A 57671-nucleotide genomic window follows, 5' to 3' on the forward strand; every position below is an offset into this window, starting at 1 on the left:
ACCAGCGCTTCACCGCCTCGGCCGGCGCCAGCTACCGCATCGACAGGACGCTGCTGACCACCGACTTGATCTACGGTTCCGGTTTGCGGGCCGACGGCGCCACGCCCAATGGCGCCGCCCTGCCGGGGTACGTCCAGGTCAACCTGGGCGTGGTGCAGACCCTGGATCTGCCCACCGTGGGCCTGATGGACCTGCGCTTCGACGTCATCAACCTGTTCGATGAGAAGTATGAGATCCGCGACGGAACGGGGGTCGGTGTGGGCGCCCCGCAATATGGCCCGCGCCGCGGCTTCTACTTCGGTGTGACCAAGACGTTCTGACCCTGTGACCGACCTGGGCGTCCCCGCCCGGGGTCGGCCTCACGGGACGGAAGCCCGAGGCCCCTCGACACCTCGGGACGCCTTGGTTGGGCGGAACACGACAGCCTTGCCCCCTGACAGCGGGCCCGGGAAGGACAGCCTTCCCGGGCCCGCTTCATTTTAAAATATATCAAATTATATGATGTGGCGATGCCTGTGGCGGGCATCCCGTGAACCCTGTATCAAGGCGCCTGGCGGTTGAACGCCCGCGGGGGCCCGTGAATGGCGGGCCGGCGGGGTGGCCCGCACGGAAATAAGGCTACGGGCATGAGCATCAGCGTCTTCGAACTGTTCAAGGTGGGCGTCGGCCCCTCCAGCTCCCACACCATGGGGCCCATGACGGCTGCCTGCCGCTTTGTCCGGCGCGTGGCCCAGGGTGGGCGCCTGGCCGCCGTGGCACGGGTGGAGGTGCAGCTCTACGGTTCCTTGGCGCTGACCGGCCGGGGCCATGCCACCGACACCGCCGCCATCATCGGCCTGACCGGCCAGATGCCGGCCGACGCCGACCCCGACGCCTGCGCCGCCTTGGTCGCCCGTGTGCTGACCAGCCGGCGCCTGCCGCTGAATGGCGCGGACGGCCATGAGATCGACTTCGATGCCGAGCGCGACATCCGCTGGGAAGGCGGCAGCCAGCTGCCCTTCCATCCCAACGCCATCACCTTCGTGGCCTTCGACGCGGCGGGCGCGGAGCTGACGCGCGGCACCTACTACTCCGTCGGCGGCGGCTTCGTGCTGGATGAGGATGAGGCGCGGGCCAATGCCCCCGCCAACCCGGGCCCGACCGTGCCCTATGATTTCGCCAACGCCGACCAACTGCTGGACATGGCGGCCAAGGGCGGCCTGACCATTGCCGAGCTGATGCGCGAGAATGAGCGCGCCGGCCGCACGGACGCGGAGATCGACCAGGGCCTGGACCGCATCCTGGGCACCATGGACGCCTGCATCGATCGTGGCATGCGCGAAACCGGCATCCTGCCCGGCGGGCTGGACGTGCCGCGCCGCGCCGCCAAGATCCATGCCCAGCTGCTGCAGCGGCAGGAACGCATGCTGCGCGACCCGCTGTCGGTCATGGACTGGGTGAACCTGTGGGCCCTGGCGGTGAATGAGGAGAATGCGGCCGGCGGCAAGGTCGTGACCTCCCCCACCAACGGGGCGGCCGGCATCATCCCGGCGGTCCTGCGCTATTACGAGCGCTTCCACGACCCCGACCGCCGCCGCCTGCACATCTTCCTGCTGACGGCCGCCGCCATCGGCGGCCTGTACAAGCGCAACGCCAGCATCTCCGCCGCCGAGGTGGGCTGCCAGGGTGAGGTGGGGGTGGCCTGCTCCATGGCCGCCGCCGGCCTGACCGCCGCCATGGGCGGCACCAACGCCCAGATCGAGAACGCGGCCGAGATCGGCATGGAGCACAATCTCGGCCTGACCTGCGACCCCATCAAGGGCCTGGTGCAGATCCCCTGCATCGAGCGCAACGCGATGGGCGCCATCAAGGCCATCGACGCCGCCCGCCTGGCCCTGATGGGCGACGGCACCCACAAGGTCAGCCTGGACCGGGTGATCGAGACCATGCGGCGCACCGGCGCCGACATGAAGGACCTATACAAGGAAACGTCCCTGGGTGGCCTGGCGGTGAACCTGCCGGAGTGCTGAGAGGACGAGAGGCGCCACCGGTTCGTTGGGCGGACGGGTGGCGGGGCCGCAGTCGTCGCCATTTGCGCCGCCTAGGGATGGTCTGTATAAGAAATTAGCCGAAACCACCCGGAATAAGCAGGCTTCTTGCAGGCGAACATGCATGCGTGACGTCTTATTGGCTATTTGCTTGTCATGATCATCATATATTCTGGGAAAAAATCTGAGGATAGAGTGGGGTCATGGGGGAAATAAGGCGAGTAGATATCAATAATATTCTTGCCATCGCATTTTGGCCTGTCGGTGTAGTTGTTTCTCTCGTTGGCGTCCTTTACGCATTGGCACATCCGCACATTAATAGTGGCTATTACTCGTCAGATGGTCTTTATGTTTTGTCGTTCTGGCAGGCGGTGCGCGATCACACGCTAAAGACCTTTCATTTTTCGCACCTGCCCGACATTTTTCCTGAGCATCTCATCATCATTCCACTGTTGGAGATGGGTGTTCCGTGGAAGGTGGCTTTTTTCCTGTTCTGTGTCTTGTCTGTCCTGGGATTTCTTGCGGCCTGCCGCGTCGTTCTGCGGGGCCTGCAGGTCGGCGTTGCCGGCCAGTGGCTGATGGTCGCCCTGTTCGCGGGGCTGGCGGCTCGCCGTGATCTGGCACACCTGCAGTTCATCGCCATCGGTGTTCATCTCGGCTCATTCGCGCTTTCCTTCATGATGGCGGCCTATGCCCAGTCGCGACTGCACCGACCCTGGACGATTCCGGCTTTGCTGGCCTGGAATGTCGCGATCTGCCTGGCGGCTTTTTCAGACGCGCTGTTCGTGTGGGAGTTCGTGCTGCCCTTCCTGGCCGGCCTGGCGGCGATGGCGATAGCTGGGCGAGCGCCCTGGCGCTCCGCCGCGATCCTGGGCATCTCGGCGGTGGCTGCCACCGGGTTGGGGGTGGGGTTGCTGCATACGCTGCCCATCAGTCCGTTCCCGCCGGCGACCCTCAGCGTGGTGCTCGAGCGCGCGCGCCTGTTTGTGGCGTCGGCCCCCCCTGAGATGATGGTGGAACTGTTTGTGCCGCTGGTGTTCGCCCTGGTCGCCTACCTGGCCCGTTTCTGGTTCGGTGGCATCGAGGGCGCCGCTTCGGGCCAGGTCCGGCGGAGGACGGACGCTGAGTTGTTCTCCTGGCACTTCGGATTGATCGCCGCGCTGGCCACCCTGGCCGTCACCATGGCTGCCTATGAGGAGCAGGGAACGTTCCGCTACACCGCCGCTGCGTGGTGGTGGCCGCCGCTGCTGTGCATCGCTGCGGTGCGCGACCAGGTCAACCGGAAGGCCCCATGGGTCACGTCCGTAGCGGCGGTGACCATTACGACGTCCGTGGCGCTGGCAGCGATACTTCCATTCCCCAAAGTCTTCTTCAACGAGGATTTGGCACAGTGCCTTGAACGCGAGGGCGCGAATTTCCCTCTAAAGTCCGGGTTGGGGCACTATTGGGTTGCCCATCCGGTGACAGTGTTCACCGAATCCCGGGTGTTCGTCTCCACTGTTGATGGCAGCGGCGACCCATGGATGTGGCTTAACAACCGCACCGACTATTTCAACGACAGTAAGATGACCGCGCCGCGGGAATACAATTTCGTCATCATGCGTTATCTCGACCGGGGGGCGGTTCAGTCGCGTTACGGGGAACCGGATGACGAAATTCACTGCGGAAGCGATACAATCCTATATTATCGGGATTCAAAGCGCCTGACCGACTATGTGGCGCAATGGATGGCGCAACACCCGAAAGCGTAAGGGGGGGCACAATCTCGGGTGCCGGCCCCGATTGCCCCCGTCACTCCGCCGCCACATACCCCGGCGGATGGTTGCTGGCATAGCGGCGGGCCAGCACGGCGCAGACCATCAACTGGATCTGATGGAACAGCATCAGGGGCAGGACGATCATGCCCACGGCGTGGCCGGCGAACAGTACGTTGGCCATGGGGATGCCGCTGACCAGGCTTTTCTTCGAACCGCAGAACACCACGGCGATCTCATCGGCCCGCGACAGGTGGAACCGGCGGCTGATGACGGTGGTCAGCACCAGGATCAGGGCCAGCAGGCCCCCATCCACCAGCACCACCTTCAGCAGGCTGGCCAGGTCCAGCTGGTGCCAGATGCCCTCGTTCACGGCGTGGCTGAAGGCGCCGTAGACCACCAGCAGGATGCTGGCGCGGTCCACCGGGCCCAGCACCTTCTTGTTGCGGGCCACCCAATCCCCGATGCGGGAGCGCAGCAGCTGACCCAACACGAAGGGCAACAGCAACTGCACGAAGACGGAGGTCAGGGCGTCGGCCGAGAAGCCGCCGCCCGCCTTGGCCAGCAGCAGGCCCACCAGCAGGGGTGTGATCACCATGCCCAGCAAGTTGCTGGCCGAGGCGCTGCAGATGGCCGCCGCCACATTGCCGCCGGCGATGGAGGTGAAGGCGATGGACGACTGCACCGTGGACGGCAGGGTGCAGAGGAACAGGACGCCCAGGTACAGGTCGGGCGTCAAGATATCCAGGTTCACCAGCGGCTTCAGCGCCAGTCCCACCAAGGGGAACAGGGCGAAGGTGCACAGGGTCACCAGCAGATGCAGCCGCCACTGCGTCAGCCCGCCGATCACCGCCTCGCGCGACAGGCGGGCGCCGTAGAGGAAGAACAGCAGGAAGACGGCCACGTCCGTGGCCCCGTTGGCCACGCCGATCATGCCGCCCTTGGCCGGCAGGAACGAGGCCAGCACCACCGTGCCCACCAGCAACAGGGTGAAGGTGTCGGGCTTCAGGCGCGCCAGCCACAGCAGGACCGTGGAGGGCTTCCGGGAAGAGGGCATGGACGGGCCGGGAGCGGTTGTGGTGGGGGCGGTTGCGGCGGGGACGGACATGGGCTGACAACCTTGTACGGGCGAGGGGGCGGGGGCAAGGGGCGGAACAAGATGACGCACCATCATAAAGTGCTGGACGGTCCATCTTGAAGACTGCTTACAATTGTTATTGTGATCGTATTTATGAATGACCGTATCGTCGCCGGGGATGGATATGCTGGACACCACGCTGTTGCGCACCTTCATGGAAGTGGCGCGCGCCCAAGGGTTTACCGAGGCCGGCCGCCGGCTGGGCCTGCGCCAGTCCACCGTCAGCCAGCAGATCGGCCGGCTGGAGGAGGCGGTCGGCCGCCGCCTGTTCGTGCGCGACACCCACACCGTGCGCTTGACGGCGGATGGCGAGGCGCTGGTGGAATTCGCCCGCGGCATGCTGGAGCTGGAGGAGCGGGCGCGGCAGCACTTCGCCGGCGCCGACCTGCGCGGCCGGGTGCGGCTGGGCGCGGGGGAGGACTTCGTCATCTCCCATCTGTCCGACGTGCTGGCCGCTTTCGTGCGCCGCCACCCGGCGGTGGACCTGGAGCTGACCGTGGGCCTCAGCGGCTTCCTCTACCAGAAGCTGGACGCGGGCGAGCTGGACCTGGTGCTGGCCAAGCGCCGCCCTGGGGACACCCTGGGCCGCCCGCTGTGGCGCGACCGCTTCGTCTGGGCGGGGCGGGAGGGGGAGGTGCTGGACCCCGCCAAGCCCGTGCCGCTGGTATTGTACACCCCGCCCAGCATCAGTCGCTCCGTGGCCTTGGAAGCCTTGGAACGCCACGGCCGCCCCTGGCGCATCGCCTGTGTCAGCGGCAGCCTCAGCGGTTTGCGCGCCGCGGCCTTGGCCGGCTTGGGCGTCACCGTCCAGCCGCGCGCCATGCTGCCCAGCGGCATGGCGGAGGTGCCGCACCTGCCGCCCCTGGTGGATGTCGAATTCGTCCTGGCCGGCCCCGGCGCCACGGGGCGCGGCCCGGCGGCGGCCCTGGCCCAGGCCATCACCGATAGTGCGGTGAGGTTGCAGGGGGCGGCGTGATCAGCCGGGCCCCAGCCATCCCCGGTCCAGCCACCCCCGGTAATGCACGATCAGTCCCGCCAGCGGATGGCTGAGTCGGACGTCGAAGTGGAAGCGGTCGCCGCCCGGCGTGGGCGCCACCGTCTCGGTGGCGTCGCTGCGCGGTGCCAGCCACAGGGGCAGGGGCAGGCCGAACAGGGTCCAGCGGCGCAAGGCCAGGGTCACGCCGTCGGCGCCGGCCACCAGGGCCATGGCGAAGGCGGCGGGGCCGAAGCTCTCCACCACCAGATGCTCGTTGCGGCCTTGGCCCCGGCTTTGCCGGCTGGCGAAGCGGCGGCCGGCGAAGTCGCGCGCCCACAGCTCGCCGTCCTCTGCGGTGCGGCTCAGGGTGACGGTGACGGGCACGTCGGTGCCGCTGGGCGGGAAGCCCACCAGCAGGGCGGCCAGGCGGGCCAGCGGGCTCCGCCCCCGGGTGACGGCGGCGCGGCCGCGCCATACACCGGGCCCATCGGTGGGCAGGGTATGAAGGGCGCGCCAGGCGGCGGGCTGCCGGTCCCAGGCCTCGCGCCCCATCACCTGGGCGAACAGGGGCGCCTCCGGCCTGGGGCCATCGCGCACGCCGGTGTGGATCTCGCGGGGGGCGAACAGGGGCTGGTAGTCCGCCAGATCCAGGTCGGTGACGGCGGCGCGGGCGCCGGCGGGCGGGGGCGACCCCGCCAGCCAGCGGCGCACCAGGGCGGCGGCCGGCATGGCGGGAATGTAGGGGCCGTCATCACCTTCCGCCACCATGTGCCAGGATCGGCTGGCGGACTGGCCTTCAGCGTCGCGTCCCGTGACCTCGACGACCATGCCGCCGCGATGTTCCCCCCAGCGGAGGATGCCGGCGCCCCAGTGGAACAGGGGCGCCAGGGGCAGCAGGCTGGGCAGTATCCTCAGCCGCACCAGCCAGGCCAGCGTGGTCATGATCCGGTGCACGCTTTCCGGCCGCGTGCCCGCCCCCACCCAGATGTCGCGCAAGCCCGGCCACAGGGGCGGCAGCACCCGCAGGTCCGGCACCTCCACCAGGGCGAAGCGGGTGTTGCGCAGGGGCAGGATGCCCGGTGGGGCGATGGTGCGGCGCCGCACCTCCGTCATGGCCTGGCCCTGGGTCCAGGCGCCGTCGCGCATCAGGGGCACGGGCCGCCCGGCATAGCTGGCGATGGCGCGCAGCACGTTGGCGCCCACCACGGCGTAGGGGGAGGGGGCGACCCCGGCCATGAGGCCCGTCACCGCCGTCCAGCCCTGGGTCAGATGGCGCGCCGCCGCCGCCGTCAGCACGGGGAAGCTGCTGACCCCCGACAGCACGGGAACGCCGCCCGCACGGGCGGCCCCGTCAAAGGCCTGGATGCCCATGACGAAGTCGGCGCCGTCCGCCAGGTCCAGATAGGGCAGGCCCAGGTCCAGGCAGGCCTGCACCACGCGGTAGGGCGCATCGCCATAGACCTGGAAGGGGCCGGTGGCATCGATCACCAGGTCGGGCGCGGCGGCCGACAGCTGGGGCGTCAGGTCACCGTCGCGGTCGAAGGCCAGGGCCGACAGCCGGGTGGCGCAGCGTGCCCGCGCCAGGGCCGCACAAAAGGCGGCGGCCTTGCCCGCCGACCGGCCGGCGATGACCAGGGTCAAGCCCGGCTCATCCGCCAGCAGGGTGGCGATTCGGCCGCCGAAGGTGCCGTAGCCGCCGATGATCAGGACCCGTAGGTCCGGTTTGGACATTCGTGCATTTCCCTTCCCGTGGCCGCAGGCGGCGCCCGTCATCAAGGCACAGTCTGGCGCGGATCACAAACGGTGGCCGGGCGGCGGGATCGCGTGCTGTGGAAAGGGGCACGTCGTCCTTCCTTTTTCCCAGGCTTTGCGCAATCGTGAGGGCGGCGACCCGGCGGCAGGGCGGGCGCCTGACGGGAAATGGGGACCGGATGACGATAATGGATCGCCGCGCCGTGCTGGCGGGGGCAATGGTGAGCTTGGGCGGCGGGCTGGCCGCCGGCCCGGTACGGGCGCGCAGTCGCGCGCCCGACGCCTCTGCCGGAACCCTTGCCGGCAAGCCTGTCGCGGAGACCCCCTTGCGTGCGCCCGTCATCAATTTCCTGGGCGGTTTCTCCAACCCCAATATCGCGGTGGATGCCGCGCTGGACCCGCAGTCGGCGGCGGCCCGGCTGCCGGACACGCCGCAGGCCAAGGTGGACGCCCGCGCCCTGGCCGATGTGCGCCAGTCGGGCCTGACGGCCGTGAACCTGACCCTGGGCTACGTTTCCGGCCCCATGGACCCGTTCGAGTACACGGTGCGTGACATTGGCCGTTGGGACCGGCTTATCCGCCAGCATCCCGGCGCGCTGCGCAAGGTGTACACCGCCGCCGACATCGTCGCGGCACAGGCCCAGGGCCAGCTGGGCGTCATCTACGGTTTCCAGAACGCGGTGCAGCTGGGCAACGACCTCGATCGGGTGGATCTGTTCGCCGATCTCGGCGTGCGCATCATCCAGCTGACCTACAACCCCGCCAACCCGCTGGGCGCCGGCTCCATGGCGCCCAATACCGGCCTGACCGATTTCGGCCGCCAGGCGGTGGAGCGGCTGCAGGCCGCCCGGGTCATGGTCGACCTGTCGCACAGTGGTGAGAAGACCTGCCTGGACGCCCTGGCCGTGGCCAAAGGCCCCATCACCATCAGCCACACCGGCTGCCGCGCCGTGTGCGACCTGCCGCGCAACAAGACGGATGCGGAGCTGCGCGGCGTGGCCCAGGGCGGCGGCGTGGTCGGCATCTACTTCATGCCCTTCCTGACGCCGGACGGCCACGCCAAGGCCGAGGACGTGGTGCGCCATATCGAGCACGCCTTGGACGTCTGTGGCGAGGACCACGTGGCCATCGGTACCGACGGCGACGTCACCGGCATCGACGACCTGGACCGCTACCGCGCCGTGTTGCGCGAGGAGATCCGGCAACGCCGCGCCGCGGGCATCAGCGCCACCGGCGAGTCCGAGGACACCTACCCCTTCGTGGTCGATCTGCGCGGCCCCGGCCAGTTCACCCACCTGGCCGACCTGTTGTCCAAGCGCGGCCACAAGTCCGCCCGCATCGACAAAATCCTGGGCGGCAACGTCCTGCGTTTCGCGCGGGACGTTTGGGGGGCGTGAGGGCACCACTCAACGGCGCCGCGGCCTTCCATCCCACGGCACAATGATTTTCACGCGACGGGGCTTGCGTTCTGTATCGAGTGCTCTAATTTAACTGAAGCGAGCGATACAGAACCGCCCCGCATGGGCATTCGGCGGTTCTTTCCGGATTTGGGGAGAGACCGCCATGGCGCGGCCGCGTGAGTTTGATGAGGTGACGGCCCTGCAGGCCGCCGTTGATGGATTCTGGTCCCAGGGCTATGGCGCCGCCAGCACCCGGGATCTAGCGGCGCGCATGGGGCTGACCACGGCCAGCTTCTACAACGCCTTCGGCGACAAGCGCGGCCTGTTCATGAAGGCGCTGGACCAGTATCTGAGCGGGACGCTGAGCCAGCGCATCGCCCGGCTGGACCAGTTGCCGCCACGCCAGGCGGTGGCCGGCTACCTGGCCGATGTCGTCGAACGCTCCCTGGGCGATCCGCAGCGGCGGGGCTGCATGCTGATCAACGCCGCGCTGGACGTAACGGCCCAGGACCCGGACATCCGCGAGGAGGTGGCCAGCGGCCTGGGCGAAATCCGCGCCTTTTTCCTGCGCCACCTGCGCGCGGGCCAGGCCGACGGCACCATATCCCCCGCCCAGCCGGCGGAAGACTTGTCCCATTTGTTCCTGAGCGTGGTGGTGGCCATGCGCGTCATGGCGCGCCTGCATGCCGACCGTGACCAGCTGGAGGGTATGGCCCGCCCGGCCCTGGCCCTGCTGGACCTCTGAGAGTGGCCCCCCGAGAACCCCAACATCCGCCCGTCCCGCGAGGTATCCGATGATCGAGCTTTATTACTGGCCCACCCCCAACGGCCACAAGATCACCCTGTTCCTGGAAGAGGCGGGGCTGGACTACACCATCCACCCGGTGGACATCAGCGCCGGTGACCAGTTCAAACCGGACTTCCTGGCGTTCTCCCCCAACAACCGCATGCCGGCCATCATCGATACGGCACCGGCCGATGGGGGTGAGCCCATCACCGTGTTCGAAAGCGGCGCCATCCTGCTGTACCTGGCGGAAAAGACCGGCCGCTTCATCCCCGCCGATGTGCGCGGACGCAAGACCGTGACGGAATGGCTGTTCTGGCAGATGGGCGGCCTGGGGCCCATGGCCGGGCAGAACCACCACTTCGTGCAGTACGCGCCGGAACGCATCCCCTATGCCATGACCCGCTATGTCAACGAGACCAACCGCCTGTACGGCGTGCTGAACCGCCGCCTGGCGGGGCGGGCCTTCGTGGCGGGCGACGACTATTCCATCGCCGACATAGCGATCTATCCCTGGATCGTCCCGTGGCAGCGGCAGCAGCAGAACCTGGACGACTTCCCCGACCTGAAGCGCTGGTTCGAGGCTGTGGCCGCCCGCCCCGCCACCATCCGCGCCTATGCCAAGGGGGAGCCCCTGCGCAACCGCCCTACGGTGACGGAGGAGGGGAAGAAGATCCTGTTCGGCCAGACGGCCAATAACTCACCCACCATCAAATAAGGCTTGGCCGTTCAAGGCCGGCCGCAGCAAAGGCAGTTCATCCCATGTCCACCTCCACCACCGGGGACGGCGCCGTCCCCCGGAACGCCCCCGGCTTGTCCGCCGCATCCTGGATGGCCGCCATTGCTGGGCTCAGCGGCAGCCTGGTCGCCGTCGGCCTGGCGCGCTTCGCCTACACGCCCCTGATCCCGCCGCTGATCGCCGCCCGCTGGTTCGCGGCCGGCGACGTGGTGACCCTGGGGGCGGCCAACTTCGCCGGCTACTTGGCGGGCGCGCTGTTGGGCCGGCCATTGGCCGCGGGCCTGACCAGCCGTTGGACCCTGCGCCTGATGATGCTGGCGGTCACCATCGCCTTCTTCGCCTGCGCCTTCCCCCTGTCGGTCGGCTGGTTCTTCGTCTGGCGTTTCCTGTCCGGACTGGCCGGCGGTGCCATCATGGTGCTGGTGGCCACATCCATCCTGCCGCACATCCCGCCGGCCAGGCGCGGGCTGGTCAGCGGCATCATCTTCGTCGGCCTGGGGCTGGGCATCGCCGCGTCGGGCACCGTGGTGCCGGCCCTGCTGCGCCTTGGCCTGGTGCAGGCCTGGATGGGACTGGGCAGCCTGGCGCTGCTGCTGACGGCCGTCAGCTGGTTCGGCTGGCCGGCGCGGGATCTGCCCGCCCCGGTGGCCAACCCGGGCGAGGCGGAGGGTGGGCGCACCGGCGGCATCCTGCGCGTGCTCTACGCCGAATACGCCCTGAACGCCCTAGGCCTGGTGCCGGTCATGGTGCTGCTGGTCGATTATGTCGCGCGTGGCCTGGGCCGGGGGGCGGATGTCGGCGCGTTCTATTGGGTGCTGTTCGGCGTTGCCGCCATCGCCGGACCTCTGGTCAGCGGCCCCATGGCCGACCGCCTGGGCGCGGGACTGGCCTATCGTTTGTCCCTGGCCCTGCAGGCCGGGGCGGTGGCCCTGCTGGCGGTCAGCGGCCATCCCGCCGCCATCGCCGCCGCCACCGTCGTGCTGGGCATTTTCACCGCCGGCATCGTGCCCCTGGTGCTGGGCCGCATCCGCGAGTTGCTGCCCCACAGCCATAAGCAGCAGCAGGCCGCGTGGAGCTGCGCCACGACCGCCTTCGCCCTGTTCCAGGCGCTGGCCGGCTATGGCTATTCCTACCTGTTCAACCACAGCGGCCAGGATTACGCCCTGATCTTCCTCTGTGGCGCGGTCGCCCTGGTGGTGGCGGTCATCGCGGACACCGCGGCGGCGCTGGGTGGGCGGAAATAACTCAAGCTCGGGGTAGGGTCACCTCAAACACCGCCCCGCCGCTTTCCGGCGCATCGCCTAGGCGGATGTCGCCGCCATGCGAGCGCAGCAGCGACTGCACGATGTGCAGGCCCATGCCGGTGCCGCCGCTGTCCCGCCGGGTGGTGAAAAAGGCGTCGAACACCCGATCGCGGTTGGCGGGGGATATGCCGTGGCCGTTGTCGGCCACGGTGACCACCACCGCCCAGTCGCAGAAGGCCACGGTGATGTCCAGCGCGGTGGCGCCGTGGTGGCCGGCATTGTCCGCCAGGTGGCCGAACAGGATCATCACGTTTTCCGCCGACATGGCGACGGCGGCGTCCTCGCCGCCGGCGGTCAGCGCCAGGCCGGGGAACTGGGCCGCCAGTTCGGGCCAGACGGCGGCCAGGCTGGTGCGGCCGCCGCGTACCGGGTTGTCCGCCTGGGCCAGGTCGCGCAGCCGCTGCACCAGGGCCGTCAGGCGGCGGGTGTCGGCCAGGATGTTGCCCAGGAAGCGCCGGCGCTGGCTGGCGCCCATGGCCGCCTCGCCGTCCATATCGTCGTGTAGCAGCTCCGCCGCCCCTTGGATGCCGGTCAGGGGCGATTTCAGCTCGTGGCTGACATGGGCGGCGAAGGTGGTGATGTAGCGCGACCGGTCGGACAGGCGCTGTGCCATGTCGTGGAAGCTCTGCGACAGCAGGGCGATTTCCCGGGTGCCGTAGTGCGGCGCGTCGGCCGGCCCCTCATCCAGGCCGCGGGTGCCCAGTTCCCGCGTCTGGCGCACCAGCTGGTGGATGGGGCGGGTGATGGTGCGGGAAAAGACGAAGGCGATGATCAGGATGACGGCCAGGATGCAGCCGCCGGCCAGGGCCACCTTGCGCCGTTCCCCGTACAGGTGGCGGAAGATGTTGTTGGGCGTGCGCGAGGCGTAGATGACGCCAGCCACCCGGTCGCCATCCTGGGTATGGGCGATGACGGGCAGGGCCACGAACACGCGCACGCCCGTCCCCCGGCTCATGGAATAGAGCGGCGGCGGCTCGTGCTGCGACCGGCGGACGCGCAAGGTCGCGTGGTATTGCCCGGCCAGGGCGCCCGCCACTTCCGGCACGTCGGCCAGGGACAGGCCCACCTCCTCCGCCCCCGCCAGGATGGTGCCGTTGAAGTCCAGCACCCGCACGCCGGCCAGCATCTGTTCCTGCGCCCGCTGGGCAATGGCATAGATCCGGGACCCGATGGCCTGCAGGGCCGGGTCCACGGCGGCGGTCGCCAGCAAGGCCGCCGGCCGGGCGCCCAGCACGTCATCACTGGTCAGGTCCAGCGCCGGCTCGATGGGGTGGAAGCGCTCCTCGGGCGCCGGGGATGTGAGGGGGGTGGGCGACAGGGTCGGCGGCGGGTCCAGCCGCTCCACCGCGTCGGCGTAGGCGGCGGCCAGCACGCTGGCCTGGGCGATCAGCTCCGCCTCCGTCTGGCGCACCAGCTGGTTCTCATAAAGGCGGAAAAAGAACAGGCCGGCCAAGGGCAACGCCGCGACCGCCAGCAGCACCGCGACCACGATCATGCCCAGCGACGGGCGCCATTTGGCGCGGACCCGCAGGGGCGTCACGGCGCCGTGCCCGTGGTGCAGGGGCCCAGGCGGAAGCCCACGCCATGCACCGTTTCCACCGCATCCTCGCACCCCGCCGCCTGGAACTTGGCGCGGATGTTGCGCACATGGCTGTCGATGGTGCGGTCGGAGACGTGGATGTTGTCCGGATAGGCCGCGTCCATCAGCTGGTTGCGGCTGAACACCACCGCCGGCCGGCTGGCCAGGGTCTTTACGATCAGGAATTCGCGGGCCGTCAGGCCCAGCTCACGCCCCGCGACGGTGGCGCGGTGGCCGGCGCTGTCCAGCGTCAAGGCGCCCCGACTGATGGGGGGCGCGTCCTCCTGCGGCGTCGCCACCATTGGCGCGCCCCGGGCGCGGCGCAGGATGACGTTGACGCGGGCCACCAGCTCACGCGGGCTGAAGGGCTTGGTGACGTAGTCGTCGCCGCCCATCTCCAGCCCCAGCACGCGGTCGATCTCCTCATCCCGGGCGGACAGGAACAGGATGGGCACGTCGGACGCGCGGCGCAGGCGACGGCAGACCTCCAGCCCGTCCATCTCCGGCATGCCCACGTCCAGCACGACCAGGCTGGGCGGGTTGCGGGTGGCCAAGTCCAGGGCGTCCACCCCGTTGCCGGCCCACTCCGCCGCCATGCCGGCCTTCTCCAGGGCGAAGCACAGGACGTCGCGGATGTGGGGATCGTCGTCGACGACAAGGATGCGGTGCATGATGCCCATCATGGTTGGCTCGTCTGATCGATACCATCTGGATGGGCGGCCAGATAGTCCCGCAAGCCCTGGTCGCGCGCTGTCCAGCTGCGCCAGCCGGCATGGCGGGTCAGGAAGCGCTGGGCCAGGGCTTGGCGCAGGGACTCGACGGTCGCGCCGGAAGCATCGCCGGCCCCGGCCCGGCTGTGCAATGGCAGGGCGATGTAGCGGTCCAGCGCCGGGATGGCCTGCGGCCCCAGCCGGCCCAGATACGCCCAGTCCAGGTCGGGCCCGCCGCCTGCCGCCTCCCGGCAATGGCCCACGTTATACGTGGCGATCAGGGCCGGGATGTTGACCCAGGCGGCGCCGTACAACAGGGCCACGGTCGCGGCCAGATTGGCGCCCACCAGCCAGCGGTTGGATCGGCCCAGCGCCATGCGCGCCAGGATCAGCCCCAGGCCAACCGCCACCAGGACCATCCACAGGAAGGCGGCGACGCGCAGCCCGGTCAGGGAATAGGCCGCCACATAGGCCGACAGGCGCAGCATGGCCGACAGCACCAGCAGGATGTTCTGCGCGATCCAGACGACGATCAGGCGGCGCACGGTGCCGGTCACCGGTGGCCGCTCCAGCGCCACCAGCACGAACAGGGCGGCCAGCAGGGCGGTCAGGACCAGGGGATAGGCCCCCTGGTGGGCGTAGGCCGCGTAGGTCACGCCCTCCGGCAGGTCGTGACCGGTCCAGAGATAGTAGACGTCCATCGCCGACTGCAGGACGAACAGGGCGTTGAACAGGGCCAGCGCCCGCACCACCGTGGCTGGTGACAGCAGCAGGGCCAGCACGGGATCGTCCTGCTCCTCCTCCGGCCCCGCCAGGGCCGGCGCCGGGACAGGGCCGGCTAGACCGGTGACCTTGACGAAGGGCCACAGCAGGGCCAGGACCACCATCCAGAAGACGATGCGGCCGGCGTCGATGTCTCCCAGGAAGGCCAAAGGCAGGCGGTCCACCCACAGGCCCAGCACCGGGTTGGCCGTGGTGAATAGCAGGCAGAAGATCAGGCCGAGGCCTGCGGGCAGGACCCAGCGGACGGCCGCGGCGACGATGGCGCTGCGCCGGATATGGTTCACGCCCCATTCCAGGGCCGCCAAGCTGTCGCGTCCCAGGCGCCAGGGGCCCAGCACCAGCATGGCGCCCACGGACTGTACCCTGCCCTCCAGGCCGAACGGCCAGCGCCCCGTCAGGTGCAGCAGGCAGGCGGCTATCGCGGGAATGGCCAGCAGCAGCGACAGCGGCGTGACGGCATCGACCAGAAGCGCCAGCACGGCCACCAGCGTGACCGCCGCCGTCACCCAACGGCCCATGCCGCCCGCCGGCGGATTCAACAGCAGCGCCCCGCCGCACAACAGGGCCAGGAAAGCGGGCAGGGCGATGCCCAGCGGTGCGTCATAGAACAGGGCGGTGGCCAGGGTTGCCAGACCGGCCAGCATGATGCCGCCGGACAGGCGAGGGGCGGGCAAGCCGGGGGCGTCGCCGCCGGGCGCAGCACCGGCGGTCGTGACGGGGGTGGTATCGGTCATGGGGCCGGGGTCTTCCTGGTCTTGAAGGGCAGGATGACGGCCGTCGGGCCCCAGGATCCCGGGCGCGGGTTCGCCGCCAGCCACCAGCCGTCGCGCAGGACGCACGGCGGCAGGGGGACAGACGTGGGAGTCAGGGGTGGGGTTCCGGCGGGTGTCATGCCGCCGTTATGCGATGCGACCGTGCAGCCCTGCGGGCGCCGGTCAGCAGATATCCAGCGTCTTTTGTGCAGATTCTGTGCAGACGGTTGCCTGGCGCCGTGTCACTTCGCCTTGATGGTGATGGTCAGGGTATCCGTGTAATTGCCGGCGATGGTCTTGGCGTTGCCGGCGATGGTGACGGCCACGGCGGCCGTCTTGGCGAAGGTGGCCTTGGACCGGGTGACGGAGACGCTGCCGCTGCCGTTGCCGGTGGTGCCGTCGTAGAGGGTGGTGAAGGTGACCGTGTTCTTGCCTGACTGCAGCTTGCCATTGTTGGCGGAGTTGACCGTGATGGTGTAGCCCTTGGCATCGTTGCAGTTTTCAACCACGCTGCCCACCTGGCGCTTGGTCTCGCCGCCCACCACATCCAGGGCGACACCCAGATCGGTGACATCCACGGTGCATGCGGTGACGACGGTGGCCTTCAGGCCGATGGTGTTCCTGGCGGTGGCGGCGCGGGCCGGCGCGATGGCGGCGGTCCATGCCAGGCAGCCCAGGATCAGGGCTGTCAGCAGGCGGATCATGAAAGGTCCTCGGTTCCGATGGGGCTTGCAGCCCTTTTGGGGAGTAGTTAACGCAAGGACCGGGCCAGGTGCGGCGGATGGCCGCGCGCGGTACGGTAAATAAGGAATTAATTAGGGATGACGGTTCGGCCTATCCCTCTGAAAAGGCGAAGATAATGCGTTATGCAACAGAAGTGTCCGGCGCCTTTGCCATCAGTTTTGCAAACAGTATTGCATATCGCAGCGGTTTCGCCGGAGATCGGGCATGAACTGGCGTCTGTGGCAGGACCGGGCCGGCCGCTATTCCTGGCTGATGACCCTGGCGCTGGCGGGGCTCTGCCTGCCCATGGCACTCATCGGCTATGACGCCATCATGGGACAGCTGGGTCCCCGGCCCTACAACGCCTTCATCCATGAGGTGGGCGTGTGGACCTTCCGCTTCCTGCTGCTGTCGCTGCTGGTGACCCCGCTGGCGCGCATCGCCCGCTGGCCGGCGCTGATGACCGTGCGGCGGCGCATCGGCGTGGCCGCCTGCCTCTATGCCGTGGTCCACTTGGCCGGCTATGCCGCCGACCAGTCGCTGGACCTCTTGCACATCGCGTCCGAGATCGCGCGCCGCGTCTACCTCACCATCGGGTTCGTGGCGCTGCTGGGCCTGGTGGCGCTGGGCATCACCTCCACCGATGGCATGATCAAGCGGCTGGGCGGCCCGCGGTGGCGCCGGCTGCACGCCCTGGTCTATCCCATCGCCGTGCTGGGCCTGGTCCATTATTTCCTGCAGGAAAAGGCCGACGTGACGGTGCCCACCCTGATGGCCGGCTGGCTGGCCTGGCTGCTGGCCTACCGCCTCCTGAACCGCGTGCTGCCCGATGGGCAGGCACGCTCGGTCCCCGTGCTGCTGGGGCTCAGCGTCCTGGCGGCCGTCGGCACGGCGGGGGCGGAGGCATTGGGCTTCTGGGCCGTGCGCCACCTGCCGCCGGGTCTGGTGCTGGAGGCCAACCTCAGCTTCGACTGGGATGCGGGCATCCGCCCCGCCTGGTACGTCCTGGCCGGCGGCCTGGGCCTGACCCTGGCATCGGTGGTGGGCGACCTGAAACAGCGCGCACGCCGGCTGGCGCGGGCGTAGGTGGCCGCTGCCTAGGCGGCTTGACCCTAGGGCGGGCGATACGATAAAAGCCGCTCGGCAATTTCAAGATAAACAAGCCCTTGTGACGGCCGAGTCTGTGGTTCCGGCGTGAACGAGTGTTGTGTCGGAAAGCGAAAATGCTTCGGCTGGCAATCCCGCTCGATTGGGCGATGAGCGTGGCTCGCCTCATGCGGAGTCTGGAGATTTTAATGGAAGTTTTTGCCGGCGGGAAATATCGCACAATAGCGATTTTCTTCATTATCATATTCTTGGCACTTCTGGTCTCATCCTGGCGTATTATTAGTGCTCATTATGTTGAGGCGTCGGATTTTGCCACAAACACGCTTCTCATTATGAGGATTAAAAGTTTCTCCCTTTGGATAGGCAATTATTCGCGCGTGGGGTTCAACCACCCTGGTCCGGCTCTGCTGTATGTTCTGGGACTGGGGGAATTTATTTTCTTCAATGGCCTGCATCTCGTGGCTTCACCGTTGGGCGGCCAGTTGCTCGCGGTGCTCCTATACAATTCTTTCTGGATCACGGCTCTATTTGTTGGAATGATCCGGATATCCCGTGCGCCCTTGACGGCGCTTATGGTGGTGTCGGTGTTCCTGCTGCTGGCGGCGTGGGTACACTATGAGTTCTTCATGGGATTGTGGTTCCCCGATCTTTATTTCTTTCCCTATGTGGTCATGGTGATTTCGGCCGCACGCCTCGCGGCCGGTCGTACGGATATGCTGTACATGCTGGCGTTGAGCGCGGGCTTCTTGATGAATGGGCACGTTTCATTCATTCCCATGCTTGGGGTGATCTTTATACTCCTATGTCTGTACAATATTGCCACTTACCACTCCGTGGCGGACCGATGCCTGATCCGCAGGGCGTTCTTCGCGCAAAATGCGGTCACGATTGGCATTTCCGTGTTGATACTGTTCCTGTTTTTCGTGCCGGCCCTCATCACCACAATCAATGAATTCCCTGGCCCCTTCGCGGATTATGCAAAGTTTGGCCGTCAGCACGCTCCCAACTCGGTATCGGCTGCCTGGGGCTTCATCAGCCAGTATTGGGGTGGGAAGCGCTACATGCTGGTCGCCATGGTGTTGGCGGTGGTGTTACTGGTTGGTAGCGCGCGTTCGGCCCGAAAAGAAAATGGGGGTGATGTCCGGGCCCTGCTGGCGAGCCTCGTCGCTGCGACCGGGTCAGTTCTTTTTTATGCTCGGTACGGTGTGGATGATGTTTCTCAGAACTACATCTGCCTATTCTATTATAGTGTCCCATTGCTTTTTCCATCTACCCTGCTTCTTTGGCACGACATGCAGTGGGTCACGGGGAAGAAAGTTGTTTATGCCATGGCGAGCGTGGCATTGCTGGGTGAGGCCTGCATCCACGTGAATCGTGTGCCGGACTACGCCGTGTTCTATGACCGGCCTGACATCGCAAATCTTTATCAAGCAATGGAACAGCACAAGGGGCAGGGCCGCATGGTGCTCGACACCAATAATGGGCCCGATTGGCCGCCTATCTGGATCAGCTTGACCGGCGTTGATGCATACGCCCTGCGCAAAGGGGAAGACTTGTTTTGTGTCAACAAGAACTGGCACATTTCCTTCACCAAGGAGGGGCGGTGCCGGTCCGAGGAAGTTGCGCACAATAACCGCTATAAGGTGGAACGCGCCCCCAACCCCCTGCCGGCCTTGCGGCCGGGCGACTTCGAGAGCGACGGCATCCTGTTCCGCCGCTATGTGGATCCAAGCGCCTTCGCTGTCGGCCCACTGCCCGTCGCGGGTCATAACGACGAATACGATGACTATCTACTGGCGTCGGGCTGGTCCAAGGCCGAGGAAGGTTTTGTCTGGATGATGGCGTCCGAGGCGCGCATAACCGTTCCGCCCGTGCAACTGGACTCTGGAATATTAACGCTGGATTTGGGTGCATACCTGCCGAAACCTGACTCACGGCAAACGGTCTCCGTCAGCGTCAATGGTGCGCCGCCGGTGTTGGCCGAGTTCACGATGAGCGCGAGCCGCCAGCAGATCCACATTCCTTTCGACAACCCGACCCATGCCGGTATCGATGTGCGGTTGGTTGACAACGACCTGATGTCGCCCGCTGCTTCTGGGCTTTCGTCCGACACGCGCACCTTGGGCGTTAGCCTCTACGGCCTGGACGTCCAGGCGCGGTAAGTGAGGTGCCATTTGGCGGTGAGCCTCCGGATTTCCCGGAGGCTCAGCCCTTCAGCCCGCGCCCCTCGGCCAGGGTGACGAAGTTCACCAGGTTGGTGTCGCGCCAGTGTTTGGTCCGGCGTAGTTCGTTCTGCGCCTTGACCAGCAGGGTGGTGATCAGGGCCATCTCGGCGCCGGTCATGGGGGTGGCGTCGCGCAGGCGGTCGGTTGCCGTCTGCACCAGCCCCTGGTCCAGCAGGGTCATGCTTTCGCGCAAATCGGCGCCCACGGCCTGCGACAGCTCCGCCGCGCGCACCGCCTGGCCCAGCCGCTCCCGGCTGTCCCCCGCCTCGGTGCGGGAGAAGGCGGCGCGGTAGGCGTCCATCAGGTCCTCCACCAGCCGCTCGCGGAAATCGCTGTAGCGGGTGCCCCAATGCAGGCTGCGCGTCAGGGTGTTGCGCCAGCGCATGGTGTAGCCCAGCGCCCAGGCCAGGGCGGCATGGTCCAGCGCCATGCGGCCCTTGGCATGGGCCGTGACCGACACGCGCATGGACAGGTAGGGGTACAGCGCGCCCTCCACCTTCTTGATCATGGTGTCCAGGGTGCCGTGGGCTATGCTGGCCTCGCGGCCGTCGCGCAGCAGGTCGAATTCGTCGAACAGGGTCAGCAGGTCATCCAGGTAGACCAGCTCCCGTTCCAGCAGCTCGCGCCGCTCGGAAGCGACGACCAGCGGGCGGCGGGCTACCTCGCCGGCGCCGGCCAGGGCGCCCAGCTCGTCGGCCAGGACCTGGCAGGTGCGGGCCAGGTGGCGCACCAGGGCCGACAGCAGCACCGGCTGCCAGTCGGTGGGGCCTTGCACCAAGTAGCCGCTCATCTGCCGATAGGCGCGGTGGCGGTTCAGCAGCACCAGGGGCATCAGCAGGGTCAGCTGGTTGGCCTGGGCCACCGGCACGCCCGGCGCCTGGAAGGACAGCACGGCCGCCGCTCCGTCGGCCCCGCCGTTATCGTCATCGCCTTTCAGGCCCGTGACCAGGCGGGAATAGTGGCCGCCGTTCTCCAGCAGCATATACAGCAGCGACAGGTCGGCCAGCATCAGGGGGCGGGGCACTACCCCAAGGTTCTTGCGCGTCGCCTCCGCCCGGCGCCAGGCGTTCATCACCTCCAGCAAGTCCTTGGTGGCGGCCTTGTCCTGCAGGGTCTGTGACAGCCGCGCGGCGGCGGCCAGACGCAGTTCCTCCCGCAGGGCCAGGGCCTTGGGCGTGCGCAATACCACGAACAGCGGCTGTTCCTGGGCCAGGGCCGACAGGGTTTCATCCACCGAGCGGCTCAGCGGCGCCAGGGGCTTGGCGGCCAGGGCGGACCATAGGCCGCCCACGTCCAGCGGGTGGATGCTGCCGGGACAGTGGAACTCTTCGCGGAGCAGCCAGGGGTCGCTGGTCAGGAAGGGTTCGAACAGCTGGGTGAACTGGCGCCGGGCGTGGGCCTGGCGCTGGGCGTTCAGCTTCTGGATCAGGGCGCGGCGCACCATCGCCCGGCTTTGATCCGGGCTGGAATCGACCTCTTCGAACAGTTTGCGCGCGGCCTCGGGCGACAGCCGGTCCACCAGGTCGGTCAGCGTGCGGGCGCGATCCTCTTCCGCCGGGGTCATGCCCTGCCCCAAAGGCCGCCGCGGCAAGCCGTGCTCAACCCCATGCTTCCAACCCCATAACCCATGCGACACCGGCATCCATTATCGCCGCCGGATATTTCCGGCAGGTAAACGAACCTCGCCCAAGGTAATACGCCCCAGCTCCGGGGCCGACAATTATCTTAAAGGTTTGACCATTCTAAAAGGTTTGGGGCGCTGTTCATGCCTGCAGCATTGCGCGACGCGGCACCGTCCGGGCAGATTTGACCGAGGATAGGACGGGAGCGGGGCATGGCCGGCGCGGATACGGATTTCGATGCGATCGTTGTGGGGGCGGGGGCCGTGGGTTTGGCCTGCGGCCGCGCCCTGGCCCTGCGCGGCCTGATCGTCGCCGTGCTGGAGGCGGAGGACGCCATCGGCCATGGCGTATCCTCCCGTAATTCCGAAGTGGCGCACGGCGGCCTCTACTATCCCACCGGATCCCTGCGGGCGCGGTTCTGCGTGACCGGGCGGCGGATGCTGTACCCCTTCCTGGATGCCCACGGCGTCACCTACGACAAGTGCGGCAAGCTGGTGGTGGCGACGGAGGAGGCGGAGGTGCCCCGGCTGGAGGGCATCCTGAACCAGGCCAGGATCAACGACGTGGAGGGCATGCGCTGGTTGAGCGCGGCCGAGGTGCACGCGCTGGAGCCGGACCTGCGCGCCGTGGCCGCCCTGATCTCACCCGAGAGCGGCATCTTCGACAGCCATGGCTACATGGTGGCGCTGCGGGGAGAGATCGAGGCGCGGGATGGCGCCGTGGTCACCGGCACGCCGGTGCTGGGCGTGACGCCGCTGGAGGGTGGGGGCTTCACCGTAAGCGCCGGCGGGCGCGATCCCACCACCGTCACCACCCGTCTGCTGGTGACCGCGCCGGGCCTGTCGGCCCAGGATGTGGCGGCCCGCATCGAAGGCTTTCCCGCCGACCTGATCCCCCGGGCGCACTACGGCAAGGGCAGCTACTTCGCCCTCAACGGCCGGGCGCCGTTCAAGCGCCTGGTCTATCCGCCCCCCATTCCCGGTGCCCTGGGCGTTCACTATCGCCGCGACCTGGGCGGGCAGGCGCGCTTCGGCCCCGACCTGGAATATATCGAGGCGCCCGACTATCGCGTGGATCCCAGCCGCGCCGACGGCTTCTACCGCTACATCCGCCGTTTCTGGCCGGGCCTGCCGGACGGCGCCCTGGTGCCGGACTATGCCGGCGTGCGGCCCAAGATCCATGGGCCCGGTGAAGCGCAGCCCGACTTCCGCCTGGATGGGCAGCCGGCCCATGGTCTGCCGGGCCTGGTGGCCCTGTTCGGCATCGAAAGCCCGGGCCTGACCTCCTCTCTCGCCATCGGCGAGGCGGTGGCCGAGCTGCTGGACGCGTGACTGAGGGAAGACCGGACCGTCAGCGCACACCCGGCGCGGTTGCCCCCTGGGCGCGGCCGCCCATGAGCGCCAGACCGCCCAGCGCCAGCGCGGCGGCGATGCCGCTGGCGATGGCCAGGCCCAGGAAAGCGCTGAAGATGTCACCGAAGCGATGAGACAGGGTGGTGACGACGAAGGCGCTCAGGAACTGGCCAACGAAGAAGGACGCTTGCCACAGGCCGGTGGCCCGGCCGCGGATCTCGAACGCCAGGCCGCGCAGGGCCCAGGTCAGCAGGGTGGGCAGGATAAGGCCGCAGCCGAACTGGGCCAGCGCCACGGAGGCCAGCAGCCAACCATGGCCGGTCGCCAGCGCCATGCCGCTGAAGCCCGCGCCGCACAGGGCGAAGGCCATCAGCAACAGCATGGCCACCGGCAGGCCGGACAGGCGTTGGAAGGCGATGGTGCCCACCGGCACCGCCAGGCTGGCCGCCGCCGTCATTCCACCGATGGCGGCGGGGTCGGTGACGCCCCGGCCGGTGAGCGCCAGGGACAGGTCCACCTGCACGGTATAGAACAGGATGGCGGCGAAGGCGGTGATGGCGCAGATGCCGCCCAGGCGCGCCCAGGGAAGGGCCACGGTCCGGTGCGCCTCGGGATGCTGCAGGACGTCTTCGGTCTCCTCCGGCTCCCAGGTGAAGAAGTGGATGCCGGCCAGCAGCAGCAGGCTGCTGGCATAGACGGCGAAAGGGGCCCGCCAGCTGATGGCGCCCAGCGCGCCGCCGATGACGAACAGCACCACGGCGGAGATGGAGGCGACGGCGGTCTGCAGCGCCAGCCATTTCTCCCGCTGGCGTCCCTTGAAGTAGTCGCCGATCAAGGTGGTGGTCAGGGTCATGACGGCGGCCTCCGTCACCCCCACCACCACGCGGCTGGCCAGGATGGCGCGGAAATCATCAAGGACCAGCGGGGCGACGCCGCAGACGGCGTACAGCAGCATGGACAGCATCAGTAGCCGGCGGCGGCCAAAGCGGTCGGCCAGCCAACCGGCGGGCGCGGAGAACAGGGCCACGCATAGCGCCGGTGTCGTCAGGATCATGGGCACCCAGTAATCGGCCTGGGGCATATCCTTGAAATGCGCCAGCATTTGCGGCAGCACCGGCGCCAGCACGACGACGCCCATCACCGACATCGTGCTGGGCAGCAGCAGCGCCAGCCCCTGCGCCAGGCCGGCCGTCCGACTTTTGGAAGCCACGTCAAATACCCTCCCTGGGGACGGGCGCGGGCGCCGGTCCGTTATCCTTCTGGCATGATCGGGGCGGACTTTTCCCGCCGGCCTCCGAACCATGGCGCCCCTAAACTAGAAGGCGGGGACAGGGCGGTAAAATCGGGGTTTCCGATATCATGCATCGGCGGCACCGGCAGGTCGCTATCGGCGTACCAGGACGACCCCCAGGATCAGCAGCGCCGCGCCCAGCAGCCGGTCGGCGCCGGCGGGGTGCGGGGTCACGCCCAAGGCGCCGACATGGTCGATGACCAGGCCGCACAGCATCTGCCCCACCACGATCAAGGCCAGGACGGTGGCGGCGCCCAAGCGCGGGATCATCAGGATGGCGGTGGCGATGAAGGCGGCGCCGAACAGGCCGCCGGCCCAGGCCGGCACGGGTGTGGCGCCCAATGCCGCCGCCGTCGGCCGGGGCCCGGGCATCGTCAGCGCCAGCAGCAGCATGGCCGCCATCCCCACCAGATAGCTGGTGAAGCCCGCCCACCAGGGTGATCCCAGCGCCATGCGCAGATTGGCGTTCAGGACCTGCTGCACGGCCAGGCTGACGCCGGCGGCGACGACCAGCAGGCAGGAGAGCACGGTGGCGAGGGATGGGGCGAGGGACGGCATGGGGCGCGGCTTTCCAAAAGGGGTGATGATGGCACCACCGATAACGGTGCACCGCGCCGCGCTATAGAACGGGTGTGACCTCAGCCGGCGCGATAGCGTCCGGGCGTGACGCCGAAGGTGTCGCGGAAACAGCGGCCCAGGTGGCTCTGGTCGGCGAAGCCCGTGTCCGCCGCCACGGCGGCGATGGCTTCGCCCTGGCGCAGCAGGGCACGGGCGGCGTTCAGCCGGTCCAGCAGGCGGAACCGCTGCGGCGCCAGGCCATGCAGCCGTTTGAAGCGGCGGGAATAGCCCTCGCGGCTCAGGCCCGCCAGCGCCGCCGCTTGGGTCACGGTTTCCCAACCGGCGTCGATGTCGGCCGGCGGCCGCGGGGTGCCCGGCGGCAGGTAGAGGTTGGTGCACACCACGCCCGCCGGGCTGGCTAGGGAAAGGTGGGGCACGCCGGCGGGGATGCGCACGGCCTGGCCCGCCGCCACCTCGACCGAGACGCCGGCGATGACGAAGCGGCGCACGCCGAGGAGGACCATGGTCACCTGGTCCTCCTCATGGAAATGGACGGGCAGGGCCACGTCGTGTCCGCGAACCGTTCCCACTTCAACGGCCGCGCCGTTCCCGGGACGCCAGTAGCGCCAGGGCGCATCGGGGGTTCCGAGGACGGGGGAAGGAGGCATGGCGGCGGCCTGGTGGGTAGCGGGCCACCAATGGTACCGCCAATCGCAGGGATCGAAACTGCTGTTTTGGTGACCGGGTAGCCTGGCGGCTGGCGCCCCCACCGCCGGGTGAATCACCCTTTATCTTGTTGCGTCATCTTTATCCCACCCAATACCTGGACAGAATCCATTGAATCTTCTACCCCTAGGGACAGTATTCCATTCCCTAGGGGCGAGAGGAGCGGCACGGTGGGTTTCAAGGGGGCGATTGGGGTGGCGCGGCGTGTTCTGGGCCGGCTGGGGGCTGTCGTCGCGGCGCTGGGGGCGGTGGCCGTCGGCTTGGGCGCCGCCCATCCGGCGCAGGCGGGCTATGCCTCCCTGGTGGTCGACGGCGGCACTGGCGAGGTGCTGAACGCCGTGAACCCGGATGAGCAGAACCATCCGGCGTCGCTGACCAAGATGATGACGCTCTACCTCACTTTCGAGGCCATCCATCAGGGGCGCCTGCATTGGGAGGATGAGCTGCCGGTGTCGCGCAACGCCGCCAACAAGGAACCGACCAAGCTTGGGCTGGAGGTCGGGCAGACGGTCAGCGTCAAGGACTGCGTTCTGGGCATGATCGTCATTTCCGCCAACGACGGCGCCACCGTGGTGGGTGAGGCGCTGGCCGGCGGCAGCGAACAGGTGTTCGCCCGCATGATGACGGACAAGGCCCACCAGCTGGGCATGACCAACACCGTGTTCCGCAACGCCTCGGGCCTGCCCGACCGCGAGCAGGTGACGACGGCGCGCGACATGTCGCGCCTGGCCATGGCGCTGCATCGCGATTTCCCGCAGGACTATCACTACTTCGCCACGCGCGAGTTTGATTTCGAGGGGCGCCACCTGACCGGCCACAACCGCCTCATGTACCGCTACCCGGGCATGGATGGCATGAAGACGGGGTTCACCAACGCCTCCGGTTCCAACCTGGTGTCCTCGGCCGTGCATGACGGGCGCCGCCTATTCGGCGTGGTGTTCGGCGGCAGCAGCGCCAAGACCCGCGACAAGCTGATGGAAACCCTGCTGGACAACGCCTTCGCCAACCGCGACACCGACCCCAAGCTGGTGGCGCTGGCTGCCGGCCGCCCCCTGACCCGGGTGGCCCGCGCCCGGGGCACGGGCCGTGTCGCCCACGCCGGCCGGGCCCGCACCGTGCACGTGGCCGTGGCACCGGTGCAGCGGCGCGGCCATGCCGCCGCCGCGCACCTGCGCGTGGCCTCGGGTCACGCCGGCAGGCACGTAACGGCGCATGCGGCGTCCAAGGGCCATGCCCATGCCAAGGCGGTGAAGGTGGCGGGCAAGGCCGCCAAGGGCAAGGTGGCCGGCAAGGCGCACGGACACCACCACAAGGTCGCGGCTGATTGATCTCTTAACTAGATCGATATCAACAGAACAATCTGTTGGATGGCTTTGTGTGAAATGACGATGTTTGGGGGGCGCGGTCCAATGGGGTCGCGCCCCTTTCGTATCAAGGCACCGCCATCATGGTCCACTCTGCCCATACCGCCGCCGTATCCGCCGTTCGCTGGCCCACGCTGTCCTCCGCCACCCGCCTGGTCCCGGGCCTGGTCTACTGCCTCATCCCGGCCGCGGCCGGCCTCGCCCTGCACCGCGTGCCGGCCCTGGGACTGTTCAGCCCCATGATCCTGGCCGTGGTGGTCGGCATCGCGCTGCGCAGCGCGGTGGGCCTGCCCAGGGTGACGCAGGCGGGGGTGACCTTCGTGCTGAAGCGCCTGTTGCGCATCGCCGTGGCCCTCCTGGGCCTGCAGTTGACGGCGGCCCAGGTGGCGGCGGTGGGTCCCACGGGTGTGGCTATCATCGCTTTCAGTCTGGTGGCCACCTTCGTCTTCACCAAGACGGTGGGCCGCTGGCTGGGCGTGCCGGCGCCCCTGGCGGAACTGATCGCCGCCGGCACCTCCATCTGTGGTGCCTCGGCCGTGGTCGCGGCCAACACCGTCACCCAGGCGGATGATGAGGACGCGGCCTACGCCGTCGCCTGCGTCACCGTCTTCGGCAGCATCGCCATGCTGAGCTACCCGGCCCTGGGCGCCGCCCTGCACCTGGCGCCCCGCGCCGTGGGCCTGTGGGCCGGCGCCTCCATCCATGAGATCGCCCAGGTGGTGGCCGCCGCCTTCCAGTCGGGCCAGCAGGCCGGGGAGTTCGGCACGGTGGCCAAGCTGACCCGCGTGGCCATGCTGGCCCCCCTGGTCCTGTCGCTGGGCGCCCTGCGCCGCCGGCGGGAAGGCACGGGCGGCAAGCCCATGCCCATGCCGTGGTTCATCCTGGGCTTCGTGGCCCTGGTCGCCCTGAACAGCCTGCACGCCGTTCCCGCCGTGGTGAAGGACTGGGCCCCCGGCGTCACCACCAGCCTGCTGACCTTGGCCCTGGCCGCCATGGGCCTGCACACACACGTCGGCCGCATGGCCGCCAAGGGCTTCGCCCCCCTGGCCCTGGGCGCCCTGGCCAGCCTGTTCATCGCAGGACTGAGCCTGGTGCTGATTGTCACGGTGTGGGCGTGAAGCGATCCTTGATCCTCTGACCAAGGGCCCGCCGGTGCTGTCGGCGGGCCCTTATTCGTACCGCAGCGCCAGCACCGGGCGGGCGCGGGCGATCAGGATGGTCTGGCCGGCTACGGTGGCGGCGGCGATGGCCAGGGCCAGGGCCGTGGGGCCCAGGAAGGTCCAGGGGCCGATGTCCACGTGATAGGCGAAGCCGGCCAGCCAGCGGTGCAGGAACAGGTAGGCCGGCAGCCAGGCCAGCGCGCTGGCCAGCAGCACCGGCTTGGCGAACTGCCACAGCAACAGGCGCAGGATGTCGGCCAGCGAGGCGCCATAGACCTTGCGCACCCCGATCTCCTTGGTCCGCCGCTCCGCCGTCACGGCCGACAGGCCGTAGATGCCGGCGCAGGCCATGCCCAGGTTGATCAGGCTGAAGAAGGTGATCATCTGGGTCTCATGCCGGATCAGGCTGGTCAGCGAGTTGAGGTGATCATCGAAGAAATAGCGGTCGCTGGGCGACAGCTCCCCCATGCGGCGCCACAGGGCGTCTATGGCGGCCAGCGTCCGGGTGCGGTCGCCCGGCGACAGCTTCACGTACATCAGTTCATACCCGCCGGGATCGCTGACGAAAAAGGTGGGGGCGATCTTGTCCTGCAGCGACCCCATGGGGAAGTCGGGCACCACCGCCGCCACCTGCACGTCGCCGTCCACGCCCGGCAGGTGCAGCGCCTGGCCGATGGCGTCCTCCGGCATGTCGTTGCCCAAGGCCCGCGCGGCCGTTTCGTTGATCACCACCTTGTGGCGCACGGTGCTGGGGCGTTTGGGGTCCGGCAGCTGCCCGGCGAGGGCCGGCAGGTGGAACACGGGCAGGAAGCCGGGGTCGGCCGCCACGCGGTTCAGGCGGACGGCGTGGCCGTCGTTCAGCGTGGCCGTCACCAGCGGGCGGCTGCGCTCCAGGCTTTCCATGCCGGTGCAGCCCACGCCCTTCACCCCGTCGATGTGCTGCAGGCCGACGCGGATGGATTCCGGGCAGTTGGCGTCCAGGATCAGGATGTCGGCGGTGTCATAGGAGACGCGATCACGGGTCAGCAGCTGTTGCTGGCGATAGGTGACCGAGGCCCCCACCAGCAGCATGACCAGCAGCATGAACTGTCCCATCATCAGCACCTGCCGCACCCTGGCCGTCCGGTCCACCACCGGGGCCGCCGTCCCCGGGCCGCCGCCCTTCAGGATGGCCACCGGCCGGTGCGCCGCCAGTACCAGGGCCGGGTAGAACCCCGCCAGCAGCGTGACGCCCGCGCCCAGGCCGGCGACGATGGCCCCGACCTCGGGCGAGGCGGCGTCCAGCGACAGCCGTGCGTCCAGGAAGCGGTTGACTTGGGGGATGGCCAGTTCGGTCAGCGACAGGGCGATGACCATGGCGATGCCCACCAGGATCAGCGTTTCCAGCATGAACTGGGTCACCAGGTCGCGCCGCCGCGCGCCGCCCATCTTGCGCACCCCCACCTCCACGGCGCGGCGGGTGGCCCGTGCCGTGGCCATGTTGATGAAGTTGATGCAGGGGATCAGCAGGGTCAGCAGGGCGATGCCGCCGATCATGTACATGCGGTTCAGCCGGTCGGGGTTCAGGCCGGCGTGCAGCTGCAGGCTGGTCATGGGCACCAGCTGCGGAGACTGCCCGCCCGCGTGACCCGCCCCCCAATGCCGGCCGGCCAGTTCGTCCAGCGTTCGTTGCGCCACCACCGGGTCGGCGCCGTCGCGCAGGCGGACATAGGTGTAGACGTCGCCCGTCGTCCGCGCCGCCGTCTGGTCGCCATCCGTCCGTGACCCATCAATACGAGACTGAGGCGCGCTGAAGGGCGAATAGGGCGAGGCAGCGGACGCCAGGATCATCACCTCCCGCATATGGCTGCGGAAGGGCAGGTCCTTCAGCACGGCGCGCACGCGCAGCGTGGTGCGCTCGTCCAGCTCGATGCGCTTCCCCAGGGGCGATTCCGGCCCGAACAGTTTGCGTGCCATGGTCTGCGTCAGGGCCACGGCGCCCGGGTCGGCCAGGCTTTCCTTCAGGTCGCCCTCCACCGCAGGCAGGCGCATGATGTCGGCGAAGGCAGGATCGACCCAGGTGACGAACTCGCGGAAGGCCGCGCCGCCGTGCCGGATTTTGCGGGCGTCGTCCAGCAGGCGGGCCGCCGCCTCCACCTCCGGCGCCTCCGCCACCAGCGTGGCGGCCAAGTCGGGCGGGGTGCGCCAGCGCACCAGGGGGCCCGGCTCCTGGTCCTCGTCCACCGGCGCCAGCACGCTGTCCACCAGGTACAGCTGGGCATGATCGGGCAAGAACGTGTCGTAGGCCATCTGGTCGCGGATCAGCAGGGCCATCAGCAGGCTGGCCGTCAGCCCGACCACCAGCCCCGCCAGGCTGATGACGATGTCGGCCTTCACCTGCCGCAAGGACCGCATGGCCTGGCTTGCCGCGATGTACAGCATGGTCGCTTCCCTGTTCCCCACCCCGTTTGCGGGGCCGTCGCGCCCGCAAGCAAAGGGCGGACCACCGCTTAAGCCCTTGGGATCGCTTGACGCCGGGGCCTTGGGGCGCTGTCCGGAACCGCGCCTTGTCCGTTTCCGGACAGCCTGGTTGCCCGCTTCCGGACAATGATGCCGCGTGCCCTTCGCCTGCGCTACAGTGGCGGCGACGCCGCCGCTCCGGGCGGTACCTGACGGCGGGCCCATCCCTTGACCCTGGAACAGTTGCGCATCTTCGTGGCGGTGGCGGAACGTCAGCACGTGACCCAGGCAGCACGCGCCCTGAATCTGGCGCAATCGGCGGCCAGCGCCGCCGTCGCGGCGCTGGAGGATCGCTACCAGACGGCCCTGTTCAACCGCGTGGGCCGCGGCATCACCCTGACGGAGGCCGGCCGCCTGTTCCTGGCGGAGGCCAAGGCCGTGCTGGCCCGGGCCGACATGGCCGAACGGGCGCTGGCCGAACTGTCGGGCCTGCAGCGCGGGCAGTTGCGCGTGCAGGCCAGCCAGACCATCGCCAGCTATTGGCTGCCGCGCCACCTGGTGACCTTCCGCGATCGGCATCCGGGCGTGGACCTGGACCTCACCATCGGCAACACGGCGCAGGTGGCGGCCGCCGTGCTGGATGGCACGGCCGACCTGGGCTTCGTCGAGGGCGCGGTGGACAGTCCCGACCTGTCCGCCCATCAGGTGGCGCTGGACCAGCTGGTGGTGGTGGTCGCCCCCAACCATCCCTGGGCCTTCCGCGAGGCGGTCGCGCCGTCCGACCTGCCTGAGACGCCCTGGATCATGCGGGAACAGGGCTCCGGGACCCGCTCCGCCTTCCTGGCGGCCCTGTCGGACCTGGGCGTGGATACCGCCCGCTTGCGTATCGCGCTGGAACTGCCCTCGAACGAGGCGGTGCGGGCGGCGGTGGAGGCGGGCGGCGGCGCGGCGGCGCTGTCGGCCTCCGTCGCCAGCGGCAGCATCGAGGTGGGGCTGCTGCATCCCGTGCCCTTGGCCCTGGCCCCGCGCGCCTTCACTTTGGTGCGTCATGCCGATCGCGGGCTAAGCCGCGCGGCTAGCGCCTTTCTAGACGAAATGGGCCGCCGGGACTTGGCTTAAGCGACAGAAGCCATCGGTTGAAACCGTGTTTCCTCAAATGAACTTCTTTTGACTGTCCTGGCCGGGTCTTGACCTGGCGCAGGGCCTGTTCGATTGAAGGCAGACAAGGATAAGCGCGCCTTTTGGTTGCCAGGGCGGCCGGCGCGCGGTTGAGGAGGAAACCCGTGATCATATCGCCGCAACGGTCCGCATTGGGGGGCCGCATCGGGCGGGCGCCAGGGCCATGAGTGCATCTGCACAATTTATGGGCGATGAACGGCGGGCGATTGCCTGCGCATTGGGCGCCCATGCTTTTGCGTCCTTGGCGGAACGCATATTTCCTGGGCAGTTCCTAGGCTAGGCCGAGTTGGCGTGGCTCTTGCTCAACCAATCAGTCGGGCCTACCGATGGGGAAGGGGTTTATGGCGAAAGCAGACGGTCCATTCAATGAAATGGGCATGTCGGATGAGGTGCGCGGCCCGTATGCGGACATCGAACGATGGCTGCGCGAAATGCCGTCCGACAAACTGGAACTGAAGCGCCGCGAGGCGGAAACGCTGTTCCGGCGTGTGGGCATCACCTTCGCGGTGTACACGGAAGGCGGGGATCCGGAGCGGTTGATCCCCTTCGACATCATTCCCCGCGTGCTGGCGCGGGCCGAATGGGACAGGCTGTCGCTGGGCCTGCACCAGCGGGTGAAGGCGCTGAACGCCTTCCTGGCTGACGTTTACGGCGAACGGCACATCCTGCGCGCCGGCAAGATACCGGAACGCATGGTGCTGGGGAATGAAAGTTTCCGGCCCGAGATGCAGGGCTTCCTGCCCCCGGCCGGCGCCTACACCCACGTGGCCGGCATCGATATCGTCCGCCTGGATCCGGACAATTTCTATGTGCTGGAAGACAATTGCCGCACGCCGTCCGGCGTCTCCTACATGCTGGAGAACCGCGAGGCCATGCTGCGCCTGCTGCCCGACCTCTGCGGCATGCATAAGCTGGCGCCCGTCTCCCACTACCCGGAAGACCTGCTGGACACGCTGAAGTCGGTGGCGCCGCCCGCCTGTCGCGATGCGCCCACCGTGGCCGTGCTGACGCCGGGGTCCTACAACAGCGCCTATTACGAACACTCGTTCCTGGCCGATGAGATGGGCGTGGAACTGGTGGAGGGCGGTGACCTGTTCGTGGACGAGGGCTTCGTCTACATGCGCACCACCCAGGGGCCGAAGCGGGTGGACGTGCTGTACCGCCGCATCGACGACGATTACCTGGACCCGCTGACCTTCCGGCCCGACAGCGCCCTGGGCGTGCCCGGCCTGTTCGCGGCCTACCGCGCCGGCCGGGTCACCCTGGCCAACGCCGTCGGCACCGGCATCGCGGACGACAAGGCGATCTATCCTTTCGTTCCCGAAATGATCCGCTTCTACCTTGGGGAAGAACCCATCCTGTTGAACGTTCCCACCTATCTTTGCGAACGGGACGACGACCGCAAGTACGTGCTGGAGCACCTGCACGAACTGGTGGTGAAGGAGACGCGCGGGTCTGGCGGCTATGGCATGCTGATCGGCCCGCAATCCACCGCCGCCGACCGGGCGGTGTTCGCCGACCGCATCAAGGCGCGGCCGGCCGACTACATCGCCCAGCCGACGCTGGCGCTGTCCACCTGCCCGACCTTCGTCGAGCAGGGGATCGCCCCCCGCCATGTCGACCTGCGGCCTTTCGTGCTGAACGGGCGGGAGATCCGGGTGGTGCCCGGTGGACTCACCCGCGTGGCCCTGCGCGAGGGCTCCCTGGTGGTGAATTCCAGCCAGGGCGGCGGCACCAAAGACACCTGGGTACTGGAGCGCTGACCAATGCTGAGCCGTACCGCAGACGGACTGTTCTGGCTGGCCCGCTATATGGAGCGGGCAGCCAGCGTCGCGCGCCTGGTGCAGGTGGGCAACCGCATGTCCAACATGTCGCTGTCCCTGGACAATCCGGGCAATGAATGGCGATCCACCCTGGTGGCGGCGGGGACGGAGCCGGGCTACCTCGCCAAGCATGGGGAGATCGTGCCCTCCCTCGTGCTGGACTACCTGGTGCTGGACCCGGAAAACCCGTCCAGCATCGTGTCCTGCATCGAGACCGCCCGCCGCAACGGCCGGGCGGTGCGCACCGCCCTGACCGTGGACACGTGGGAGGCGCTGAACGAGACCTGGCAGCAGACCCGGGCCCTGAAGGCCGACCGCCTGGCGGCGGACAGCCTGCCCGGCCTTATGGACTGGGTGGTCCAGCGTTCCCTGCTGTTCTGCGGCAGCTACGCCAACACCATGCTGCGCAACGACGGCTATCTGTTCACCCATCTGGGCACGCTGCTGGAACGGGCGGACAACACCGCCCGCATCCTGGACGTCAAGTATCATGTCCTGCTGCCGGATCATGAGGGCGTGGGCGGGGTGCTGGACTATTATCAGTGGCAGAGCATCCTGCGGGCCGTCTCCGCCCTGCGCAGCTATCACTGGGTCTATCATGACCGGCTGAAGCCCTGGCTGATCGCCGAGCTGCTGATCCTGCGGCCGGAAATGCCCCGGTCCCTGGTGGCCTGCCTGGCCCATGTGGTGGACCTGCTGGAGGCGCTGGCCGTGCGCTATGGCGGCCAGAAGGGCGAGTGCCATCGTTTGGCGGGCGAGATCCACGCCCGGCTGCGCTATGGCCGGGTGGAGGACATCTTCCAGTTCGGCCTGCACGAATACGTGACGCAGTTCATCGACGACATGCTGCGCCTGGGGCAGGAGATCAGCGGCTTCTACCTCAACGTCCGCTGAGCCGTCGCGATGGGGCCCGGTCCCGGGTTTTTCCCGGGCCGGGTCCATTCGTTGCGTTTTCCGGCCATCGCCAATACTTAACGTGCGCACCCCTGGTGGTGGCGGCCGGTTTCGCGGTATGACGGGGCATGGGGATAGGGCCCTGTCCGTGAAGGCGCCCATCCCCCACTTGAGGAAGAAAGCCGCCCGTCAAGGGCGGCGTCCCGCATGTCGAGGCCTGAAGATGACCTATTGCGTCGCCCTGTTCCTGAAGGCTGGGCTGGTGATGCTGTCCGACACCCGCACCAACGCCGGGGTCGACAACATCTCCACCTTCTGCAAGATGCACCGGTTCGAAACCCCGGGTGAGCGCTGCATGGTCCTGCTGACGGCGGGCAACCTGTCCATCAGCCAGTCGGTGGTGAACCGCCTGCAGGAGGGCGTATCCATAGGCGATGCCGATCCGGAAACGTTGGCCACCGTCCCGTCCATGTTCCGTGCCGCGCAACTGGTGGGCGCCGCCATCCGCGATGTCTACAACAGCGACGGCCTGGCCATGAAGGCGCAGGGCGTGGGCTTCGACGCCTCGTTCCTGCTGGGTGGCCAGATCCGGGGCCGTGGCATGCGCCTGTTCCAGATTTATTCGCCCGGCAACTTCATCGAAGCGACGCCCGAAACGCCCTACCTGCAGATCGGGGAGCACAAGTACGGCAAGCCCATCCTGGATCGTGTCGTCTCTTACGACACGCCGGTGCAGGACGGGGTGAAGCTGGTACTGGTTTCCATGGACAGCACCCTGCGCAGCAACCTGTCTGTCGGCATGCCCATCGACCTGGCCGTCTACCATCGCGATGACTTGCAGCTGCGCATCCACCGCCGCATCACCGAGACCGACAGCTATTTCCAGCATGTGCGCGACCATTGGTCCAATGCCCTGCGGCAGAGCTATGGCACCCTGCCCACGGCGGACGAATGGTGGGCGGGTAAGCGGCAAGGGTAAGGCCCCGCCAGCCTGTACCAGGCCGCGACGGGCTTAACTCAACGTGGTTTGGCATTACCCTTCATGCGCCTTCAGCAGCGGCTTGAGCACGGCGGCCACTGCGGCCAGGCCAGCGGGCAATGCCGCTACGAGTGCGGCGATCTCGGGCCGGCACTCGTCCGCCTTGCCGGCGCGCGCGCAGGTCTGGATGCGTGTGGCTGTTGCCTGCATCTGGCGCAGCCCGATATCGCCCGCTGTGGCGATAAGGGTATGGGCGGCCCTGGCCATGGCGTCAGTGTCGCTGGTGGCCGCCAGGGTCTCCAGCGCCGCCACCCGTGCCTCGCATTCATTCACCGATGACATGACCAGGTCGGCCAGCGTGTCGGTGTCCAACAGCTCCGCCAGTTGGCGCAGGGGGGCCGGGTCCAGCACCGGTGGACCGGCCGCCAGTGCTGATGGAGCCGGCGCCGGTGGAGCCGATACCGGGGCTAATACTGGGGTTGAAGCGGCGGGGGCGGCGGGAGTGGCCGCTTCCACACTGTCCTCGATCGGACCGGCCGCCGCCACCCAGCGCGCCACGGTGGTGGCCAGGTTGGGCAGGGCGAAGGGTTTGGCGATGTAGTCGTCCATGCCGGCGGCCAGGTATTCCTCGCGCATGCCGGCCATGGCGTTCGCCGTCATGGCGATGACCGGGGTGCGCGGCCGGCCGGTCCTTTCCTGGATGTCGCGGATGCGCTGGGTGGCCTGAACGCCATCCATCTCCGGCATCTGGATGTCCATCAGCACGGCGTGGAAGGTCTCGCGCTCGTAAAGATCCAGGGCCATGCGGGCGTCGCCGGCCAGGGTGACACGGTAGCCCAACTTCTCCAGCATGGTTCGGGCGACGGTCTGGTTGATGAAGTTGTCGTCCACCACCAGCAGCCGGGCGCCGTTGCCGGGGGGCAGGCCGGGCCGGATGGGCTTGGGCGGTCGGCTGGGGCGCAGGGGCGAGGCCGATGGCGATCCCTGTAGCGGGGGCAGGACCTGCGCCTTGGGAATCTCCCTGGCGCGCGCCGGCGGCAGGCGCACGGTGAAGGCGAAGGTGCTGCCCTGGTTCAGCGTGCTATCCAGGGTGATGGCCCCGCCCATGAGCGCCACCAGCCGCTGGGAAATGGCCAAGCCCAGGCCCGACCCGCCGAAGCGGCGGGAGATCGAGGTGTCGGCCTGCCCGAACTTGCGGAACAGCTGCGCCTGGGCCGGCGCGCTGATGCCGATGCCGGTGTCGCGCACGGCGAAGTGCAGCGGCACCAGGCCGTCCTTGGCGATGCCCACCTCCACCTCCAGCGTGACCGATCCCCTCTCCGTGAACTTCACGGCGTTGCCCACCAGGTTCAGCAGGACCTGGCGCAGGCGGAACGGGTCGCCCCGATAATGGCTGGGGGCCGCCCCCACCACCCTCGTTTCCAGCCGGATGCCCTTGTCGCGGGCGCGGGGCTCCAGGATGGCCAGCACGCCGGCGGTGACGTCGGCCAGGGCGAAGGGCACCTCCTCCAGCTCAACCCGGCCCGCTTCCAGCTTCGAGATGTCCAGGATGTCGTTGATGATGGACAGCAGGGCGTCGGCGCTGTCGCGGATGATGGCGGCGTAGGTCGCCTGGTCGGCGGTCAGCGGGCTTTCCAGCAACAGCTGCACCATGCCCATGACCCCGTTCATGGGCGTGCGGATTTCATGGCTCATGTTGGCCAGGAAGTCCGACTTGGCGGCGTTGGCCGCCTCGGCGGCGCGGCGGGCCGCGTCCAGCTCCTCCGCCAGGGTACGCAGTTCGCGCGCCTGCGCCGCCAGGCGGTCGCGCGCGTCGATCAGGTCGCTGACCTGCCGCCGCTGCAGCGTCATGTCCATGTAGCTGACGACGAAGCCGCCGCCGGGCATGGGGATGGCCCGCGCCTCCAGCGTGCTGCCGTCCGCCCGTGTCAGCTCATAGGTCATGGGTTCCGGCGAGCGCACCCCCGCCAGCGGGTCGGCGGCGCCGTCCTTCAGCAGGGGCTCGACCTCCCCGAGGGGCAGGCCGGGCGGGCAATCCCCCGCCTCCAGCCCCATCAGATCCAGGAAATGGCGGTTGCGGATGGAGAGGCGCAGCTGGGCGTCGAAGGCGACGATGCCCTGGTCGATGGATTCCAGGATGGTGGTCAGCAGCCTGTCGCGTTCCTGCAGGTGCTGGCGCGCCTCCACCAGGGGCGTGATGTTGCGTCCCACCCCGCGAAAACCGCGAAAGCGGCCATCGGGCGCGTAATAGGGCCGGCCGGAGATCTCGACGTGCCGGATCTGGCCGTTCGGGCCGGGGACGGAATAGGTGAAGTCGCGGAAGGGCGTGCGGGTGTTGAGGAAGCCTTCGTAGGTGACCCAGTGGGCGGCGTCGGCATCGGCCGACAGCTCGCGCCGGGTGCGGCCCAGCAGCTGGGTCATGTCGATGCCCACGAACTGCACCCCGTCGGAGATGTAGGTCAGGCGGTGGGTCTCGTCCGTTTCCCAGTACCAGTCGGTCGACACCTCCGTCAGGTCGCGGAAACGCTCCTCCCGCGCCACCAGTTCCTGCTCCTGCCGGGCGACGGCGTCGGCCATGGCGTTGAAGGCCTGGGCCACGGCCTCCAGCTCCGGCCCGCTGCCAGGGCTGTCGATGTGGATGGCGCGGTCGCCGGCGGCGATGCGCTGTGCGGCGTCGCCCAGGGCGCGCAGCCAGCGCAGGACCGACAGCTCCAGCCCCGCCACCCCCAGGGCGAAGGCCAGCAGGGTGACGGCCAGAACCACCACCAGGTTGCGGCGGAAATCGATGTTGGCGGCGGCCAGCACATCGGCCTTGGACAGGCCGACGGCCACGCGGGCACCGGTATCCCCCACGCTGGCGATGCCGAACAACCGGCCCACGCCATGCAAGTCCACCGTATCGGCGTTGCCGTCCGGCGTAGCCAGCATGGCGCCGATCAAGGGCGAGCGACGATCGCCATCCCCCACCTCGGCACCGGGCTCCGGGTATCGCGCCAGGATATGGCCGTGACGGTCCACGGCCAGGAACACGGCGTGCCGCTTCTCCACCAGCTGCCGGCCCATGTCCTCCAGCCATTGCAGGCTGATGGCGGTGCTGGCCACCCGGGCGACGTCGCCCTTGGGGGTGGCCTGCATCTGCGCCACCACCATCACCGGTTGGCCAGAGGTGCGGCCGATCAGGAAATCGCTGATGGTGGGCTGGCCGGTCTTGATCAGGGTCTGGAAATAGTCGCGATCGCCGAAGCTCTGGAAGGGGGGCCCGGAGGAAGAGCAGAAGGCCTGGCCGTCCGGTCCCATCAGGTTGACGTTGGTGATCCAGGGATGGGCCGCCTTCATCAGCCGCGCGTCCTGCACACACTCCTCCAGCGGCAGGCGTGCGCTTTCGCTGACCAGGGTGTCCGCGATATGCCGGGCCTGGGCGATCAACATCGCCTGCTGTCCCGCCACCGCGTGCGCCAGGCCCAGCGCCTGGGCCTGGGCGCCGGCGATGGCTTCCGACCGCCGGGCGCCGTAGTCGGCGATGGACAGGGCGGTGAGGGGCGCCACCACCACCAGCAGCAGGATTTGCAGCCGGGCGCGCAGGCCTTTGCCGTGCAGCTTCAGGTAGTGGGATGGCAAGCCGTTGTGCCTTTCCGGCTAAACGTCAGGGTCGCGCCATCATAGCGAAAGCCACTGGGAAATACAGGCACAGCCGCAAGACAGGATCGTTGCAGATCCGATTTTTCAATAAATTAGAGGTGGCACGCGCGGTCAGCCTTCAGGCCGCCTGCACCTTGCGCGCCCGAGGCACGGTGATGGAGATGTAGAACTGGGTGCCGGCCTTGTCGAAGGCCATCTCCGCCCCGATCTGGCGGCACAGCGCCTGGACCACGGTCATACCGATACCGGCCAGGCGGGCGGCCCCCATGTCCGTGGGCAACTGACCGCTGGGGTCGTCGATGATGCAGGACAGCCGGTTGTCCATCACCGCCAGGGTCAGCTGCACGGGGCTGTACAGCTCGTCCGAGCGGCGCAAGGTAGGGGTCAGCATCTCATTCAGGATCAGCGCCAGCGCGACCCCCGTCTCCACCGGCAGCAGCACGGGCGTGCTGGTCACCTGCACCCGGTCCAGGGCACCGTATTCCGCCGCCACCTCACGGCAGAAGGCGGGCAGCAGGGCGCCGAACTCCACCTCGTCCACCGTTTCGGCCTGCAGCATGCGCTTGTGGACCTCATTGATCGCCAGCACCCGGGTGCGGGCCTCCGCCAGGGCGCGTTCGGCCTGCGGGTCCTTGGTGTCATGCGTCTGCAACTGCAGCAGGGTGCCGATCATGGACAGGCCGTTGCCCACGCGGTGGTTGATCTCGCGCAGCAGCCGGCCCTTTTCGTCCAGCATGTCCTGCAACTGCTGGCGCATGCGGCTTTCGCGGTCCGCCTCCGTCATGGCGCCGCTGGACAGGCGCCAGACCAGGCCACCGGCCACCAGGCAGATGACGACGCTGCCGGCCACGAACAGCAGGCGCAGGGTGTTGACCCGGCCTTGCCGCTGCACCAGCAGCGCCTGCTCGGTGCCGTCGATGATGGCCACCTGCTCCCGCACCTCGGCCATCAGGGACTCGCCCCGTTCCAGGGTTATGGTGTCCAGGGGCGATCCGGCGGGGGCCTGCATCAGCACCTGCAGCGCATCCAGCCGCGCATTGGCCAGGGCCGTCAGGGTGGACGCCCGCCGTACCTGGTCCGGGTTGTCGCTCAACAGGGTGGTCAGCGCCAGCAACTGGTTGGTGGTGTCGTCGCGATAGCCCTGGAAATGGTCGCGCGCCTCCGGCGCGTGGACCAGCAGGTACAGGCGCTGGGCTGACTCCGCCGACAGGATGTGGCTCAGCACCAGGGTCGCCGTGGTGCGGACCTGATGGCTGTGGTTCACCCACCTCTCGCTGCTCACCACCTCCGCGAAGATGGATTGCATGATCAACAGCAAGGCGACGATGCCACCCAGGGCCGCCAGCCCCGCCAGTCGCACCCGCTGTCGCAGCAGCATGTCCACGGCTTACGCCCTCATCAAACCCGGCTGCCCCACGAAACCGCGACGCGCCAATCGCCCATAAAAAAAACCCTCCGCGTTTCGCAACGCGGATGGGGCAAACCAGATGGGGAACATGACGCAGTTTTCCCCCGCTGGCGATCTTGCCTTTGGCGTATGCCCCTTTAGGGCCGCGGCAAGGGATCCGGCAGGGGGCCGGGCAGGGGGCCAGGAAGGGGGATCGCCGTGGTGGATTTGATCCGTTCCATGGCGAAGCTGGAACTGACGTCGGTCAGCTTGGTCACCTTGATCAGGCGCTTGTATACCCGGTCGTAATGAGGAATGTCAGCCACCAGCACCTTCAGCAGGTAATCGACGTCGCCGCTCATGCGGTAGAATTCCACGATTTCGGGAATGTCCGCCACGCCCCGGGCGAACGTCTCCAGCCAATCCTCGTCATGCTGGTTGGTCCGAATGGCGACGAACACGGTGATGCCGCAGCCTAGCAGGTCGGCATCCAGCAGGGCGACGCGGCGGCGGATGATGCCCGCCTCCTCCAGCTGCTTAACCCGGCGCCAGCAGGCGTTCGTCGACAGGGCCACCGCGTCGGCCAACTGGGCGATCGATTGCGAGGCGTCCTCCTGCAGCAGTTGCAGAAGCCGGATGTCGGTTTTATCAAGATGTTCCATGGAACTGTCACTTCGTGGGATAAAATCACCCTATTGCGTCGTCATGGTGGGACAGTTTGGGATTTTTCTCAAGGCCGTCCGGGTTATGCTGATAGCAGCAGCACCAAATGACAGGGGAAGGCACGGACCATGTTGGGCAAGCTGTTTATCGATCACCCGCGGGCGGTCCAGGAAAGCTATGGCGAGCATGCCGTCGTGGCGGCGTCCTTCGGCGGCCGCATGGTGCTGGCAGGCCTGGCCTGTCTGGTGCATGCCGTCGTGCCGGGCCTCTTCGTGCGCACCGGCAGCCGCACCATCACCGCCCTTTATGACGAGATGGTGGTGAACCGCAACCGCAAGGCCGCCCCGCCGGAAGGCACCGTGGGCGCCGGCTACCGCTCGATATCAGGGTAACGCGTCCGGCTTTCCATCAGCGCCGGCGCCAACGCCAGGATGGCGTCCACCACGGCCGGGTCGAAATGGCGGCCCCGCTCCTTGGCCATATGCTCCAGGATGCGTTCCAGGGGCCAGGGCGTCTTGTAGGGCCGGTGGCTGCCCAGGGCGTCGAACACGTCGGCGGCGGCGACGATGCGGGCCAGCGGGTCGATCTCATCGCCGCGCAGGCCCCGGGGATAGCCCGTCCCGTCCCATTTCTCATGATGCTGTAGGGAGATGACGGCGCCGGCGCGCAGGATGTCCTGACGTGCGTCCTTCAGCATGCGCCAGCCGATGTCGGCGTGCGTCTGCATCACCTTCCACTCCTCCGCATCCAGTCCGCCGCGCTTGTTCAGGATGTGGTCGGGGATGCCGATCTTGCCGATATCGTGCAGGGGGGCCGCATAGCGTACCCGCGACACCATGGTCTCATCATAGCCCAGATAGGCGGCGATCATGCCCGCCGCCTCCGACACCCGCTTCAAATGGTTGCCGGTTTCCTGGTTGCGCGTCTCCACCGCCTCGCCCAGGCGGAAGACGATCTCGCGCTGCGTCTCCTCGATTTCCTCTTTCAGGCGCAGGTTGTCGAAGGCCACGGCCAGGTTGCGCACGAACAGGGCCAGCAGGTCCCGGCCCAGGGGCGTGGCGGCGGCGACACCATTCAGATACAGCAGGCGGCGCCCACCGCCACCGGTGGGCAGCCACTCGCTCCAGCGGTCGTGTTCCCGCAGGTTGCCGTCCAGCGCCAGCGCGGCCTGCACGTCTGGGGGCAGGGGGCTGTCCTCCACCCAGTCCGCGAACCGGCCGCAGGCGGCAAGGGCGCGGGCCGGGCCGTCGGGCCGGTCCTGCTCCAGCACCAGCCCGTTCAGCTCCACGCCGCCCGTCAGGCCGGCCAGCTGCTCCAGGCAGGTGCGGGCCAGGCGATCGGCGGCGGTCAGGTGGAAGATGCGGGGCAAGGCGTCGATCAGCCGGCGCAGGCCTTGGCGGCTCTGCTCCACCGCCGCGATGTCACGGTAGCCGCGCAGGCAGGAATACATCAGGGTGAACAGCTGCCGCTCCGTCAGTTCCCCCTTCTCACGATAGTTGTCGATGTCGTAGCGGGCGATGATGTCGGCCTTGGGCGCCGAGCCAGGCTGGCCGGTGTTCAGCACGATGCGCACCTGGCGGTTGCCCAGCCGCTCCCGCACCGCCTTGGCCGCGTCGAGGCCGGCGCTGTCGCTTTCCATCACCACGTCCAGCAGCAGCACGGCGATGTCCGGATGTTCCGCCATGCGCTGCAGGGTCTCCGCCCCGGAATAGGCGTGCAGGAAGGCCAGCGGCCGACCGTCCATGCGAAACCCCTCCAGCGCCAGCTCGGTGACGGCATGGATGGCCGCGTCATCGTCGGCAATCAGCACTTTCCAGGGCGCCATGGGGGACGCCACGGGGGACGCCGGCGGAACCGGATCGACGGGCGGCCGGGCGAACAAGTCGTCGAAGGTCATCATGGCGATGTCCGGGTAAGGGCTTCAGGCGCGGTCTCCGCCGAACTGGCGGAAGGCAGGACCAGGGGCATTTCGATGCGGACGGTGGTGCCGGCGCCTGGGGCGCTGTCCACGGTGATGCGGCCGTTGAGGCCGCTGGTGACCAGGGTATGGGCGATGGACAGACCCAGTCCGCTGCCGCCCTGGCCCCGCTTGGTGGTGTAGAAGGGTTCGAAACAGCGGTGGCGCACCTCCGGGGTCATGCCGATGCCGTCGTCGCGTACCTCCATCACGGCGCGGGTACCGGATCGGCTCAGGGTGACGCGCACGGTGCCGCCCTCCTGGTCGGGAAAGGCGTGCATGACGGCGTTCAGCACCAGATTGCTGACCACCTGCCACAGCTGGGCCGGCACGGCCCGCACAATGATCTCGCCGTCCCCCTCGATGACCAAGGTATGTCGGCCGCGCCGCAGCTCCGGCCGCAGGTTCACCAGCGCATCCTCCAGGTACCGCTTCAGCCGCACCTCATGCGCGGCGTCGCCGTGCTGGTCGATGGCCACCTGCTTGAAGCTGCGCACCAGCCGGGTGGCGCGATCCAGGTTCTCCTGGATCAGCGACGTGAGGGTGGTCGCACGCTTCAGGTAGTCGTCCAGCATCTCCTTGGTCATGGCGCGCTCGGCGAAGGCATCGGCCAGCAGGCGGGTGCGCTCCGCCAGGGTGCTGGCGGCGGTGACACCCACGCCGATGGGGGTGTTCACCTCATGCGCCACACCGGCCACCAAGCCACCCAACGCGGCCATTTTCTCGCTTTCCACCAGCTGGCCCTGGGCACTCTCCAGCTGTGCCAGGGCGGACACCGCGCGCTCCTTGGCGGCGGCCAGCGCCAGCTCGCCGCGCTTGCGGGCGGTGATGTCGGTGGCCAGGCCCACGATCATGTCGCCGCCGGGGACCAGCCGGAAGCGGGCCTCATACCAGCGCTGGCCACCGGGCAGGGGCGCGTCGAAGCTATACTGCCCGCCACCTTCCGCCAGGCGGGCCAGCAGGGTGGGCATGGTCAGCAGGCGCATGCCGGTTGGGTAGAGGCCGGCCAGGTGGGTGTTGACCTCGGCCAGGGTGGCGCCGGGCCGGGTCAGATGCTCCGGCAGATCCAGCACGGCCGCCAGACGGGTGTTGGCCGCCTTCACCCGGCCCTCCCGGTCCAGCAGGCACAAGCCTTCCGTCATGTTGTCGAAGGTCAGCCGCAACTCGCCCACCGCCTTGTGCAGGCGCTGCTCCAGCAGGATGGCCGGGGCCAGCAGCCGGCGCGACGCGGCGCCATAAGCCAGCCAGATGCCGGCCAGCAGCAGCACGGTGCTGCCCAGGGGCCATAGGCTGCCGCTGAGCAAGGCCGACAGGAAATCGCCCCAGGGCACGCGTACCACCAGCGACCAGCCGAGGTTGGTCAGGGGCAGGGCAGCCGTCAGCCAGACGCCGTCACGCACCGGCTGGCCCGCGCCGGCCAACGCCTTCCGCATCTCGGCCAAGGGCAGGCTGGGGCGGTCGCCGGTCTTCGGGTCCGGCAGCATGGCTTCCGCCGGGGCGCCACCGCGCGACACGATGGTGCCTTTGGTGTCGACGATCAGCAGTTCGTTGCCGGGAAGATCCGGCAGCGGCCCGATCGCCCGCCACAGTCCCTCCAGTGACAGGCTGACGGTCACGGCCAGGAAGTCGGGCCGGTCGCTGGACCGGGTGAGATAGGCGGCGGTGACGCCCCGGCCCGCCACCAGGCTGCGATAGGGCGGGCTCATCATGCCTTGACCGGTCTTCAACGCGCGTTGCGCCAGGCCCCGGACGCTCGCGATCAAACGTTCGCCGGTCATGTCGTCGCGCAGGCCCCGGGGCATGTCGGGATAGGTCAACGCCCAGTCCGGCCCGACCACGGTGACCGAACTGATGGGCGTGCCGCTGGCCAGCAGGCTGATGCTCTGCAGCAGGGACAGAAGGCAGGCGGTGGGACCGGCGGGCGGGCGCTGGTCAGGCGCCGCCAGGATCAGGTGGGCGTTCAGCGCGGTGGGATCGGGGGCCAAGCGTTCGTCACAGCGCACGGCGTCGTTGGCGGGCAGGCCTTGGATGCTGCCGGGTTCCGCCCGCGTCCCCGACAGGCGCGCGGCCACGCCGTCACCGATGGTGCGCGCCTGCTCCAGCGCCGGGGTGAGGGTCAGGGCCCGGGCCAGCAGCTGGCGCTGCAGGTCGGCAACCAGCGCGTCGGCGTCGTGGTGCAGCTGCGCCCCCGCCACCGCCAGCACGGCCAGGGTCAGCAGCACGGTGGCACCCAGCAGGCCCCGGCGGCCGAATTGGCCCAGGCGCGGAATGCCGCCGCCCTCCAAGGCGCGGCCCTCCAAAGCGCGAGATTGATCAGGCGCTCCGTCCTGCCGCACCGTGGTCAGCGCCGGGGTTGGGCTCGGGGTTGGGGTATGGGAGGAATAGAAGGTCATAAGGGTCCGCGTGCCACCTGCCCCGGTCCGAAAAGGGGGGGAAGGGGGACGCGCTCCGGACGCGCCCGCTGGGACCGGTCACCGCCCGGTCATATGGACCGATGCGCGGCCGTGCTCACTGTATGCTTTGGCATAGCTTGGCCAAGCCGACGCCAGCCTAAAGGCCGCTTTCCTGACCGGTCAGGGCGGGACCGTCACCATTGAATCGATCAATGCCGGTCATGACCCGGGTGATCATCTCGCGCTCGGCCGCGCTCAGGTGCGGGTGCCAGATGTCGAACAGCAGGATGACGCGGGTCTGGTCACTGTCGTTCCATGCCTCATGCTCGATGGTGTCGTCGAACACCCAGGCCTCGCCCACCTTCCACTCCCGCACCTCGTTGCCGACCCGGAAGCCGCAGCCGGGCGGGACCACCAGGGGCAGATGGACCACCAGCCGGGTGTTGGATACGCCGGTGTGGGCGGGAATGCGGGTGCGCGGCTTCAGGATCGAAAACATGGCGGCGGGTGACTTGCCCGGAACCTGCGGCTGGGGCATGGCGTCCAGCAGGGCGGCGGTCTTGGGGCAGCGGGCGCGATTCTCCGCGTGCGGCCGGCCATAATGCATGAAGTGGAAGGCGCTCCACCGCGGGGAATGGTTCAACTCCGCCCACTGGTCCAGGGGCAGGCCTTCGGGATAGGCGATGTAGGGCACGAACCGCTGGGGATCATCCCCGTCCCGCAGGACACCCGCCAGTTCCGCGCGCACGGCATCGGTCCCGGCCTCCAGCTCCGCCAGCCAGGGGAATTCCTCGCGGTCGAAAAATTCGATGGCCGGCAGGCCCGGGTAGAAGAACTGCGCCGGCTGCTGGTGATAGGGTTTGGTGCGCCCCAGCGCCATGTCGACGAAGCGGGCCATGCGCCGCGCCTCCCCGCCGGCGCAACGGCGCAGATCGCCGTCGATCTCCCCTTTCAGGAAGCCGTCGAGGTCGGCGAGGTACTCCGCATGGCGTTCGCGCGCGCGGGCCACGGCCCGGGCGGTGGCGGCATCCAGCACCGCGTCCGGTGGCGCCAACTGCAAGGCGGTGCCGTAGGCCGCCCCCGCCTGGCGCGGCTGATCCATGCTGTCCAGCAGCGAGGCGCGCATCAGCAGGGCCATGAAGTTCCGGGCGTCCAGCGCCAGCGCCCGGTCCAGTGCCGACAAGGCGACCTGGGGCTGGCCCAGCGCGCGGTGAGCGCCCGCCAGGTTCAGCCACAGCGGCACCTGGCCGGGAAGGAAGGACAGCGCTTCTTCCAGCAGGGCCACAGCCCGCGCCGGCTGGCCCGCCGCCATGGCCCGGACCGCCGCCGCGTTCAGGCCGCGCGCCTGATCCTCCGCCTCCGGTCGGCTGCCGCCGGTCCCCGCCTCGTCACCCATAACGCCCCCGCGTTTTCCAGGTGGTGCCGATCTATCGGGGACATGGCCAGCCTCGCGGCCCGATTCTCCCCCCGCCAGCACCCCCCAGTTTCATTATAGGCCCGGCCGCACCCGGCCTGCCTTTATGCCTACTACTATAGGCGGGGCGGAAGAGGCCCCACAAGGGGGCGTGTCAGGATTTGTTACACAGCTTAAAATTTAGGCGAACTGCAAAAAATTAAGCCCCAGCGGACGGTTCCGCTGGGGCTTTGCTCCTCTGTGGCAGGGTGGATCTTACTTCTCGCCCACAACGCCACAGGCGATGCGGCCGCCGCCGCCGCCAAGCGGTTCCGGCGTGTCGGAGAAGTTGTCGCCGCCGGCATGGATCACGAAGGCATGACCGGCCAGGTCGGACAGTGTCAGGTGCGGCACCGTCAACGGCTCGGGCGCGCTGCTGCCATCGGCCGTGACCGTCAGCGGCGGCAGGTCGCCCTTGTGGCCATCGGCCGTGGGGCCCAGGTGCTTGCCGGTGCCGGCGGGGTCGAAGTGGCCGCCGGCGCCCAGCCCGGCGCCGGGCTTGCCGTCCTTTTCCCCCGGCTGGCATGAGGCGTTGGCGTGCAGGTGGAAGCCATGCACCCCCGGTGGCAAGCCGGTCAGCTTGGGCGTCAGCACCAGGCCGCCGCTGCCCTCGGTGGCGGTGATGGTGCCGATGGCGGCCCCCACGCCGGTGGCGGTGATCAGGTGGACGGTGGTGATGACCGGGGTGCCGGCGGCCAGGGCCGGGGCGGTGGTGGCGACCGCCATCGCGGCCGACAGCAGGGCGGCGCGCAGAATGGACTTCGTCATGCTTTCCCTCCAGATGGGCCCGGCGTTTCCGGGCGGACCGGGCGCGGGCTTTTGGGCAGGCAGGTTTGGTTAACGCGCTGAATGATAGGGGAGAAGGCGGGGCCCCACCAGCGGGCAGGCTGCTTAGGCCGTAAGATTGCGACTATGTCGCGGGGCCGGCGTTTCACGCTATCGTCGGGCGCGCATATATCCCTGTTAAAGGCCGCCTCCATGTTCCCGCCCCCGCCCGACGATGGTCTGAAACGCCAGGGCCGCATCCTGCTGGTGGAAGATGATGACCGGCTGGCGCCCCTGGTGGTGCGCCATTTGGCCGACAGCGGTTTCCAGGTCGATTGGGCGGCGGACGCGGCGGCGGCGGACGCGCATTTGCGGGCGCATCCCGTCGACCTGGCGGTGCTGGACATTATGCTGCCGGGGGAGGATGGCTTGTCCCTCTGCCGTCGTATCCGCCGGGACCACGACATCGGCATCATCATGGTCACCGCCCGGGGGCAAGAGGCCGACCGGATTCGCGGGTTGGACCTGGGCGCCGACGACTACCTGCCCAAGCCCTATAGCCTGTGGGAGCTGGAGGCGCGGGCCAAGGCGGTGCTGCGCCGCTGCGTCCGCGCGGGCCCGATGGCGGCCCCGCCCGCCATCCAACACGCCGGTCCCTTCCGCATCGACGCCGGCAGCCGCGCTGCCAGCCTGCATGGCCAGGCCCTGGATTTGACGCGCACCGAATTCGACCTGCTGGCCCGCCTGGCGGGGGAGCCTGGGCGGGTGTTCAGCCGCGACATGCTGCTGGAATGCGTGCGGGGCGGGGAGACGGATGCCTTCGATCGCGCCGTCGACACCCACATCAGCAACCTGCGCCGCAAGATCGGTGACGACCCCAAGACCCCCACCTTCATCCGCACGGTTTGGGGCGTGGGCTACCGGTTCCACCTGTCATGAGAGGGCCGGGCCTGTTCCGCCTGATGTTCTGGCGGGCGCTGCTGCTGGTTGCTGTCTGCCTGGGCATCCTGGTGACGCTGTCCTTCCACTTCCAGGCGCGCTTCCTCTATGGCGATTGGCAGCGCGACCTGCAGGACGAGGCCCGCTGGCAGGCGAGCCGCTGGCCTGTGGACCAAGACCCGGCGGCCGTCGTCCAAGCCTGGCGGGCGGCGCACGGCCGCGTGCGCCTGACCGTGTTGGCGGCGGACGGCAGCGTCGCTGCGGACAGCCGCCCCGACAAGCCACCCTTGGATCTCCGGCTGATCGGCGCGGGGCACCAGGATCTGGAGGTCCTGGTGGGGGCCGCCCCGCTGCCCGGAGGGGATACCTTGGTCCTGAGCCGCGCCGGCCAGCCGGCGATACCCTTTCATGTGGAGTTCGTGCCCGTCGTGCTGGCCTTTGTTGGACTGGCCGCCCTGCTGGTCTGGCCGCCGGTGCGCGACCTGACGGCAGCCTTCCGCCGCCTATCCACGCTGGCCGCCCGCGTGGCCGGCGGGCACTTCGGGGAAACGTTGGCCCCGCCGCGCCAGCGCGAACTGGCGGGTCTGGTCAAATCCTTCAACGACATGTCGCAGGCCTTGCGTGATGCCGAGACGCGGCAGCGCCGGCTGCTGGCCGACGTGTCGCATGAACTGCGTTCCCCCTTGGGCCGGCTGCGGGCACTGGGGGAAACCATCGCCCGCCGGCCGGAACAGGCGAACCCGCACCTGGCGCAGATGGATGCGGAAATCGCGCTGATGGATCGCCTGATCGGCGACATCCTGGAGGCGGCACGGGTGGAGGAGGGGGCCGCTCCATTGGAGCGGCAGGCCGTGCCGTTGGCCGACTGGGGGCGCGACGCCTTCGCCCGGCTTTCATCCCGTATCGGGGGCGCCGGCATCGGGGTATTGGCGAGCGTGGACGCGGACGCCACCGTCCACATCGACGCCGAACGCCTGTTCCAGGCCTTGGGCAACCTGGTGGACAATGCGGTGGCCGCCACCCAGGGCCGGCCGGACGCTTGCATCACCCTCAGCCTGCGGGCTGACGGCGCGGGCTGGGGGGTGACCGTCGCCGACAACGGCCGAGGCATCCCGGCGGCCGACCTGCCCCACGTCTTCGACCGCTTCTTCCGTGTCGACCGCCACCGGGGCCGTCGCACCGGCGGCGCCGGCTTGGGGCTCGGCATCGCCCGCAGCCTGGTAGTGGCGCAGGGCGGCCGGCTGACCTTGGACAGCACGGTGGACGTGGGCACCACCGCCACCATGGCTTTCCCCACACTTTCTTGACAATCACGGCAAAGGCGCCCGACACGACCCCGCCAAGCTGCCCTCTTCAACGACAGAGGGGGTGCAGGTGTCGCCTGTCATTCAATTGCTGGCCGCCGGGCGGACGTTCCGCCAGGGGCCTGACGAATATGCCGCCCTGCGGCCCGCCACCGTCACCATCGATCGGGGGCAGTATGTGGCGGTGACGGGGGCGTCGGGGTCCGGCAAGTCCACGCTGCTGAACCTCATCACCGGGGTGGACCGGGCCAGCCAGGGCTCCGTCCGCGTCAACGGCACGGCGCTGGAAACGTTGGGGGAAGGGGCGCTGGCCCGCTTCCGGGGGGCCAGCATCGGCATCGTCTTCCAGTTCTTTGAACTGATCCCCACCCTGACCGCGCTGGACAATGTCGTGCTGGCCATGGATTTGGTGGGCACGGTGCCGGTCAGGGCGCGCCGGACGCGGGCCCTGTCCCTACTGGGCGACATGGGCCTGGCCAACCAGGCCTTCCGTCCACCCGGCCGCCTGTCGGGTGGCGAGCAGCAGCGTGTGGCCATCGCCCGCGCCCTGGCCAACGACCCGCCCATCCTGGTCGCGGACGAACCCACCGGCAACCTGGACCGAGCCAATGGCGAGCGGGTGACCACCCTGTTCGACCGCTGCGTGGCCGATGGGCGCACGGTCATCGTCGCCACCCACGAACGCGGCGGGCTGGACCGCTATCACCGCGTGCTGCGGGTCGAGGATGGCCAGGTGACGGAAAGCGGGATGGCGGAGGGCGCGCCATGACCGCCGTGCGTCTCAAGAAGGTGGCGCGCGACTTCGGCGTGCGCTGGGGCCGTACCCTGATGGCTTTCGCCGGGCTGACCATAGGCCTGTTCGTCGCCGGCGCGGTGGTGGCCGCCTGCTCCCTGCTGCGCACGGACCTGGACGCCGGCTACCGCCGCACCAACCCGCCCAACCTGGTGCTGCGCACCGATGCGGTGCCGCCGGAAGCCTTGCGCCGGCTGGCGGCCCTGCCCGGCGTGGCGGCGGTGGAGGAACGCCCCCTGGTGATGGCGCGGGTGCAAACCAGGCCGGGCCGGTGGTGGCCCCTGGAACTGGCGGTGGTGGACGACTTCCGCGACCTGCGCGTGGCCACGTTCGCTCCCGACGCCGGCCTGCCCAAGGAGGCTTGGCCGCCCCCCACCGGCGGCCTGTTGCTGGAACGCGACGGGCGCTATTTCATGGAGGGCGGGCCGGGGGCGGCCCTGCCGCTGCGCTTCGCCAACGGCGGAACCGCCGGCGGGACCTTCAGCGGCTACGTCTTCGATCCCGGCCAGCATCCCTCGCGCATGGAAAGGGTGCTCTACGGCTATGTCACCCGCGCCACCCTGGCCGCCTGGGGCCAGGCCTTGGACGGCACCCGCCTGCTGCTGACCACGCGCGCGTCCAGCGGCCCGGAAAGCGCAGGCGCGCTGGTCGCGGCGGTGAATTCCACGCTGGCGGCGGCGGGCGTGACCGTGCGGCGCATGGACATCCAGGATGTGCCGGTCTACGGCCACCAGAACCAGTTGGACGCGCTGTTGGTGCTGATGGCCGGCCTGGCCCTGACCACCCTGGTCATGGGCACGGTCCTGGTGGTCAACCTCATCGACGGGATGATGACGCGGGAACGGCGGGTGGTGGGGGTGATGCGGGCCCTCGGGGCCCGGCCAGGGCAGGTACTGCGTGATTATCTGCTGGCCGCGGGCGCCTTGGGCCTGGCGGCGGCCCTGGCCAGTCTCTGGCCCGCCTTGGCCATGGGCACGGTCATGGCCCGTTTCCTGGCCGCTGGCAATAATTTCGACCTGGTGACGCCCCGGCCGCCCCTCTGGGTGGCGGCTATCATCCTGGTCTTCGGTGCCGTCACCCCCCTGGCGGTGGCCGCTTGGCGGGTGGGGCGGACGGTGTGCTTGCCTGTGCGTCAGGCCCTGATGCGGGCCGATGGTCAGGGCGGCGGCGTGGGCGTGGGGATGCTGGGCCGCGCCGTGTTCCTGCCCCTGCTGCCCCGCCTGGCGCTGGGGGCCGTGCTAAGGCGGCCTCGCCCGGCCCTGCTCAGCGCCCTGGTGCTGGCCATCGGCCTGGCCTTTTTCCTGACGGCCCTGAACGTCCGCGCCTCCATGCAGGGCACGGCGGCGGCCGTGGCGCGAACCAAGCCCTATGACGTGCAATTGGCGCTGCGCCAGCCTTATCCGGTGGACCGCCTGCGACCCCTGCTGGCCGGCCGATCAGGGGTGCGCATCGCAGAGTACTGGCGGACGGCGGCGGTCATACCGCTGACCACCGACGGTGCGCGCCTGGGCAACACCATCCCCGCGGTGGCGCCGCCAGCGGACACCCGCCTGTTGCGGCCCGACCTGCTGGCCGGGCGATGGCTGGATGGGACGCAGCCCCACGGTGTCGTCGTGACGCAGACGCTGCTGGCTGACATGCCGGCCATACATCTGGGAGGCAGCTATCAACTGCGCGCCGGGGACCGGGCCGCTCCGGTCACCGTCATCGGCGTGGTGCGGGAATTCGGGCCCGGTCGCATCTACGCCCCGGCGGCGGTGATGGACGCCTTGCGTCCGTCCCCGGCGGACGCCGACCTGGTGTACCTGGCTTTGGCCCCGGGCACGGATCAGCGCCAGGCCGCCCAGGAATTGCAGGACGATCTGACCGCCGCCGGCATCCAGGTAGGGGAGGCGGAAACGGCGGGGATGCTGAAGGCCATCATCGACGGTCATCTGGACTTCATCACCCTCATCCTCATGACGATCTCCGCCCTGGCCTTGGCTACCGGTGTACTGGGCCTGGCGGCCTGCATCGGCGTCAGCGTGGCGGAACGGACGCGTGAGATCGGGGTGATGAAGGCCATGGGCGGCGGCGGCGGCACCCTGGTGCGCCTGTTCATCTATGAGGCGGTGGTGATCGCTGTCCTGGGCTGGGGCGTCGCCTCGGCATTGGCGCCGCTCATCAGCCGCCCGGTGGTCGCCCGTTTCGGCCAGAGCATCATCCGCTACCCCTTCGATTACCAGGCCTGCGTCTGGGGTGGCGCCACCGGCCTGGGGGTCGCCCTCGTGGTGGCGGTACTGGCGGCCTTGGCCCCCGCGCTGACGGCGGCGCGCGCCGCCGTGGCCACCGCTCTGCGGGTGGAATGAGCCCGCCCGTTTGATTGCTGTTTTGTAAGCGCCATGCCGGATCCGCAAGGGTCCGGCCTTCCTCATTGTGCGCCTGCACACATGATTATTTGGCTGAGCAAAGCAGAATTGGTTAACAGCCACCCTCCTGTCTGAATACGTATGTGACTGTTACTGGATCGTTGCACATACGTATGCGGACTATGTTACAAAAATCCGCCCCACACTATGATCGTCACAAATTCGGGAGGATACGGGGCCAGGGTGCCCAAGCACCCAAATCCAGGTTGATGCGCGTTCAGGTGGAAACGAGACGGCCAGGCGCCCTGAAACGCTTGGTACAGTCGTACCTGAACCATCTCTGATCCATACCGTGACATTCATGACGTCGTGCAAGGTGCCCCATCGACCCGGGGCGGCCACAGCCTTCGTTCACGCCGGGGCGACCCGGCGGGGTATCCGTCCGCAGGGGCGGACGCTTTGAAGAACAGCAGCAACTGGGCCGGGTAACGGCCCGCTTAAGGCAAGACTTAAGGGGAGGGTGCCATGAGGAACACGAAGATCAGTTTGGCCGCCAGGCTCGCCCTGGGTGTCAGCGCCGCCGTGCTGATGATGCACGGGTCCGCCCTGGCGCAGAGCGCGCCGGCCGATGCCGCCGCCGCCAACGACGACATGCAGGAAATCGTCGTCAGCGGCTTCCGCCACTCGCTGGAAACGGCGATTGAGGCGAAGCGCGATGCCAGCCAGATCGTGGAAGCGATCTCGGCCGAGGATATCGGCAAGCTGCCGGACAACTCCATCGCGGAATCGCTGGCCCGCCTGCCCGGCCTGGCCGCCCAGCGTGTCGACGGCCGCGCCCAGGTGATCAGCCTGCGCGGTCTGGGCCCGGACTTCACCCTGACCACCCTGAACGGGCGCGAGCAGGTGTCGACCGGCAACAACCGCAGCGTCGAATACGACCTGTACCCCTCGGAAATCATCAGCAGCGCCGTGGTCTACAAGACCCCGCAGGCCGGCTTTACCGCCCAGGGTCTGGCCGGCACCGTGGACCTGCAGACCGTGCGCCCGTTGGACTACGGCAAGCAGGTGCTGTCCGCCTCCGCCCGGTATGAGCAAACCTCCATCGGCAAGCTCAACTCGGACAGCGAGGACAAGGGCTACCGCGCCAGCGCCACCTACATCGACCAGTTCGCCCATGACACCGTGGGCGTGTCGCTGTCCATCGCCCACTTGAACTCGCCGACGCAACAGGAAACCTCACGCGTCTGGGGTTATCCGCAGCTGTCCAACGGCAGCTACGTCATCGGCGGTGACGAGGTGCGCGCCAACTCCGAGGAATTCAACCGCACCGGCATCATGAGCACGGTGCAGTACAAGCCCACCGACAACTTCACCACGTCGCTGGACTTCTTCTACACCCACTACCAGGACTACCAGTGGCAGCGCGGCATCGAGATGCCGCTGCAGTGGGGCAACGGCTCGGCCATCGGCGCGCAGCCGCCCGTGGCGCTGCTGCCCGGCTACACCACCGTCGGTAACATGATCACCAGCGGCGCGTTCAGCGGCGTGAAGGGCGTCGGCCGCAGCGACGTGGGCACCACCCAGTCCGACCTGTACTCCATCGGCTGGAACGGCCGGTACACCAAGGGCGACTGGACCGGCACCCTGGATGCCGGCTACAGCCTGGCCGATCGCACAACCACCCGCTTCGAATCCTACTTCGGTACCGGTTCCAGCGGGTCGTCGGGCGCCACCGACACCATCGGCTTCACCAATGTCGGCACCAATGAGGCCGGGTACCAGTACACCCACAACCTGAATTACGCCGATCCCAACCTGATCAAGCTGACCGATCCCAACAACTGGAACGGTGGTACCACCCCCTATGCCCAGAACGGCTACCTCAACAAGCCGCGGGTGCATGACGACCTGTACTCGCTGAAGGGCGACCTGAAGAAGGACTTCCACGAAGTCGCCTTCCTCAAGGACATCGACATCGGCGTGAACTACACCGAGCGCAACAAGGAATACTACCAGCCGGAATGGTACGTCACCCTGACGTCCAACCTGACCGCGCCGGTTGACCCGCTGACCGGGGTGAGGGGCGCCAGCGCCGCCATTCCGGCCTGGGCCATGGTGGGCACCGCCGACCTCAGCTGGATCGGCCTGGGCAACACCGTCGCCTACAACCCGGTGGAGCTGCTGTCCCGCGGCGTCTACAGCCTGGTGCCCTGCGGCCAGTATCGTGCCAACTGCACCGGCGACAGCCACTACACCGTGGATGAAAAGGTCACGACCGCCTTCGTCAAGGCTGATGTCGACGGCAATCTCGGCAGCGTGAAGGTCACCGGCAACGTCGGCCTGCAGCTGGTCCATACCGACCAGTCGTCCACGGGCATCGCCGTCAGCACCGCCAACTCCGCCGCCGGCGTCTACGCCCCCCGCACCCAGGGCATCGCCTACAATGACCTGCTGCCCAGCCTGAACCTGTCCTTCGTGCTGCCCAACCCGGACCACCAGATCCGTCTGGGCGCCGCCCGCGAGATGATGCGGGCCCGCATGGACCAGATGCAGGCCAACCTGTCCTACAGCTTCGACAGCTCCAAGGCCGGCTACACCGGCGCCAACCTGAACAACAGCCCATGGAGCGGCAACGGCGGCAACCCGTACCTGAAGCCCTGGTACGCCGACGCGGTCGACCTGTCCTACGAATACTATTTCAACAAGGCCGGTTACCTGTCGCTGGCGGCGTTCTACAAGCACCTGGAAAACAACATCTACAACAAGAGCACGGTGACCGATTTCACCGGGGTCAACAGCAATTCCACCGCCGGCTCCAGCACCAACCTGGGCTTCGTCACCGTGCCCGTGAACGGCACCGGCGGCATGATCGAGGGTGTGGAAGCGGCCTTCGCCGTGCCGCTGGACATGGTGTGGTCCAAGCTGAACGGTTTCGGCATCAACGGCGCCGCGGGCTGGACGCAGACCGACCTGCAGGCCGGCGCGCAGGGCATCGGTTCCGGCAACAGCAGCCTGCCGGTGGCGGGCTACTCCAAGTGGACCGAGCAGGGCACGCTGTACTACGAAAACAGCGGCTTCGGCGCCCGCGTCTCCGTTACCCATCGCTCCGGCTACCTGTCGGAACAGACGGGCTTCGGCCAGGGCCGCGAGTTCGACCTGGCGGTGCCGGAAACCTTGGTCGACGCCCAAGTCAGCTACGACTTCGGCGAAGGCGCGCTCAAGGGCCTCTCCATCGTCCTGCAGGCCCAGAACCTGACCGACGAGCCGGTCATCACCTACTACAACGGCGATACCACGCAGAATTGGCGGTACGAAAAGTACGGCGTTCGTTATCTGCTCGGCGCTTCCTACAAGTACTGAGCCGATAGGGTGGGGTCTCCCGCCGGCATCCCGGCCGGCGGGCGCCTCTCGCCTTTCTCCCCGAGCCCTCGTGAGGCGGGCCCAGACCCAAGTGAACCCGGGCCCGCCTCACCCTTTTCCCCGCTCCGGCGGGGACGTACCGGCAACAGCGACCTGGAAGACAGGCCATGACGTTCGCCCCCCTCCGCGACATCGTCATCGTCGGCGGCGGCACCGCCGGATGGATGACGGCGGCCCTGTTCAGCCACATCCTCGGCCCCGGCGACCACCGCATCCACCTGGTGGAATCCGAAGAGATCGGAACCGTGGGTGTGGGCGAGGCGACCATCCCCCCCATCGCGATCTTCAACCGCGCCTTGGGCCTGGACGAAAACGATTTCCTGCGCCAGACCCAGGGCACCGTCAAGCTGGCCATCGAATTCGTGGACTGGCTGCGGCCGGGACACCGTTACCTGCACAGCTTCGGCGCTTTCAGCCGGTCGCTGGGGCTGGGCCATTTCCAGGATTTCTGGCTGCGCGCCCACCGCCTGGGCCTGACGGATGATTGGGAGCCCTATATTCTCAACAGCGTGGCGGCCCGGCGCGGGCGCTTCATCCGGCCCGACCCGCGCCGGCAAAGCCCGCTTGAGCCGCTGGCCCACGCCTTCCACATCGATGCCGGGCTTTACGCCCGCTATCTGCGGCGGTTCGCGGAACAGCGAGGCGTGCGCCGGACGGAGGGCAAGATCGTCCGCACCGTGCTGCGCGCCCATGACGGCTTCGTCGACGCGGTGGAGATGGCGGACGGCACCCGCGTCGCCGGGGACCTGTTCATCGACTGCTCCGGCTTTCGCGGCCTGTTGATTGAGCAGGCGCTGAACACCGGGTTCGAGGACTGGACGCACTGGCTGCCCTGTGACCGGGCCTGGGCCGTGCCCAGCGCGCATGACAGGTCGGCCGCCGCCCTGACGCCCTACACCCGCTCCACCGCGCGGCCCGCCGGCTGGCAGTGGCGCATCCCGCTGCAGCACCGTACCGGCAACGGCTACGTCTATTCCAGCCGCCATGTCAGCGATGACGAGGCGGCCGCCACGCTGATGGCCAACCTGGACGGCGAAGCCTTGGCCGAGCCGCGGCAACTGCGTTTCACCGCCGGCCGGCGCCGACGTTTCTGGAACCGCAACGTCGTGGCCGTGGGCCTGGCCGGCGGGTTCATGGAGCCCCTGGAATCCACTAGCATCCACCTGGTCCAGTCCGCGATTTCCCGCCTGATCACGCTGCTGCCCAACCATTCCTTGGCGAACGGGGGGTTCGATCCCGCTGTGGCGGATGAGTTCAACCGCGCGTCGGCCATCGAGTATGAGCGCATTCGCGACTTCATCATCCTGCACTACGCGGCCACGGAACGCGCCGACAGCCCCTTCTGGCGGGAGTGCCGGGACCGGCCGGTGCCGGAGGAACTGGCCCGCCGCATGCGCGTCTTCCGGGCGCTGGGCCGCGTCGCTCGCGACCACGACGAACTGTTCAGCGAGGTGAGCTGGCTGCACGTCT

43 protein-coding genes (2 of these 43 running past the window's edge) are annotated in these 57671 nt (G+C 68.4%); 25 read left to right on the forward strand and 18 right to left on the reverse strand.

Annotated features, from left to right (window positions below; all coding sequences use genetic code 11):
* From FBZ88_RS14040 to FBZ88_RS14050, 3 genes are all read left to right on the forward strand, one after another.
* Positions 1–320, forward strand: partial view of a TonB-dependent receptor gene (locus FBZ88_RS14040; protein ID WP_246138657.1) — the final stretch only. The gene continues 1855 nt to the left of window position 1, outside the view; 320 of the gene's 2175 nt are visible here — the last part of the coding sequence; the start codon falls outside the window, past its left edge; the stop codon is at positions 318–320.
* A 306-nt stretch (positions 321–626) separates the two neighbouring features.
* Positions 627–2009 carry an L-serine ammonia-lyase gene (locus FBZ88_RS14045; protein ID WP_145617639.1) on the forward strand — a complete coding sequence of 461 codons (1383 nt, stop codon included), beginning with the start codon at positions 627–629 and terminating at the stop codon, positions 2007–2009.
* Positions 2010–2230: 221 nt separating this feature from the next.
* On the forward strand, positions 2231–3778 hold the full coding sequence (locus FBZ88_RS14050; protein WP_145617640.1) for a TgpA N-terminal domain-containing protein: 1548 nt from the start codon (positions 2231–2233) through the stop codon (positions 3776–3778).
* Between the two features lie 40 nt (positions 3779–3818).
* Here FBZ88_RS14050 and FBZ88_RS14055 read toward each other — a convergent pair whose 3' ends face one another.
* Positions 3819–4889, reverse strand: a complete 1071-nt coding sequence (locus FBZ88_RS14055) for a bile acid:sodium symporter family protein (RefSeq protein WP_425465788.1) — start codon at positions 4887–4889, stop codon at positions 3819–3821.
* A gap of 154 nt (positions 4890–5043) precedes the next feature.
* Here FBZ88_RS14055 and FBZ88_RS14060 point away from each other — a divergent pair, with 154 nt between their 5' ends.
* Positions 5044–5895 (forward strand): LysR substrate-binding domain-containing protein, encoded by an 852-nt coding sequence (locus tag FBZ88_RS14060; RefSeq protein WP_186464397.1) that lies wholly within the window; start codon positions 5044–5046, stop codon positions 5893–5895.
* Here FBZ88_RS14060 and FBZ88_RS14065 read toward each other — a convergent pair whose 3' ends face one another.
* The gene (locus FBZ88_RS14065) at positions 5896–7626 is read right to left on the reverse strand and encodes a saccharopine dehydrogenase family protein (RefSeq protein WP_145617641.1); all 1731 of its coding nucleotides are present in this window, start codon (positions 7624–7626) and stop codon (positions 5896–5898) included.
* A gap of 209 nt (positions 7627–7835) precedes the next feature.
* Here FBZ88_RS14065 and FBZ88_RS14070 point away from each other — a divergent pair, with 209 nt between their 5' ends.
* From FBZ88_RS14070 to FBZ88_RS14085, 4 genes are all read left to right on the forward strand, one after another.
* A complete protein-coding gene (locus tag FBZ88_RS14070; protein ID WP_211102657.1) occupies positions 7836–9044 on the forward strand; it encodes a dipeptidase in 1209 nt (402 codons plus the stop codon).
* Between the two features lie 166 nt (positions 9045–9210).
* Positions 9211–9792, forward strand: coding sequence for a TetR/AcrR family transcriptional regulator (locus tag FBZ88_RS14075; protein WP_145617643.1), 582 nt, complete (start codon positions 9211–9213; stop codon positions 9790–9792).
* A gap of 49 nt (positions 9793–9841) precedes the next feature.
* A complete protein-coding gene (locus tag FBZ88_RS14080; protein ID WP_145617645.1) occupies positions 9842–10549 on the forward strand; it encodes a glutathione binding-like protein in 708 nt (235 codons plus the stop codon).
* A gap of 44 nt (positions 10550–10593) precedes the next feature.
* Positions 10594–11814 (forward strand): YbfB/YjiJ family MFS transporter, encoded by a 1221-nt coding sequence (locus tag FBZ88_RS14085; RefSeq protein WP_186464398.1) that lies wholly within the window; start codon positions 10594–10596, stop codon positions 11812–11814.
* 1 nt (position 11815) lies between these two features.
* Here FBZ88_RS14085 and FBZ88_RS14090 read toward each other — a convergent pair whose 3' ends face one another.
* The 4 genes from FBZ88_RS14090 to FBZ88_RS14105 all read right to left on the reverse strand — a co-directional run bounded on the left by FBZ88_RS14090 (position 11816) and on the right by FBZ88_RS14105 (position 16402).
* Positions 11816–13414, reverse strand: a complete 1599-nt coding sequence (locus FBZ88_RS14090; RefSeq protein ID WP_211102658.1) for an ATP-binding protein — start codon at positions 13412–13414, stop codon at positions 11816–11818.
* On the reverse strand, positions 13411–14124 hold the full coding sequence (locus tag FBZ88_RS14095; RefSeq protein ID WP_211102659.1) for a response regulator transcription factor: 714 nt from the start codon (positions 14122–14124) through the stop codon (positions 13411–13413). Before FBZ88_RS14095 ends, FBZ88_RS14090 begins: the two co-directional genes overlap by 4 nt.
* An 8-nt stretch (positions 14125–14132) precedes the next feature.
* Complete coding sequence (locus tag FBZ88_RS14100) at positions 14133–15680, reverse strand: DUF4153 domain-containing protein (RefSeq protein WP_145617646.1); 1548 nt, start codon at positions 15678–15680, stop codon at positions 14133–14135.
* A gap of 260 nt (positions 15681–15940) precedes the next feature.
* A complete protein-coding gene (locus FBZ88_RS14105) occupies positions 15941–16402 on the reverse strand; it encodes a hypothetical protein (RefSeq protein WP_145617647.1) in 462 nt (153 codons plus the stop codon).
* A gap of 77 nt (positions 16403–16479) precedes the next feature.
* Here FBZ88_RS14105 and FBZ88_RS30260 point away from each other — a divergent pair, with 77 nt between their 5' ends.
* From FBZ88_RS30260 to FBZ88_RS14115, 3 genes are all read left to right on the forward strand, one after another.
* Positions 16480–16650 carry a hypothetical protein gene (locus FBZ88_RS30260; protein WP_186464399.1) on the forward strand — a complete coding sequence of 57 codons (171 nt, stop codon included), beginning with the start codon at positions 16480–16482 and terminating at the stop codon, positions 16648–16650.
* Positions 16647–17507: a protein-methionine-sulfoxide reductase heme-binding subunit MsrQ gene (locus tag FBZ88_RS14110; protein ID WP_145617648.1), complete on the forward strand. Its 861-nt coding sequence runs from the start codon at positions 16647–16649 to the stop codon at positions 17505–17507. Before FBZ88_RS30260 ends, FBZ88_RS14110 begins: the two co-directional genes overlap by 4 nt.
* A 137-nt stretch (positions 17508–17644) precedes the next feature.
* Positions 17645–19690: a hypothetical protein gene (locus FBZ88_RS14115; RefSeq protein WP_246138658.1), complete on the forward strand. Its 2046-nt coding sequence runs from the start codon at positions 17645–17647 to the stop codon at positions 19688–19690.
* A 43-nt stretch (positions 19691–19733) separates the two neighbouring features.
* Here FBZ88_RS14115 and FBZ88_RS14120 read toward each other — a convergent pair whose 3' ends face one another.
* Positions 19734–21317 (reverse strand): hypothetical protein, encoded by a 1584-nt coding sequence (locus tag FBZ88_RS14120; protein WP_145617651.1) that lies wholly within the window; start codon positions 21315–21317, stop codon positions 19734–19736.
* A gap of 270 nt (positions 21318–21587) precedes the next feature.
* Here FBZ88_RS14120 and FBZ88_RS14125 point away from each other — a divergent pair, with 270 nt between their 5' ends.
* Positions 21588–22706, forward strand: coding sequence for an NAD(P)/FAD-dependent oxidoreductase (locus tag FBZ88_RS14125; protein WP_145617652.1), 1119 nt, complete (start codon positions 21588–21590; stop codon positions 22704–22706).
* Positions 22707–22725: 19 nt separating this feature from the next.
* Here FBZ88_RS14125 and FBZ88_RS14130 read toward each other — a convergent pair whose 3' ends face one another.
* The 3 genes from FBZ88_RS14130 to FBZ88_RS14140 form a co-directional block, all read right to left on the reverse strand.
* Positions 22726–23937, reverse strand: a complete 1212-nt coding sequence (locus tag FBZ88_RS14130) for an MFS transporter (protein ID WP_186464400.1) — start codon at positions 23935–23937, stop codon at positions 22726–22728.
* 174 nt (positions 23938–24111) lie between these two features.
* On the reverse strand, positions 24112–24576 hold the full coding sequence (locus tag FBZ88_RS14135) for a DMT family transporter (RefSeq protein ID WP_145617654.1): 465 nt from the start codon (positions 24574–24576) through the stop codon (positions 24112–24114).
* Between the two features lie 80 nt (positions 24577–24656).
* Positions 24657–25142, reverse strand: coding sequence for an AraC family transcriptional regulator (locus FBZ88_RS14140; protein ID WP_246138659.1), 486 nt, complete (start codon positions 25140–25142; stop codon positions 24657–24659).
* Between the two features lie 354 nt (positions 25143–25496).
* On the opposite strand from FBZ88_RS14140, the gene FBZ88_RS14145 reads away from it, so the two are divergent.
* Together FBZ88_RS14145 and FBZ88_RS14150 are read left to right on the forward strand one after the other, a co-directional pair.
* On the forward strand, positions 25497–26630 hold the full coding sequence (locus FBZ88_RS14145; protein ID WP_211102660.1) for a D-alanyl-D-alanine carboxypeptidase family protein: 1134 nt from the start codon (positions 25497–25499) through the stop codon (positions 26628–26630).
* A 119-nt stretch (positions 26631–26749) separates the two neighbouring features.
* On the forward strand, positions 26750–27784 hold the full coding sequence (locus FBZ88_RS14150) for a YeiH family protein (protein WP_145617657.1): 1035 nt from the start codon (positions 26750–26752) through the stop codon (positions 27782–27784).
* 51 nt (positions 27785–27835) lie between these two features.
* Here FBZ88_RS14150 and FBZ88_RS14155 read toward each other — a convergent pair whose 3' ends face one another.
* Positions 27836–30247, reverse strand: a complete 2412-nt coding sequence (locus FBZ88_RS14155) for an ABC transporter permease (RefSeq protein ID WP_186464401.1) — start codon at positions 30245–30247, stop codon at positions 27836–27838.
* Between the two features lie 246 nt (positions 30248–30493).
* Between FBZ88_RS14155 and FBZ88_RS14160 the strand changes: the two genes are divergently transcribed.
* The 4 genes from FBZ88_RS14160 to FBZ88_RS14175 all read left to right on the forward strand — a co-directional run bounded on the left by FBZ88_RS14160 (position 30494) and on the right by FBZ88_RS14175 (position 35140).
* Positions 30494–31384, forward strand: coding sequence for a LysR family transcriptional regulator (locus tag FBZ88_RS14160; RefSeq protein ID WP_145617659.1), 891 nt, complete (start codon positions 30494–30496; stop codon positions 31382–31384).
* A gap of 401 nt (positions 31385–31785) precedes the next feature.
* Positions 31786–33207 (forward strand): circularly permuted type 2 ATP-grasp protein, encoded by a 1422-nt coding sequence (locus tag FBZ88_RS14165; protein ID WP_211102661.1) that lies wholly within the window; start codon positions 31786–31788, stop codon positions 33205–33207.
* A gap of 3 nt (positions 33208–33210) precedes the next feature.
* The gene (locus FBZ88_RS14170) at positions 33211–34161 is read left to right on the forward strand and encodes an alpha-E domain-containing protein (protein WP_145617661.1); all 951 of its coding nucleotides are present in this window, start codon (positions 33211–33213) and stop codon (positions 34159–34161) included.
* A gap of 223 nt (positions 34162–34384) precedes the next feature.
* Positions 34385–35140, forward strand: a complete 756-nt coding sequence (locus tag FBZ88_RS14175; RefSeq protein ID WP_145617662.1) for a proteasome-type protease — start codon at positions 34385–34387, stop codon at positions 35138–35140.
* Positions 35141–35194: 54 nt separating this feature from the next.
* Here the strand turns inward: FBZ88_RS14175 and FBZ88_RS14180 are convergent, their stop codons facing one another.
* From FBZ88_RS14180 to FBZ88_RS14190, 3 genes are all read right to left on the reverse strand, one after another.
* Complete coding sequence (locus FBZ88_RS14180; protein ID WP_145617663.1) at positions 35195–38758, reverse strand: response regulator; 3564 nt, start codon at positions 38756–38758, stop codon at positions 35195–35197.
* A 139-nt stretch (positions 38759–38897) separates the two neighbouring features.
* Positions 38898–40157 carry a sensor histidine kinase gene (locus tag FBZ88_RS14185; RefSeq protein WP_246138663.1) on the reverse strand — a complete coding sequence of 420 codons (1260 nt, stop codon included), beginning with the start codon at positions 40155–40157 and terminating at the stop codon, positions 38898–38900.
* A gap of 167 nt (positions 40158–40324) precedes the next feature.
* Positions 40325–40828 (reverse strand): Lrp/AsnC family transcriptional regulator, encoded by a 504-nt coding sequence (locus FBZ88_RS14190; protein ID WP_145617666.1) that lies wholly within the window; start codon positions 40826–40828, stop codon positions 40325–40327.
* Positions 40829–40957: 129 nt separating this feature from the next.
* Between FBZ88_RS14190 and FBZ88_RS14195 the strand changes: the two genes are divergently transcribed.
* Positions 40958–41221 carry a DUF6356 family protein gene (locus FBZ88_RS14195; protein WP_145617667.1) on the forward strand — a complete coding sequence of 88 codons (264 nt, stop codon included), beginning with the start codon at positions 40958–40960 and terminating at the stop codon, positions 41219–41221.
* Here FBZ88_RS14195 and FBZ88_RS14200 read toward each other — a convergent pair.
* From FBZ88_RS14200 to sodC, 4 genes are all read right to left on the reverse strand, one after another.
* A complete protein-coding gene (locus tag FBZ88_RS14200; RefSeq protein ID WP_145617668.1) occupies positions 41200–42729 on the reverse strand; it encodes a response regulator in 1530 nt (509 codons plus the stop codon). The genes FBZ88_RS14195 and FBZ88_RS14200 overlap by 22 nt on opposite strands.
* A complete protein-coding gene (locus FBZ88_RS14205; RefSeq protein ID WP_145617669.1) occupies positions 42726–45071 on the reverse strand; it encodes a sensor histidine kinase in 2346 nt (781 codons plus the stop codon). The genes FBZ88_RS14200 and FBZ88_RS14205 overlap by 4 nt, the downstream gene beginning before the upstream one ends.
* Positions 45072–45336: 265 nt before the next feature.
* On the reverse strand, positions 45337–46575 hold the full coding sequence (locus FBZ88_RS14210) for an aspartyl/asparaginyl beta-hydroxylase domain-containing protein (protein WP_145617671.1): 1239 nt from the start codon (positions 46573–46575) through the stop codon (positions 45337–45339).
* A gap of 273 nt (positions 46576–46848) precedes the next feature.
* Complete coding sequence (sodC, locus tag FBZ88_RS14215) at positions 46849–47400, reverse strand: superoxide dismutase family protein (RefSeq protein ID WP_186464402.1); 552 nt, start codon at positions 47398–47400, stop codon at positions 46849–46851.
* A 210-nt stretch (positions 47401–47610) separates the two neighbouring features.
* Between sodC and FBZ88_RS14220 the strand changes: the two genes are divergently transcribed.
* The 6 genes from FBZ88_RS14220 to FBZ88_RS14245 all read left to right on the forward strand — a co-directional run.
* Complete coding sequence (locus FBZ88_RS14220) at positions 47611–48336, forward strand: response regulator transcription factor (RefSeq protein WP_145617672.1); 726 nt, start codon at positions 47611–47613, stop codon at positions 48334–48336.
* Positions 48333–49643: a sensor histidine kinase gene (locus FBZ88_RS14225; protein WP_145617674.1), complete on the forward strand. Its 1311-nt coding sequence runs from the start codon at positions 48333–48335 to the stop codon at positions 49641–49643. The genes FBZ88_RS14220 and FBZ88_RS14225 overlap by 4 nt, the downstream gene beginning before the upstream one ends.
* Before the next feature lie 67 nt (positions 49644–49710).
* Positions 49711–50409 carry an ABC transporter ATP-binding protein gene (locus FBZ88_RS14230; protein ID WP_211102662.1) on the forward strand — a complete coding sequence of 233 codons (699 nt, stop codon included), beginning with the start codon at positions 49711–49713 and terminating at the stop codon, positions 50407–50409.
* Positions 50406–52781, forward strand: coding sequence for an ABC transporter permease (locus FBZ88_RS14235; RefSeq protein ID WP_145617677.1), 2376 nt, complete (start codon positions 50406–50408; stop codon positions 52779–52781). The genes FBZ88_RS14230 and FBZ88_RS14235 overlap by 4 nt, the downstream gene beginning before the upstream one ends.
* 525 nt (positions 52782–53306) lie before the next feature.
* Positions 53307–56141, forward strand: coding sequence for a TonB-dependent receptor (locus FBZ88_RS14240; RefSeq protein ID WP_145617679.1), 2835 nt, complete (start codon positions 53307–53309; stop codon positions 56139–56141).
* A gap of 167 nt (positions 56142–56308) precedes the next feature.
* Positions 56309–57671 carry the 5' portion of a tryptophan halogenase family protein gene (locus FBZ88_RS14245; protein WP_145617681.1) on the forward strand. The gene runs 185 nt beyond the window's last position, so only the first 1363 of its 1548 coding nucleotides appear in the window; it begins with the start codon at positions 56309–56311; its stop codon lies off the right edge, out of view.

Origin of the sequence: Nitrospirillum bahiense (assembly GCF_007828025.1) — a bacterium.
In the GTDB taxonomy this organism is placed as follows: domain Bacteria; phylum Pseudomonadota; class Alphaproteobacteria; order Azospirillales; family Azospirillaceae; genus Nitrospirillum; species Nitrospirillum amazonense.

Coding starts and splice junctions, on each gene's coding strand:
- FBZ88_RS14045 (WP_145617639.1), top strand. CDS start 627: ATGAGCATCAGCGTCTTCGAACTGTTCAAGGTGGGCGTCGGCCCCTCC.
- FBZ88_RS14050 (WP_145617640.1), top strand. CDS start 2,231: ATGGGGGAAATAAGGCGAGTAGATATCAATAATATTCTTGCCATCGCA.
- FBZ88_RS14055 (WP_425465788.1), bottom strand. CDS start 4,889: ATGTCCGTCCCCGCCGCAACCGCCCCCACCACAACCGCTCCCGGCCCG.
- FBZ88_RS14060 (WP_186464397.1), top strand. CDS start 5,044: ATGCTGGACACCACGCTGTTGCGCACCTTCATGGAAGTGGCGCGCGCC.
- FBZ88_RS14065 (WP_145617641.1), bottom strand. CDS start 7,626: ATGTCCAAACCGGACCTACGGGTCCTGATCATCGGCGGCTACGGCACC.
- FBZ88_RS14070 (WP_211102657.1), top strand. CDS start 7,836: ATGGATCGCCGCGCCGTGCTGGCGGGGGCAATGGTGAGCTTGGGCGGC.
- FBZ88_RS14075 (WP_145617643.1), top strand. CDS start 9,211: ATGGCGCGGCCGCGTGAGTTTGATGAGGTGACGGCCCTGCAGGCCGCC.
- FBZ88_RS14080 (WP_145617645.1), top strand. CDS start 9,842: ATGATCGAGCTTTATTACTGGCCCACCCCCAACGGCCACAAGATCACC.
- FBZ88_RS14085 (WP_186464398.1), top strand. CDS start 10,594: ATGTCCACCTCCACCACCGGGGACGGCGCCGTCCCCCGGAACGCCCCC.
- FBZ88_RS14095 (WP_211102659.1), bottom strand. CDS start 14,124: ATGCACCGCATCCTTGTCGTCGACGACGATCCCCACATCCGCGACGTC.
- FBZ88_RS14100 (WP_145617646.1), bottom strand. CDS start 15,680: ATGACCGATACCACCCCCGTCACGACCGCCGGTGCTGCGCCCGGCGGC.
- FBZ88_RS14105 (WP_145617647.1), bottom strand. CDS start 16,402: ATGATCCGCCTGCTGACAGCCCTGATCCTGGGCTGCCTGGCATGGACC.
- FBZ88_RS30260 (WP_186464399.1), top strand. CDS start 16,480: ATGGCCGCGCGCGGTACGGTAAATAAGGAATTAATTAGGGATGACGGT.
- FBZ88_RS14110 (WP_145617648.1), top strand. CDS start 16,647: ATGAACTGGCGTCTGTGGCAGGACCGGGCCGGCCGCTATTCCTGGCTG.
- FBZ88_RS14115 (WP_246138658.1), top strand. CDS start 17,645: ATGCTTCGGCTGGCAATCCCGCTCGATTGGGCGATGAGCGTGGCTCGC.
- FBZ88_RS14120 (WP_145617651.1), bottom strand. CDS start 21,317: ATGACCCCGGCGGAAGAGGATCGCGCCCGCACGCTGACCGACCTGGTG.
- FBZ88_RS14125 (WP_145617652.1), top strand. CDS start 21,588: ATGGCCGGCGCGGATACGGATTTCGATGCGATCGTTGTGGGGGCGGGG.
- FBZ88_RS14135 (WP_145617654.1), bottom strand. CDS start 24,576: ATGCCGTCCCTCGCCCCATCCCTCGCCACCGTGCTCTCCTGCCTGCTG.
- FBZ88_RS14150 (WP_145617657.1), top strand. CDS start 26,750: ATGGTCCACTCTGCCCATACCGCCGCCGTATCCGCCGTTCGCTGGCCC.
- FBZ88_RS14155 (WP_186464401.1), bottom strand. CDS start 30,247: ATGCTGTACATCGCGGCAAGCCAGGCCATGCGGTCCTTGCGGCAGGTG.
- FBZ88_RS14165 (WP_211102661.1), top strand. CDS start 31,786: ATGGCGAAAGCAGACGGTCCATTCAATGAAATGGGCATGTCGGATGAG.
- FBZ88_RS14170 (WP_145617661.1), top strand. CDS start 33,211: ATGCTGAGCCGTACCGCAGACGGACTGTTCTGGCTGGCCCGCTATATG.
- FBZ88_RS14175 (WP_145617662.1), top strand. CDS start 34,385: ATGACCTATTGCGTCGCCCTGTTCCTGAAGGCTGGGCTGGTGATGCTG.
- FBZ88_RS14185 (WP_246138663.1), bottom strand. CDS start 40,157: ATGCTGCTGCGACAGCGGGTGCGACTGGCGGGGCTGGCGGCCCTGGGT.
- FBZ88_RS14190 (WP_145617666.1), bottom strand. CDS start 40,828: ATGGAACATCTTGATAAAACCGACATCCGGCTTCTGCAACTGCTGCAG.
- FBZ88_RS14195 (WP_145617667.1), top strand. CDS start 40,958: ATGTTGGGCAAGCTGTTTATCGATCACCCGCGGGCGGTCCAGGAAAGC.
- FBZ88_RS14200 (WP_145617668.1), bottom strand. CDS start 42,729: ATGATGACCTTCGACGACTTGTTCGCCCGGCCGCCCGTCGATCCGGTT.
- FBZ88_RS14210 (WP_145617671.1), bottom strand. CDS start 46,575: ATGGGTGACGAGGCGGGGACCGGCGGCAGCCGACCGGAGGCGGAGGAT.
- sodC (WP_186464402.1), bottom strand. CDS start 47,400: ATGACGAAGTCCATTCTGCGCGCCGCCCTGCTGTCGGCCGCGATGGCG.
- FBZ88_RS14220 (WP_145617672.1), top strand. CDS start 47,611: ATGTTCCCGCCCCCGCCCGACGATGGTCTGAAACGCCAGGGCCGCATC.
- FBZ88_RS14225 (WP_145617674.1), top strand. CDS start 48,333: ATGAGAGGGCCGGGCCTGTTCCGCCTGATGTTCTGGCGGGCGCTGCTG.
- FBZ88_RS14235 (WP_145617677.1), top strand. CDS start 50,406: ATGACCGCCGTGCGTCTCAAGAAGGTGGCGCGCGACTTCGGCGTGCGC.
- FBZ88_RS14240 (WP_145617679.1), top strand. CDS start 53,307: ATGAGGAACACGAAGATCAGTTTGGCCGCCAGGCTCGCCCTGGGTGTC.